This is a genomic window from Flavobacterium macacae, assembly GCF_003865365.1.
GTDB classification, from domain to species: Bacteria; Bacteroidota; Bacteroidia; order Flavobacteriales; family Flavobacteriaceae; genus Flavobacterium; species Flavobacterium macacae.
Window position 1 is genome coordinate 173,014 of record NZ_RQVR01000003.1, and the last position, 57,671, is coordinate 230,684.

General features: G+C 35.5%; 50 protein-coding genes (1 of these 50 running past the window's edge). 23 read left to right on the top strand and 27 right to left on the bottom strand.

Annotated elements, in window-relative coordinates; all coding sequences use genetic code 11:
- Positions 1-91: 91 nt before the first annotated feature.
- Positions 92-433, bottom strand: coding sequence for an arsenate reductase (glutaredoxin) (arsC, locus tag EG849_RS04085; RefSeq protein ID WP_125011812.1), 342 nt, complete (start codon positions 431-433; stop codon positions 92-94).
- A gap of 114 nt (positions 434-547) precedes the next feature.
- Between arsC and EG849_RS04090 the strand changes: the two genes are divergently transcribed.
- Complete coding sequence (locus EG849_RS04090; protein ID WP_125011813.1) at positions 548-1,477, top strand: CPBP family intramembrane glutamic endopeptidase; 930 nt, start codon at positions 548-550, stop codon at positions 1,475-1,477.
- A gap of 21 nt (positions 1,478-1,498) precedes the next feature.
- On the top strand, positions 1,499-2,548 hold the full coding sequence (locus EG849_RS04095; RefSeq protein ID WP_125011814.1) for an AMP-binding protein: 1,050 nt from the start codon (positions 1,499-1,501) through the stop codon (positions 2,546-2,548).
- Between the two features lie 60 nt (positions 2,549-2,608).
- On the opposite strand, the gene EG849_RS04100 is transcribed toward EG849_RS04095, so the two are convergent.
- From EG849_RS04100 to EG849_RS04115, 4 genes are all read right to left on the bottom strand, one after another.
- Positions 2,609-3,775: a DUF4062 domain-containing protein gene (locus tag EG849_RS04100; RefSeq protein WP_125011815.1), complete on the bottom strand. Its 1,167-nt coding sequence runs from the start codon at positions 3,773-3,775 to the stop codon at positions 2,609-2,611.
- Between the two features lie 62 nt (positions 3,776-3,837).
- Positions 3,838-5,454, bottom strand: coding sequence for a M1 family metallopeptidase (locus EG849_RS04105; RefSeq protein WP_125011816.1), 1,617 nt, complete (start codon positions 5,452-5,454; stop codon positions 3,838-3,840).
- Positions 5,455-5,469: 15 nt separating this feature from the next.
- Positions 5,470-6,132 carry a class I SAM-dependent methyltransferase gene (locus EG849_RS04110; RefSeq protein WP_125011817.1) on the bottom strand — a complete coding sequence of 221 codons (663 nt, stop codon included), beginning with the start codon at positions 6,130-6,132 and terminating at the stop codon, positions 5,470-5,472.
- 29 nt (positions 6,133-6,161) lie between these two features.
- Positions 6,162-7,790, bottom strand: coding sequence for an acyl-CoA carboxylase subunit beta (locus tag EG849_RS04115; RefSeq protein ID WP_125011818.1), 1,629 nt, complete (start codon positions 7,788-7,790; stop codon positions 6,162-6,164).
- Positions 7,791-7,956: 166 nt separating this feature from the next.
- On the opposite strand from EG849_RS04115, the gene EG849_RS04120 reads away from it, so the two are divergent.
- The 3 genes from EG849_RS04120 (at position 7,957) to EG849_RS04130 (ending at position 10,806) form a co-directional block, all read left to right on the top strand.
- Complete coding sequence (locus EG849_RS04120; RefSeq protein ID WP_125011819.1) at positions 7,957-8,601, top strand: DUF47 domain-containing protein; 645 nt, start codon at positions 7,957-7,959, stop codon at positions 8,599-8,601.
- A gap of 23 nt (positions 8,602-8,624) precedes the next feature.
- Positions 8,625-9,920 (top strand): inorganic phosphate transporter, encoded by a 1,296-nt coding sequence (locus EG849_RS04125; protein ID WP_125011820.1) that lies wholly within the window; start codon positions 8,625-8,627, stop codon positions 9,918-9,920.
- Between the two features lie 115 nt (positions 9,921-10,035).
- Positions 10,036-10,806, top strand: a complete 771-nt coding sequence (locus EG849_RS04130; protein WP_125011821.1) for a dienelactone hydrolase family protein — start codon at positions 10,036-10,038, stop codon at positions 10,804-10,806.
- A 55-nt stretch (positions 10,807-10,861) separates the two neighbouring features.
- Here EG849_RS04130 and EG849_RS04135 read toward each other — a convergent pair whose 3' ends face one another.
- Entirely contained in the window at positions 10,862-12,088 is a 1,227-nt protein-coding gene (locus EG849_RS04135; protein ID WP_125011822.1) for a GAF domain-containing sensor histidine kinase, read from the bottom strand.
- 188 nt (positions 12,089-12,276) lie between these two features.
- Positions 12,277-13,375, bottom strand: a protein-coding gene (gene prfB / locus EG849_RS04140) for a peptide chain release factor 2 (protein ID WP_125011823.1) whose coding sequence is annotated in 2 segments (ribosomal slippage) — positions 12,277-13,311 and positions 13,313-13,375 — 1,098 coding nt in all. Because the reading frame shifts where the segments join, the coding sequence is not laid out codon by codon here.
- Between the two features lie 192 nt (positions 13,376-13,567).
- On the opposite strand from prfB, the gene EG849_RS04145 reads away from it, so the two are divergent.
- Positions 13,568-14,593, top strand: coding sequence for a threonine aldolase family protein (locus EG849_RS04145; RefSeq protein WP_125011824.1), 1,026 nt, complete (start codon positions 13,568-13,570; stop codon positions 14,591-14,593).
- A gap of 146 nt (positions 14,594-14,739) precedes the next feature.
- Here EG849_RS04145 and EG849_RS04150 read toward each other — a convergent pair whose 3' ends face one another.
- Entirely contained in the window at positions 14,740-15,063 is a 324-nt protein-coding gene (locus tag EG849_RS04150) for a YbaB/EbfC family nucleoid-associated protein (protein ID WP_125011825.1), read from the bottom strand.
- A gap of 144 nt (positions 15,064-15,207) precedes the next feature.
- Here EG849_RS04150 and EG849_RS04155 point away from each other — a divergent pair, with 144 nt between their 5' ends.
- Together EG849_RS04155 and EG849_RS04160 are read left to right on the top strand one after the other, a co-directional pair.
- Positions 15,208-17,268, top strand: coding sequence for a S9 family peptidase (locus EG849_RS04155; protein ID WP_394336484.1), 2,061 nt, complete (start codon positions 15,208-15,210; stop codon positions 17,266-17,268).
- A gap of 77 nt (positions 17,269-17,345) precedes the next feature.
- The gene (locus EG849_RS04160; RefSeq protein ID WP_125011827.1) at positions 17,346-18,386 is read left to right on the top strand and encodes a PLP-dependent cysteine synthase family protein; all 1,041 of its coding nucleotides are present in this window, start codon (positions 17,346-17,348) and stop codon (positions 18,384-18,386) included.
- Between the two features lie 146 nt (positions 18,387-18,532).
- Here EG849_RS04160 and EG849_RS04165 read toward each other — a convergent pair whose 3' ends face one another.
- The 4 genes from EG849_RS04165 to gcvT all read right to left on the bottom strand — a co-directional run bounded on the left by EG849_RS04165 (position 18,533) and on the right by gcvT (position 23,578).
- Positions 18,533-19,246, bottom strand: coding sequence for a YebC/PmpR family DNA-binding transcriptional regulator (locus EG849_RS04165; RefSeq protein WP_125011828.1), 714 nt, complete (start codon positions 19,244-19,246; stop codon positions 18,533-18,535).
- Positions 19,247-19,307: 61 nt separating this feature from the next.
- Complete coding sequence (locus EG849_RS04170; RefSeq protein WP_125011829.1) at positions 19,308-20,342, bottom strand: LIC11966 family surface protein; 1,035 nt, start codon at positions 20,340-20,342, stop codon at positions 19,308-19,310.
- Positions 20,343-20,349: 7 nt separating this feature from the next.
- Positions 20,350-22,398, bottom strand: a complete 2,049-nt coding sequence (locus EG849_RS04175; protein WP_125011830.1) for a carboxy terminal-processing peptidase — start codon at positions 22,396-22,398, stop codon at positions 20,350-20,352.
- A 97-nt stretch (positions 22,399-22,495) separates the two neighbouring features.
- Positions 22,496-23,578, bottom strand: a complete 1,083-nt coding sequence (gene gcvT, locus EG849_RS04180) for a glycine cleavage system aminomethyltransferase GcvT (RefSeq protein WP_125011831.1) — start codon at positions 23,576-23,578, stop codon at positions 22,496-22,498.
- Between the two features lie 180 nt (positions 23,579-23,758).
- On the opposite strand from gcvT, the gene EG849_RS04185 reads away from it, so the two are divergent.
- Together EG849_RS04185 and EG849_RS04190 are read left to right on the top strand one after the other, a co-directional pair.
- On the top strand, positions 23,759-24,604 hold the full coding sequence (locus tag EG849_RS04185) for an NAD(P)H-hydrate dehydratase (RefSeq protein WP_125011832.1): 846 nt from the start codon (positions 23,759-23,761) through the stop codon (positions 24,602-24,604).
- Between the two features lie 8 nt (positions 24,605-24,612).
- The gene (locus tag EG849_RS04190; protein ID WP_125011833.1) at positions 24,613-25,161 is read left to right on the top strand and encodes a GNAT family N-acetyltransferase; all 549 of its coding nucleotides are present in this window, start codon (positions 24,613-24,615) and stop codon (positions 25,159-25,161) included.
- Position 25,162: 1 nt separating this feature from the next.
- Here the strand turns inward: EG849_RS04190 and EG849_RS04195 are convergent, their stop codons facing one another.
- Positions 25,163-25,846 (bottom strand): hypothetical protein, encoded by a 684-nt coding sequence (locus tag EG849_RS04195; RefSeq protein ID WP_125011834.1) that lies wholly within the window; start codon positions 25,844-25,846, stop codon positions 25,163-25,165.
- Between the two features lie 200 nt (positions 25,847-26,046).
- Here EG849_RS04195 and EG849_RS04200 point away from each other — a divergent pair, with 200 nt between their 5' ends.
- Entirely contained in the window at positions 26,047-27,510 is a 1,464-nt protein-coding gene (locus EG849_RS04200; protein ID WP_125011835.1) for a glycoside hydrolase family 130 protein, read from the top strand.
- Positions 27,511-28,177: 667 nt separating this feature from the next.
- Here the strand turns inward: EG849_RS04200 and EG849_RS04205 are convergent.
- Positions 28,178-28,687 (bottom strand): DUF2911 domain-containing protein, encoded by a 510-nt coding sequence (locus EG849_RS04205; RefSeq protein ID WP_125011836.1) that lies wholly within the window; start codon positions 28,685-28,687, stop codon positions 28,178-28,180.
- Between the two features lie 168 nt (positions 28,688-28,855).
- Between EG849_RS04205 and EG849_RS04210 the strand changes: the two genes are divergently transcribed.
- The 9 genes from EG849_RS04210 to EG849_RS04250 all read left to right on the top strand — a co-directional run bounded on the left by EG849_RS04210 (position 28,856) and on the right by EG849_RS04250 (position 37,741).
- Positions 28,856-29,719 carry a DMT family transporter gene (locus EG849_RS04210; RefSeq protein WP_125011837.1) on the top strand — a complete coding sequence of 288 codons (864 nt, stop codon included), beginning with the start codon at positions 28,856-28,858 and terminating at the stop codon, positions 29,717-29,719.
- Between the two features lie 89 nt (positions 29,720-29,808).
- Positions 29,809-31,725, top strand: coding sequence for a DUF294 nucleotidyltransferase-like domain-containing protein (locus tag EG849_RS04215; protein WP_125011838.1), 1,917 nt, complete (start codon positions 29,809-29,811; stop codon positions 31,723-31,725).
- A 1-nt stretch (position 31,726) separates the two neighbouring features.
- Positions 31,727-32,317 carry a 3'-5' exonuclease gene (locus EG849_RS04220; RefSeq protein ID WP_125011839.1) on the top strand — a complete coding sequence of 197 codons (591 nt, stop codon included), beginning with the start codon at positions 31,727-31,729 and terminating at the stop codon, positions 32,315-32,317.
- Positions 32,314-32,721, top strand: a complete 408-nt coding sequence (locus EG849_RS04225; RefSeq protein ID WP_125011840.1) for a GNAT family N-acetyltransferase — start codon at positions 32,314-32,316, stop codon at positions 32,719-32,721. Before EG849_RS04220 ends, EG849_RS04225 begins: the two co-directional genes overlap by 4 nt.
- Before the next feature lie 109 nt (positions 32,722-32,830).
- Positions 32,831-33,919 carry a sensor histidine kinase gene (locus EG849_RS04230; RefSeq protein ID WP_125011841.1) on the top strand — a complete coding sequence of 363 codons (1,089 nt, stop codon included), beginning with the start codon at positions 32,831-32,833 and terminating at the stop codon, positions 33,917-33,919.
- Between the two features lie 4 nt (positions 33,920-33,923).
- Positions 33,924-35,255, top strand: coding sequence for a sigma-54-dependent transcriptional regulator (locus EG849_RS04235; protein ID WP_125011842.1), 1,332 nt, complete (start codon positions 33,924-33,926; stop codon positions 35,253-35,255).
- Positions 35,256-35,641: 386 nt separating this feature from the next.
- On the top strand, positions 35,642-36,922 hold the full coding sequence (locus tag EG849_RS04240; RefSeq protein ID WP_125011843.1) for a Glu/Leu/Phe/Val family dehydrogenase: 1,281 nt from the start codon (positions 35,642-35,644) through the stop codon (positions 36,920-36,922).
- A 19-nt stretch (positions 36,923-36,941) separates the two neighbouring features.
- Positions 36,942-37,355, top strand: coding sequence for a GreA/GreB family elongation factor (locus tag EG849_RS04245; RefSeq protein ID WP_125011844.1), 414 nt, complete (start codon positions 36,942-36,944; stop codon positions 37,353-37,355).
- On the top strand, positions 37,352-37,741 hold the full coding sequence (locus EG849_RS04250) for a hypothetical protein (protein WP_125011845.1): 390 nt from the start codon (positions 37,352-37,354) through the stop codon (positions 37,739-37,741). Before EG849_RS04245 ends, EG849_RS04250 begins: the two co-directional genes overlap by 4 nt.
- 163 nt (positions 37,742-37,904) lie before the next feature.
- Here EG849_RS04250 and acs read toward each other — a convergent pair whose 3' ends face one another.
- From acs to holA, 11 genes are all read right to left on the bottom strand, one after another.
- Positions 37,905-39,812, bottom strand: a complete 1,908-nt coding sequence (gene acs / locus EG849_RS04255; protein WP_125011846.1) for an acetate--CoA ligase — start codon at positions 39,810-39,812, stop codon at positions 37,905-37,907.
- 118 nt (positions 39,813-39,930) lie between these two features.
- The gene (locus EG849_RS04260) at positions 39,931-41,829 is read right to left on the bottom strand and encodes an AMP-binding protein (protein ID WP_125011847.1); all 1,899 of its coding nucleotides are present in this window, start codon (positions 41,827-41,829) and stop codon (positions 39,931-39,933) included.
- A gap of 11 nt (positions 41,830-41,840) precedes the next feature.
- Complete coding sequence (locus tag EG849_RS04265; protein ID WP_125011848.1) at positions 41,841-42,203, bottom strand: response regulator transcription factor; 363 nt, start codon at positions 42,201-42,203, stop codon at positions 41,841-41,843.
- A gap of 31 nt (positions 42,204-42,234) precedes the next feature.
- A complete protein-coding gene (locus EG849_RS04270) occupies positions 42,235-44,940 on the bottom strand; it encodes a sensor histidine kinase (RefSeq protein ID WP_125011849.1) in 2,706 nt (901 codons plus the stop codon).
- Between the two features lie 325 nt (positions 44,941-45,265).
- Positions 45,266-45,490: a DUF6814 family protein gene (locus tag EG849_RS04280; protein WP_125011851.1), complete on the bottom strand. Its 225-nt coding sequence runs from the start codon at positions 45,488-45,490 to the stop codon at positions 45,266-45,268.
- Positions 45,491-45,501: 11 nt separating this feature from the next.
- The gene (locus tag EG849_RS04285) at positions 45,502-47,052 is read right to left on the bottom strand and encodes an MFS transporter (RefSeq protein WP_125011852.1); all 1,551 of its coding nucleotides are present in this window, start codon (positions 47,050-47,052) and stop codon (positions 45,502-45,504) included.
- A gap of 25 nt (positions 47,053-47,077) precedes the next feature.
- Positions 47,078-48,463: a porin gene (locus tag EG849_RS04290; RefSeq protein WP_125011853.1), complete on the bottom strand. Its 1,386-nt coding sequence runs from the start codon at positions 48,461-48,463 to the stop codon at positions 47,078-47,080.
- Between the two features lie 104 nt (positions 48,464-48,567).
- Entirely contained in the window at positions 48,568-48,987 is a 420-nt protein-coding gene (locus EG849_RS04295; RefSeq protein ID WP_125011854.1) for an IS1/IS1595 family N-terminal zinc-binding domain-containing protein, read from the bottom strand.
- Between the two features lie 134 nt (positions 48,988-49,121).
- A complete protein-coding gene (locus tag EG849_RS04300) occupies positions 49,122-49,661 on the bottom strand; it encodes a pyridoxamine 5'-phosphate oxidase family protein (RefSeq protein WP_125011855.1) in 540 nt (179 codons plus the stop codon).
- Positions 49,662-49,854: 193 nt separating this feature from the next.
- Entirely contained in the window at positions 49,855-51,381 is a 1,527-nt protein-coding gene (locus EG849_RS04305) for a SulP family inorganic anion transporter (protein ID WP_125011856.1), read from the bottom strand.
- Positions 51,382-51,409: 28 nt separating this feature from the next.
- Positions 51,410-52,414, bottom strand: coding sequence for a DNA polymerase III subunit delta (gene holA / locus EG849_RS04310; RefSeq protein WP_125011857.1), 1,005 nt, complete (start codon positions 52,412-52,414; stop codon positions 51,410-51,412).
- A gap of 89 nt (positions 52,415-52,503) precedes the next feature.
- On the opposite strand from holA, the gene EG849_RS04315 reads away from it, so the two are divergent.
- From EG849_RS04315 to EG849_RS04325, 3 genes are all read left to right on the top strand, one after another.
- Positions 52,504-52,950 (top strand): type I restriction enzyme HsdR N-terminal domain-containing protein, encoded by a 447-nt coding sequence (locus EG849_RS04315; RefSeq protein ID WP_125011858.1) that lies wholly within the window; start codon positions 52,504-52,506, stop codon positions 52,948-52,950.
- Between the two features lie 53 nt (positions 52,951-53,003).
- Positions 53,004-54,011 carry a glycosyltransferase family 2 protein gene (locus EG849_RS04320; protein WP_125011859.1) on the top strand — a complete coding sequence of 336 codons (1,008 nt, stop codon included), beginning with the start codon at positions 53,004-53,006 and terminating at the stop codon, positions 54,009-54,011.
- Between the two features lie 63 nt (positions 54,012-54,074).
- Positions 54,075-54,914 (top strand): OmpA/MotB family protein, encoded by an 840-nt coding sequence (locus EG849_RS04325; protein WP_125011860.1) that lies wholly within the window; start codon positions 54,075-54,077, stop codon positions 54,912-54,914.
- Positions 54,915-55,123: 209 nt separating this feature from the next.
- Here EG849_RS04325 and EG849_RS04330 read toward each other — a convergent pair whose 3' ends face one another.
- A complete protein-coding gene (locus EG849_RS04330; RefSeq protein ID WP_125011861.1) occupies positions 55,124-55,744 on the bottom strand; it encodes an L-threonylcarbamoyladenylate synthase in 621 nt (206 codons plus the stop codon).
- Between the two features lie 52 nt (positions 55,745-55,796).
- Positions 55,797-57,671 carry the 3' portion of an ATP-dependent helicase gene (locus EG849_RS04335; protein WP_125011862.1) on the bottom strand. It continues 462 nt past the right edge of the window, so the window shows 1,875 of its 2,337 coding nt (coding positions 463-2,337); its start codon lies beyond the right edge, outside the window — the gene reads right to left on this strand; its stop codon occupies positions 55,797-55,799.

The window sequence follows — 57,671 nt, forward strand, 5'->3', positions numbered from 1 at the left end:
AGAAAGTTGGTTCATTGTCATTAGACAACAAAAGTAAGGCTAGGTTTAAGCGCCAATTCACAAAGGTTTGTTAAAACTTGAAAGACAATTCTTAAAGGATTTCTTTAATGTTTTCTGGTGGACGACCTAGTGCCGCTTTGTCTCCATTGATGACAATAGGCCTTTCAATTAAAATGGGATTTTGAACCATTGCCCTAACAATCTCATCATCAGACAATACCTTGCTTTTAAAATTTTCAATCCAAATTTTTTCTTTTTGGCGGACCAAATCAATAGGCTTTATTTTTAGCTTATTAATAATCGATTTTAACTCTTCTTCAATCGGAACGTCTTTCAAATAGTTGACCACTTCAAAATCTTTTCCAGAATTTTCAAGTAGCTGTAAGCCTTCACGAGATTTTCCGCAACGCGGATTGTGGAATATTTTTATCATTTTATATCTTATTGATTTGCAAAGAAATGAAATGCTTTTCATAAAAAGGCATAAAATGTCGTAACTATTGAATATCTTAGAAGTCAAATATATCAAAAACAAAAAAAGAATTAAATGTTTATAGAACAAGGATTTAAACCAAATGACAATCGCTTTTGGAAATATATTGTAGGTTCGATAGCGGTAATTGGGGCCTCAGTTATTGGGCAAATACCATTTGGAATTGCAATTGCGGTTAAAGCGGCAATGAATAATATGCCGATGCCAACGGGTACTGAAATGATGACAATTTTAGAATCAAATTTGACTTTGTTTTTAATGCTCATCTCTTTTCCGGTAGCGCTATTAGGCTTGTATCTTATTGTAAAATTTTTTCACAGACAATCTTTTCTACAGATTACCACGTCGAGAAACAAGATCGATTGGAGCAGGGTTTTCTTCGCCTTCGGAATTTGGGCTGTGATTTCAATTGCAAGTGTTGGAATAGATTATATTGCAAATCCAGAAAACTATGAATTGAATTTCAAGGCCGTTCCTTTTTTAATCTTGGCAGTTATAGCAATAATACTGATTCCGTTGCAAACAAGTACAGAAGAATACGTTTTTAGAGGTTATTTGATGCAAGGTTTTGGCGTTTTGGCCAAAAATAGATGGTTTCCGTTGCTAATGACTTCGGTTATTTTTGGATCAATGCACATTTTTAATCCCGAAGTTCAAAAACTAGGCAACATTATTCTGGTATATTATATCGGAACCGGTCTTTTTTTAGCAATAATCACGCTTATGGATGAAGGAATGGAACTTGCCTTAGGATTTCACGCCGCCAATAATTTGATCACAGCATTGCTTGTTACTACTGATTGGACGGTATTTCAAACGCATTCAGTGCTCAAAGATATTTCTGAACCATCAGTGGGACTTACAATATTTATCCCTGTTTTTATAGTCTTCCCAATTTTGCTATTGATTTTTGCTAAAAAGTACAAATGGACCAATTGGAAGGAAAAATTAACCGGAAGAATAATTTTTGAAGAAAAAAATTGACTAATTTAGAAAGAAAAATTTATGAATACCCCAACATACCATAATGTTCACAATCGTTTTAAGCTGAACGGATTTCAGCTCGATAAAGAGGACCTGTGCCGCATTGCCTATAGTTTTATCAAAGAAGGCGAAGCTTTTGAAAGACCGGTGGGAATGTTTATTCTCGACTGGTTTGACCAAAATGACTATATAGAAATGACAACTTCAGGAACAACCGGAGCGCCAAAAAAGATCAAGATTGAAAAACAGGCGATGGTAAATTCGGCTTTGTCTACCGGAAATTTCTTTGGCCTAGAACCTGGAAATCGCGTTTTGCATTGCCTTCCAGCGCAGTATGTGGCTGGAAAAATGATGCTTGTCCGTGGTTTTATTCTTGGTTTGGATATTGATTTTGTAGAGCCGACTTCAACACCTTTAGAAAGAAACGACCAAACTTATGATTTCGGAGCGATGGTTCCGTTGCAAGTGCAGCATTCATTGGATAAGCTTCCAAAAATTAAAAAACTGATTATTGGCGGTGCCAAGGTCAGTTCATCCTTGGCACAGGAGCTTCTTGAAATTCCGACAGAAATTTATGAAACCTACGGAATGACCGAAACGATTACGCACATTGCTGCTAAAAAAGTAGGCGAAGAAGCTTTTAAAACCTTGCCCAATGTCACTGTTTCTGAAGATGAGAGACATTGTTTGGTCATCACGGCGCCAAATATTTTACAAGAACCAATAACAACAAATGATGCTGTAAACGTTTTAAATGAAAACGAATTTATTTGGTTGGGAAGAATTGATAATGTCATCAATAGCGGTGGTGTCAAGCTTTTTCCGGAACAAATTGAAGAGAAATTATCACATAAAATTGACCGACGCTTTTTTATTGCTTCACAAGAAAGCCCTGAATTAGGAGAGAAATTAGTTTTGGCTGTTGAAGGCGATCCTTATATAATCGACGAGCATGCTTTTGGCGATTTGGTAAAATATGAAAGGCCAAAAGTCGTGCTTTTTATCCCTAAGTTTTTAGAAACTCCAACCGGAAAGGTCTTGCGTAAAGAAAGTTTAGAAAGTGTAGAATAAAAAAAGAGCGTTAGAAATAACGCTCTTTTTTGGTTTTATTTGATGTTTCCTAATAACTGTTTAATCAGAAATGTTTTTGTGAACCTCTTTTCCAATAGTTATACTTATTTCTAGTTTCTTCAAGAACTCTGAAAGTATTACAACAACATTTTTTCTAGCATTATTTAATTCTTTTGACATTTTTGGCAGGCTGTCAATCGAATTTAAAAAACCACGCATATTATCTAGTGCAAGTTCAATTTGTAATAATAATGTGTCTAATGAATTAATTGCTTCGTCTATTTCTTTTTCCTTATTTTCAAAATCTTTTATATATATCATAATTAGTTTTGAAAATGAATCTATACCTTTTTCAAAATTATCAATATATATTGGTATTTCTGGTTCAATTCTTGTCGCGAAGTCATTCATTACATTTGCTGTTCGCTCATAAAGATTTCTCTGAGTTTTTAAAGATATTGCTTGATTTCTATTTTTCGCAACTAAATTTTCAATTTCAGAGGTTTTTTTGTTCATTTCATTTCCAATCCAGTTAGTAGCTTCAGAAATTCTTACTAATGCGTGAGTAGAAATAGAAAATGATTCTTCTATAAATTCTTGATAATCAATAATTCCGAAATCCTCATCTTGAGCATTTCCAGTCATAATAATGTCATTATTTAATACGGTAGTACTTTCTGATAAATTTGTAATTGAGTTCAGATTTTGAATTCTCTTCGGAATATGAATTCTCAAAAACCTTTCAAGTTCATCCTTTAAATTAAATTCCCAATATAAAACATTTTTTTCTCCTAAACTAGATTTAAACTCTCTAACCTTTATCAGCTGTTCTGGATTTATATCAGATAAAGATAGTGGAGTAGAGTTTTTAAAATAAAGTAATATTTGAACTGAATTATTGTTATTAAGAAATCTTTGATGAGCAATATTAAATTCTTCTTCTGTTCCTGAACCATATTCTCCTGTTGGAGTTCCAAATCTCATCCATAAAAGGCCAATAAATAAGTCGTAAGTAGGAATATCATTATTTATAATATCTTGAACATTTTTTGTGCTTACAGCTGGAGCAGAATTAGTTTCCCATTTTTGTAACTCTAAAACAATATTGTTTTGACTACCAAAAGTTAAATTTAATTCATCAATAACTTGATTTATATATTCTCTTTCTTCTGATAAATCAGATGGTGAAGCCAAAAATATTTTATACTTATTAATTAATTCAGGCATACTTTTTTTTAATTGTTTATGGTAAAATTATCAATAACTTTTTTATCTAGAAAAACTAATTTCTAAACTTTTATCAATCTTATAAAAAACTTCTTATTTTCAAAAGAAACCTCTTCGCCTTTTTTAACTTTATAAGATTGCCAGTCATTTGTTCCGTTTAAACGAATTTCTTTTCCGCTATCAAATAAAACGATGGGCATTTTAAAATCTGCTACAGCTGTTTTCCATCGGTATTCCATTTTGTTTTTCTCAATTTTATATTCTAAAACCGGAATCGTCGTGTAATTCAAATATTGGTCAAAAATGGGAGTGAGGTTCATTTTTGTTTCAGCATTGAAAAAAGAAATCACGATTTGCGTATCGATAATTTTATGGCGGTAGGTTTCTGAATATTTCAAAATCATTTTCCACCATTTTTCATCGTCGTTAACAATGTGTCGCAACGTGTTTAAAATTTGCGCACCTTTGTAATACATATCGGTTGAGCCTTCATTATTCACTAAATATTGTCCAATAACTGGTCGGTCATTGGCAACTGATAACTTTTGTCCGTTTAAATAAATTTGGGCTTTTTCATAACCGTAAAGACATTCTACAAACACCGATTCTGAATACGTCGTGAACGCTTCGTGAATCCACATATCGGCAATATCTTTTGAAGTAATGCTGTTTCCAAACCATTCGTGACCCGTTTCGTGAATTGTAATGTAATCAAAAAGCAATCCGATTTCGGTTCCCGTATTGTCTCTTCCTGCATATCCTTTTCGATACTTATTTCCATAAGAAACAGCACTTTGGTGCTCCATACCTAAATAAGAAGTTTCAACTAATTTATAGCCATCTTCGACAAAAGGATACTTCCCAAATTTTGACTGAAAACAATCCATCATCGGTTTTACTTCCTCAAAATGCTTTTTGGCTTTTTCTTCATTGATGCGCAAAACATAATAGTCCAAATCCAAATCGTCATGATTGTCGTGAATTTGGACATAATCGCCAATGTTTACGGTAATATTATATGTATTGATTGGATTTTTTACTTCCCAATCCCAACGCGTGTAGCCATTTTTTAAATCTTCACTTCCTAAAAAGCGTCCGTTGGAGACGTTCATCAGGCCATTCGGAACGGCTACTTTTATAGAAGCGCCAAAATCAGGTTCATCGCTTTGCGAATCTTTCACCGGATACCACAAACTGGCGCCAGTTCCTTGAACGGCAACGCCAATCCAATGCTGGTTATTGTTGTCTTTTTTAAAGACAAAACCGCCATCCCAAGGCGCGTTTTTGGCAACTAAAGGTTTTCCTGAATAATAAAATCGAAGTTTTTTATCAGAAGTGCCTGAAGTCAATTGTTTTTCAAAATTTAAAAAGACGGCATTAAATTCTCTTTCGTATTTTACCTTTTTTCCTTCAAAAATGATGCTGTCCACCTGCATATTTTCAAACAAATCAATTTGAATTTTAGAAGTGTTTTTTACAATTTTAAATGTAATATCATTGTAACCCACAATGGTTCTCTCCTCCGGATTTATAGCAATATTTAAGTCGTAACGTTGTACGTCAAACGAAGTTCTTTCAAAAGAAAATCCGCCTTGAAGCGAATCTTTTCGAGTGAATTCTTGAGCGGAGCTAATAATTGAAACGAGTAAAAATGCAAAAGAGAAAAAGTCTTTTTTCATTGTTTTTAAGGGAATTTATTTCTTCAATGCTTTGATAATAGTAAAGGTACGGATTTTTACTTCTCCAATATTGCTCAAAACTTCTTCAGTTTGCGAAAAAATTTTATCAATTGAAAAATTATTTTCTTCGAGAAAATTCTGGACGTCTTCGTTTTCATACAATTTAAAGCCATATTTTGAAAACGGAATCTTCTCCATTGTACTTTTCGGGATAAACCCAATGATTAGTTCACCTTTCGGTTTTAAAACACGATTGATTTTTTGCAGGTATTCCTTCGGGTTTTTCCAAAAATACAACGTGTTTACGGTAAAAATAGAAGTAAAAAAAGCATCAGAATAATCTAATTTTTCTCCGTCAGCTAATTGAAAAACTGCTTTTCCAGAAGCTGTCAATTGAGAATTTAAAGTCGTTGCTTCTTCAACCATCAACTCTGAAATATCAGCTCCATAATAACTGATACCTGAATTGATTTCAAAAAGATAATGGATATGTTTCCCGTTTCCAGGTCCGATTTCAAGGATTTTTGAGTTTTCCTTTACTGAAATTTGAGCAATCACGTTGCGAATCATATTATCATTCGCAACGTTCATGCTATAACCTGTCTGCTTGCCGTTTTCACCTTTCGGATGGCTTAATTGGCTTGCTAATTCTTGAAGCTCTTGTTCTGAAAGAGACATATATTTTTATTATTTTTAAATCAAAAATCCTAAACCTGAATTACTCCTAAGTTAAATTGTTTTTCAATAGGAGCGTGGTTCGCGGCTTCGATTCCCATAGAGATCCAAGTTCTGGTGTCCAACGGATCGATAATCGCGTCAGTCCACAATCTTGAAGCTGCATAATAAGGAGATACTTGTGCGTCATATTTGGCTTTGATCTTGTCAAAAAGCTCTTTTTCTTTGGCTTCATCTATTACTTCGCCTTTAGCTTTTAAAGAAGAAGCTTCAATTTGAGCTAAAACTTTTGCCGCTTGCGTGCCGCCCATAACTGCCAGTTCCGCACTTGGCCAAGCAAAAATCAATCTTGGATCGTACGCTTTGCCGCACATCGCATAATTTCCGGCGCCATAAGAATTCCCTACAATGACAGTGAATTTTGGAACCACTGAATTAGAAACTGCATTGACCATTTTGGCTCCGTCTTTAATAATGCCGCCGTGTTCTGATTTGCTTCCGACCATAAAACCAGTTACGTCTTGCATAAAAACCAACGGAATTTTCTTTTGGTTGCAATTCGCAATAAAACGAGTCGCTTTATCGGCCGAATCAGAATAAATCACGCCTCCAAATTGCATTTCGCCTTTTTTAGACTTCACTACTTTTCTTTGGTTGGCCACGATTCCCACGGCCCAACCGTCGATTCTGGCATAACCTGTAATTATTGTTTGCCCGTAACCGTCTTTATATGGCTCAAATTCAGAATTATCAACGAGACGATTGATGATTTCCATCATATCATATTGTTCATTTCTAGCTTTTGGCAGTATTCCGTAGATTTCTTTTTCGTCCATCGCTGGTTTTTCAGCTTTGATCCTGTTGAAACCGGCCTTGTCAAAATCGCCAATTTTACCTACGATATTTTTGATCTTGTCCAATGCATCTTTATCGTCTTTGGCTTTATAATCGGTAACTCCTGAAATTTCACAGTGCGTAGTTGCACCTCCAAGCGTTTCATTGTCAATGCTTTCTCCGATTGCAGCTTTCACCAAATAACTTCCGGCCAAGAAAATACTTCCGGTCTTATCAACGATCAAAGCTTCATCAGACATTATCGGAAGGTAAGCGCCTCCGGCAACACAGCTTCCCATAACGGCAGCAATTTGGGTAATTCCCATACTGCTCATGATGGCATTGTTTCTAAAAATTCTTCCGAAATGTTCTTTGTCTGGGAAAATTTCATCTTGCAGAGGCAGATAAACACCGGCAGAATCTACCAAATAAATAATAGGAAGTCGGTTTTCCATTGCAATTTCTTGCGCGCGAAGATTCTTTTTTCCGGTAATCGGAAACCAGGCTCCGGCTTTAACTGTGGCATCATTGGCAACAACAATGCATTGTTTTCCTTTGACATAGCCTATTTTTATAACAACGCCGCCAGAAGGACAGCCCCCGTGTTCCGCATACATTCCATCTCCTACAAAAGCGCCAATTTCAATGCTTTCTTTATTTGAATCAAGCAGATAATCGATTCTTTCTCGAGCCGTCATTTTGCCTTCGGCGTGTAATTTTGCTATTCTTTTTTCACCGCCGCCAACCTTTACTTTGGCGAATTTTTGTTTTAAATCAGATAATAAAAGCTTGTTGTGGTCTTCGTTTTTATTGAAGTTAATGTCCATAAATAGTATTTAGTATAGTTTGCTTAATTTTAAGAGTGCTAAAGTACGAAAACGTTTTCAGGAATGGTTTTTCAATATTATTAAATAGCAAATTTTTATATTTATGATTTCTTAATATTGTCTTAACATTAAAAAAGTAATTTTGCGCCAAATTAATAATTAACTTATGTCAATAAATAATATTTTCCAGTTTTTAGTTCCGAAAGATAAAAAGTTCTTTCCACTTTTTGAACAAGCTTCACAGAATTTAACCCTCTTGGCAGAAACTTTACACGAAGCTGTAAATGCTCCTAAAGCGGAAAGAGAAAATTATTTTAAGAAAATAGAAGAATTAGAAGCTGTTATTGAGGAAATTACCCATAAAACGCACCTTGAATTAAGCAGAAACTTTATCACTCCATTTGACCGTGAGGATATTCACGCGCTTGTAAAAGCAATGGATGATGTGGCTGATTATTTACATGGCTCTGCCTCAAGGATGCGATTGTATCAAGTGGAAAAAATAACAAAATCAATCCGTAAATTAACTGAAATTAATCTGGAAGCGTGCCAACAAATAGGCGTGGCAATTTCAGCGCTGAAGGATATGAAAAACTTAAAAGTGATTGCTGATGCTTGTAAAAAGATCAACAAATTAGAAAGCAAGGCAGATAATGTTTTTGATAAAGCGGTTTCAGATATTTTTGAAAATGAAACAGATGCAAAAAATATCATTAAATATAAAGAAGTTTTGTCAGCGCTTGAATCTGCATCAGATAAATGTAAAAGTGTTGCAAATGTTCTAGAATCTGTGGTGGTTAAGCACTCTTAAATATTCATTTCTGAAACTATCTTATGGATTTTACGATATTAATTGTCATTATAGTTCTCGCGTTAATCTTTGATTATATCAATGGTTTTCACGACGCGGCAAACGCAATTGCAACAGTTGTAGCAACCAAAGTGCTTACTCCATTTCAAGCCGTTGTTTGGGCAGCCTTTTTTAACTTTTTAGCCTACTGGGTTTTCGGATTCGGTGTTGCTGATACAGTTGCAAAAACCGCCAACACAATGGAAATTAACCTGACAGTAATTTTAGCAGGTATTATTGCTGCAATTGGCTGGAATTTATTGACTTGGTGGTTCGGAATCCCTTCAAGTTCCTCACATACATTGATTGGAGGTTTTGCCGGAGCGGCTATCGCCCACGCCGGAGTTGAAGTTGTTACTTGGTTTAAGCCTGCTGCAGAAGGTGGAGTTCCTTCAGGAGTTCTTATCATTGTCGCCTTTATTGTTCTGGCGCCATTACTCGGGGCAATGGCTTCTTATCTGATCTCTATTTGGCTTCTAAATTCTTCTAAAAAAAGCATTTATCCCAAATTATTTACAATTAGTTTAATGATTGCTACTGTTCTTTTTGTGTACTTCCAAATGGTTCCTTACGAAGAAATTAAAAAGCCCCGTTTTGACTCCCATCTTTGGAGCGTTGTGTTTGAATCACACAATATTAAATGGTTTTTAGTTGCATTCATCATATTGTCAGTTAGTATTTTCTGCTTGTTTTTCAGCTCATTAAGCCTAAGCAAATCAGAGTACTGGCTTAAGAAAATGCAATTATTATCATCGGCGGCATTCAGTTTGGGCCACGGTGGAAACGATTCTCAAAAAGTAATGGGAATTATTGCAGCGGCAGTTGCGGTTTACATCCACCAAAACCCGGAATTAACAGCAGAAAGTCTTGCCAATGGATGGCTTGATTTGTATGTTGTTCTTCCAAATGAAACAGGAGAATTCCACATGCCTACTTGGATTCCGTTAACTTGTTATTCTGTAATTGCTTTAGGTACATTAAGTGGTGGTTGGAAAATTGTTAAAACAATGGGTTCAAAAATCACAAAAGTAACTTCTTTTGAAGGGGTTGCTGCTGAAACAGCAGGAGCTTTGACTTTGTATTTTACAGAGCACTTAAAAATTCCAGTAAGTACAACGCACACGATTACAGGTTCAATCATTGGAGTTGGATTGACAAAACGTGTTTCTGCTGTACGTTGGGGGGTAACGGTTAGCTTGTTATGGGCTTGGGTATTGACTATTCCCATTTCAGCGTTATTTGCAGCCGTACTTTATTATATTCTTTCAGCATTTATATAATATTAAAATATTTTGAACTTTAAAAACCATTGCTTAGGCGATGGTTTTTTGTTTTATACAAATCTTAACTTTCGTTTTACGTATTAATTACTAATTTTAAACAAAATATAACTTTATGAAAGCAAAATACATTCCCTTAATTTTATCATTGACCATGGTAATTTCTGCTTCGGCACAATTAAAAAAAGTAGATTATAAAGACAGTTCTCAAGTTTTAAGCGGTCTTTCTGCCATTCCGAAGAAAGTGAATTCTAACAAGCCTGGCGTTTTAATTCTTCCAGCCTGGAAAGGCATTGATGCACATTCAGAAGAAGTGGCAACACAGTTGGCTTCAATGGGTTATTATGCTTTTGTAGCAGATATTTATGGCGTTGACAAAAGGCCGAAAGACACCAAAGAAGCAGGCGAACTGTCTGGTTTTTACAAAAAGAACATTACCGAATATCATAAAAGAATTTCGCTGGCTTTGGCCGAATTGGTAAAACAAGGAGCGAACGTGGACAATATAATCGTGATCGGCTATTGTTTTGGCGGTACCGGAGCCATTGAAGCGGCAAGAGCCAATATGAAAGTAAAAGGCGTAATTTCACTGCACGGTGGGCTGGGCAAAGACGCTGCAAGAGAAACAAAAGAAATTACTGCGAAAGTTTTAGTACTTCACGGAGCCGATGATCCGTATGTTCCGGAAAAGGAAATAACCGCATTTCAAAATGAGATGAGAACCGCAAAAGCCGATTGGCAGATGAATTATTATGCAAACGCTGTCCACGCATTTACTGAAAAAAGTGCCGGAAATGACAATTCAAAAGGAGCGGCCTACAATGAATTGGCTGACAAACGTTCTTGGGAAGCAATGAAAGTTTTCTTTAAAGAAGTTTTTAAATAAAAGCTACTCCGTTTGTACTAAACAAAAAAAGCATCCGTTTTAGCGGATGCTTTTTTTATGAATAGGATTCTGCGGTTTCGTTATGGTGCCTGTAAACAATAGGGAGGGAGATAAAGAAGGAAGTTCCCAATTCTTTTCCTGGGCTTTTTGCGAAAATTTGGCCGTTGTGCAATTCCACTAAAGATTTGCAGATGGAAAGTCCGAGTCCGTTTGAAGATTCTCTTCCTGTGGGTTTTGAACTTAATTTGGCAAATTTCTTGAAAAGCTTTTCGGCATCTTCGTCGTTCAGGCCTTGGCCTTGGTCTTTAAATTCGATTTCCACGAAATCATCGATTTTCTTAGCAATAATTTTTATAGTAGAATTGCTGTAAGAATATTTAATCGCATTGCTCATTAAATTGTGCAACACATCAGAGATTTTTGTCTTGTCAATATTGATTTTTGGTAAAGAATCATCAATCGTCAATTCCACAATCTGATTCTTCTTGTTCGCCAATAATTCGAAATTGTTAACCAAACGGTGTAACATTTCATTCAAGTCAGCTTCTTCAATTGACAGTTTTTGATCAGTTTCTTCGTCTTCAGAAAGTTTCAATAAATCGGCTAATTTTGCCTGGATTGTCACGACACAACGTTTAATCATATCCGTCATTTTCGGAACTTTTGTTGGGTCAATTCTCAAAATATCATTCGCCAAACTGATGGAAGCCACGGGATTTTTAATTTCATGCAAAGCAATTCCCATTAAGTCATTCTGCGATTTAATGATGGTGTGGTAACGCAACCTGCTTTCTAATTTGTTCATCACAATATCAGATAACGTTCGAAGCATCGCCAATTGTTCTTCCGTTGCTTCACGCGGAATACTGTCAACCACGCAAACGGTTCCAACAGAATATCCCTCTGGAGATTTTAATGGAGCTCCGGCATAAAAACGAATCCCGTCTGAATTTGAAACCAAAGGATTTTGTACTAAATCAGGAATGGTATGCGTATCGTTAAATAAAGTTGTCTTCTCGTCTAAAATCGCCAGAGAACACAAACTTTGTTCCCGTGGAATTTCGGTAAGATTAAATCCGCCAACAGTAGCTTTTAAATAAACACGCTTTTCGTCTACAAAAGTAACGTAGGCGCTTGGCGTATTAAATATTTGGGAAGCCAATAAAGCAATTTTATCAAAAGTGTCTTCAGAATGAGTGTCTAAAATTTGATAATCACGCAGTTTTTGAAGTCGCAAAGCTTCGTTAATTGGCAGTAATGATATTGGTTTTTTGTAAGTCATAACTTTATCGCGTTGAGTTTAAAAACCAATTAATTAGTTTAAAAATTCTTTGATAAAGATACTACTACAATTTTTATAAATTGTTATACTTAAACCATATTTCTTAAAAAAATACTAAAATTTTCATTAACATAAAATTGCATCAATTTTAGGAATTTTAGCCACCAATTGATGCAATCTATTTTAGTTTATTCTTCTTCTTTTTGGCCCATCATCATCAGATACGCTTTCAAGAATTCATCGATATCACCGTTCATAACACCTTCCACATCGCTGGTTTCATAGCTAGTTCTGACATCTTTTACTAATTTGTAAGGATGCATCACATAGTTCCTGATTTGAGAACCCCATTCTATTTTCATCTTTCCGGCTTCGATGTCGGCACGTTGCGCCATTTGTTTTTTAAGCTCAATTTCATACAATTGAGATTTTAACATTTGCATCGCTCGTTGCCTGTTATCTTGCTGTGAACGCGTTTCAGAACACTGAATCTGAATACCGGTTGGCTTGTGAAAAAGCTGGACTTTTGTTTCCACCTTATTTACGTTTTGACCTCCGGCACCGCTGGAACGAGAAGTAATGATCTCAATATCAGCAGGATTTATGTCGATTTCAATGGAATCATCTACCAACGGATAAATGTAAACCGAAGCAAAAGATGTATGGCGTTTTCCGTTACTGTCAAAAGGGGAAATTCTGACCAAGCGATGAACGCCGTTGTCTCCTTTTAAATAACCAAAAGAATAATCGCCTTCAAATTCAAGCGTAACGGTTTTAATTCCCGCAACTTCGCCTTCTTGAAAGTTCAATTCCTTGATTTTGTAACCGTTTTTTTCGCCCCACATCATGTACATCCGCATCAGCATTGATGCCCAGTCGCAACTTTCGGTTCCGCCGGCACCTGCTGTAATTTGCAAAACCGCGCTTAAAGAATCGCCTTCGTCAGAAAGCATGTTCTTGAATTCGATGTTTTCAATGTGTAAATTGGTCGAATTAAACTGGTCGTCTAATTCGTCTGCGGTCAATTCGCCTTCTTTGTAAAATTCGTAGGCGATTTGCAATTCGTCAGTCATGGTGACCGCTTTGTTGTAATCTTCGACCCATTTCTTTTTGGAACGCAGTACTTTAACGAAAGCTTCGGCTTCTTTTGGATTGTTCCAAAAATCTGGAGCCAAGGTTTTTTCTTCTTCGTTTGTGATTTCAATTAGCTTTTTATCGACGTCAAAGATACCTCCTCAACGCACCAAGGCGCTCCACAATACCTTTAATTTGTTCGGTAGTTGTCATAAATTATATATATTTTTGTGTAAAAATTTCTGGCTATTACTTATTTTTAGCCCTGATTACCTCACAATACTCTTATTTTCATAAGAGTTCGGTAAACACTTCGTGTTTGCCGAAGAACAGATAGCAGGATTAGCTTCAAATGAAGAAAATAGCCGTTTTAATGAAACAAAAATAAGGCATACTTTTGATATTATGGAAATAAATTTAGTAAGTGATACGGTCACGAAACCCACCAACGAGATGTTGCAACAGATGTTTCGCTCAAAAGTAGGTGATGACGTTTATAAGCAAGACCCGACTGTCAATGAGTTAGAGGAGATGGTCGCTAATATATTTGGGATGGAATCGGCGTTGTTTTTTCCTTCGGGAACGATGGCCAATCAAACGGCAATTAAGTTGCATACCAATCCGGGTGAGCAAATTATTTGTGATAAATGGGCTCATATTTTTCATTATGAAGGTGGTGGGGCTTCGTTTAACAGCGGTGTTTCGTGCAATTTGGTGGATGGAAATCGTGGAATGATTACGGCCGACCAAGTGAAAGATGCGATTAATCCGCCCGAATTTTATCACAGTCCGTTGACGAGTTTGGTAAGTATTGAAAATACGACAAACAAGGGTGGAGGCGCGTGTTATGAAATGGAAGATTTACGAAAAATCAGGGAAGTGTGTACGGAACACAACTTGAAATACCATTTAGACGGCGCAAGAATTTGGAACGCTTTGGTGGCAAAAAGACAAAATCCAAGACATTTTGGAGCACTTTTTGACACGATTTCGGTGTGCCTTTCCAAAGGGCTTGGAGCGCCAGTGGGTTCGGTTTTGGTAGGAGATAAAGAAACAATAAATCGTGCGTTGCGAGTTCGAAAGATTTTTGGCGGTGGCATGCGCCAAGCTGGATATTTGGCCGGAGCCGGAATTTATGCGTTACAAAATAACGTGAGCCGTTTGCAGGAAGATCATAACAAAGCAAAAGAATTGTCTTATTTGCTTAAACAATTACCTTGGGTAGAAAGCGTTGAACCTGTAGAAACCAACATCTTAATCTTTGCAGTAAAACCGCAGTTTGATGAAAATTTAGTTATTGAAAAGCTGAAGCAAAAGAATATTTTTATCAGTTCATTAGGAAAAGGAAAATTAAGAATCGTAACGCATTTAGACTATCGCGATGTGATGCACACGTATGTCTTGGAGGCATTGCAAAAGCTTACTTTATAGATAAAAGGTTTTTGGTTTAGGGTTCAAGTGTATTGAACTTAAAAAAATTTGGTTTAAGATTTTTGGCTAATTATTGCTCAAAATCCTAAACCAAAATTTTTTATTCTCAAAGTATAACTTTGAATCTTAAACCCAATTCCTAAACTTTACTTAAACATATCCAATCCTGGAATATTTGGCATGCCGTCTTGAGCAACAGCACCCAGTTCTGCGTCATTTACTTTGGATGCTTTTTCTATGGCTTTGTTCATAACTAAGACCAAATAATCTTCTAATTGCTCTTTGTCTTCTAACAAACTGTCATCCACTTCAATTGATTTTACGGTGCGGTTTGCTGTTAAAGTTACTTTTAAAAGTCCGTCACTGCTTTGTTCGTCAATTAAAACGCTATCGAGTCTTTTTTTAGTTTCTTCAATTTTTTGTTGGGTTTCTTTAAGTTTCCCCATCATTCCCATTAGGTCTCCAAACATGTTGATAAATTTTAAGATTTGTAACTGCGAAATTACTAAATTGCATAGTTATAATCAATCAAAAATTAGATGAAAAATAGGTTAATTTTAAGTTGTCTTTGTCTTATTTTTGCAACTTCATATTCGCAAACTGCAACAAACAAAATGTCAGAAAATACAACTCCTCCAGTAGCAAAAAAGATATCAAAAACGATTGAAAAGCACGGAGACAAAAGAAACGACGATTACTTTTGGCTTAATGATAGAGAAAATCCTGAAGTGATCGATTACTTAAATAAAGAAAACAAATATTATGAGCAGATGACCGCTCATACCAAAGATTTTCAAACCCAATTGTTCGAAGAAATGAAGGGAAGAATCAAAGAAGATGATTCATCTGTTCCTTATTTCTTTAATGGATATTGGTATATCACTCGTTTTGAAACCGGAAAAAACTATCCGATTTATGCTCGAAAAAAGGAAAACCTGACGGCAAAAGAAGAAATTCTTTTTGACTGCAATGTAATGGCTATAGGCCATTCTTACTTCCAATTGGGCGGAATGAGCGTCAGCCAAGATAACAAGCTGGCTTCTTTTGCGGTTGACGTTGTGGGACGGCGCATTTATACGATTCAAATTAAAAACCTGGAAACAGGCGAAATTTTAAAAGATAAAATTGAAAATGTTACCGGAAGCTGTGCTTGGTCAAATGACAACAAAACGTTGTTCTATACCAAACAAGACGAACAGACCTTGCGTGCGGATAAAGTTTTGAAGCATAAATTAGGTGAAGTTTCTTCGAAAGATGTTTTGGTTTATTTTGAAAAAGACGACACTTTTAATGTGGATGTAAGCAAAGAAAAATCAAGGAAATACCTTGTCATTACTTCGGCAAGTACATTGACTACAGAGTTCAGAACGCTTTTGGCAGACAATCCTGATGGAGAATTTAAAATTTTCCAGAAAAGGGTGAGAGGTTTGGAATATGACATTTCTCATTATGGAGACAGCTTTTACATTTTAACCAATAAAGACAAGGCGACGAACTTTAAGTTGATGAAAACGCCTGAAAATGCTACTGAAAAAGAAAATTGGAAAGATGTGATTCCGCATCGTGAAGATGTTTTATTGGAAGAAATTGAAATTTTCAAAGAGTATTTGGTTGTCGGAGAACGTTCCAACGGTTTGAATAAAATCCGAATAATGCCTTGGAACGGAAAAGAAGAGTACTACCTTCCGTTTGAAAGCGAAACCTACACCGCAAACATATCTACAAATCCTGACTTTGACACCAAAGTTTTGCGTTACAGCTATCAATCGATGGCAACTCCGTCTTCCGTGATTGATTTTAATATGGACACGAAGGAAAAGGAAGTCAAAAAAGAACAGCAGGTTTTAGGCGGAAAATTTGACAAGAAAAATTATACTGAAGAAAGAGTTTGGGCAACCGCGAAAGACGGAACTAAAATTCCAATCTCAATGGTGTATAGAAAAGACTTGAAAAAAGACGGAAAAAATCCGCTGTTGCTTTATGCGTATGGTTCATATGGCGTTACAATGGATGCTTATTTTTCATCAACAAGATTGTCTTTGCTAGACAGAGGTTTTGTGTATGCGATCGCGCATATCCGCGGAGGCGAAGACATGGGGAGACCTTGGTATGATAACGGAAAGCTCTTAAAAAAGAAAAATACGTTTACTGACTTTATTGATTGTTCCAAATTTGTAATTGCAGAAAAATATACAAGTCCAGAACATTTATATGCTGAAGGCGGTTCTGCAGGAGGTTTGTTGATGGGAGCCATCATCAATATGGCACCTGAATTGTATAATGGCGTCATTGCACAAGTTCCATTTGTGGATGTAGTTACCACGATGCTTGACGATACGATTCCGCTGACGACAGGAGAATATGATGAATGGGGAAATCCGAACGAAAAGAAGTTTTATGACTACATGAAGTCGTATTCGCCTTATGACAACGTTGTGGCGCAAAAATACCCAAATATGTATGTCTCAACTGGTTTGCACGATTCTCAAGTTCAATATTGGGAGCCGGCAAAATGGGTTGCAAAGTTAAGAACTGTTAAAACTGACAATAATATTTTATTACTTGATACAAACATGGATGCTGGCCATGGCGGGGCTTCCGGACGATTTGAAGCCTTAAAAGAATTGGCTAAAGAGTTTAGTTTTTTATTAGATTTAGAAGGAATTGACAAGTAATTAAATTTTTTTTGTTAAATTTGCAAGGATTTGAGGTCAACGAAAACCAAAAGACTTGCCTTGATAACTATTTTTTTATGAAAGAAGAAATAAAAGCTTATAATAATGTATTGGAATTAATAGGAAACACACCTCTTGTTAAACTCAATAAAGTAACTGAAAATTTAGAAGGTAATTTCTATGCAAAAGTAGAAGCCTTCAATCCAGGACACTCTACCAAAGACAGAATTGCAATTTATATAATCGAAGAAGCGGAAAGGCAGGGCATCTTGTCTCCGGGAGATACGATTATTGAAACTACTTCTGGAAATACGGGTTTCAGTATTGCAATGGTTAGTATTATTAAGGGCTACAATTGTATTTTAGCAGTAAGTTCAAAATCATCACGAGATAAGATTGATATGTTGAGAAGCATGGGGGCAAAGGTTTACGTTTGTCCGGCACACGTTTCTGCAGATGATGAAAGATCGTATTATATGGTTGCGAAAAGGCTTCATGAAGAGACCAAAGGTTCTGTTTATATCAACCAATATTTCAACCAATTAAATGTTGACGCGCATTACAAGTCAACCGGTCCAGAAATTTGGGAACAAACAAACGGAAAAATTACGCACCTTATCGCTTGTAGCGGAACAGGAGGAACAATTTCAGGTACTGCAAAGTTTTTAAAAGAGAAAAATCCAAATATCAAAATTTTAGGAGTGGATGCTTTTGGTTCGGTTTTGAAAAAATACCACGAAACAAAAGAATTTGATGCGAATGAAATTTATCCTTACCGCATTGAAGGTTTGGGTAAAAACTTAATTCCGACAGCTACAGACTTTGAATTGATTGATAAATTTATCAAAGTTACTGATGAAGAAAGTGCACACGCCACAAGAGAAATTGCAAAAACAGAAGGATTGTTCGTAGGTTATACTTCAGGTGCGGTTTTGCAAGCTATCAGACAATACGCAGAAGAAGGAGAATTTGACGCCAACAGTAACGTTATCGCTATTTTCCCTGATCATGGTTCAAGATACATGAGCAAAGTTTTCAGCGATGACTGGATGAACGAACAAGGTTTCTTTGACAGCGTTAATTTAGAAGAGGCTCAAAAAATTGAATTTATCAAATAAGAATAGATTTTAGACAATAGAATCAAGATTATAAAATAAAAAAGCTCTAGAGAAATCTAGAGCTTTTTTATTTTAATAGTGTACCAAAAAAAAACTCCGAAGAAAATCCTCCGGAGTTTTTTACATTTTATATTGAAAGCTTGTATTTAAGCTTCTTCCATTGTGTGATAGATGTTTTGAACGTCATCATCTTCTTCAATTTTTTCAAGCAGTTTCTCGACGTCAGCCACTTGATCTTCTGTAAGCTGTTTGGTTACCTGCGGAATTCTCTCAAAACCAGAAGAAAGAATTTCAATTCCTCTTGTTTCTAATTCTTTTTGGATGGCACCAAAACTTTCAAAAGGAGCGTAGATCAAGATTCCGTCTTCGTCAGCAAAAATTTCTTCTGCACCAAAGTCTATGAATTCTAACTCCATTTCTTCCACATCAATTCCTTCTGCAGGAATCCTGAAGTTGCAGGTGTGGTCAAACATAAATTCAACCGAACCTTGCGTTCCCATCGTTCCGTTGCATTTATTGAAATAACTTCTGATATTGGCCACAGTCCTGTTGTTATTATCTGTAGCCGTTTCAATCAAAATTGCGATTCCGTGGGGCGCATATCCTTCAAACAAAACCTCCTTATAGTTTGCCGTGTCCTTGTCAGTTGCTTTTTTAATCGCTCTTTCCACATTATCTTTCGGCATGTTCACCGCTTTGGCATTTTGGATCACGGCTCTCAATCTAGAGTTCGACTCTGGATTTGGACCACCTTCCTTAACCGCCATTACGATGTCTTTTCCTATTCTTGTAAACGCTTTTGCCATTGCTGACCAACGTTTCATTTTTCTATTTTTTCTGAACTCAAACGCTCTTCCCATTTCTAAAATTATTTAAAACGATACAAAAATAAGCTTATCCTTTTTTTATATCAAATATTTTTTAATCTTTTGGAACATGTTTTGAAATAAAATCAGTTCCGGTCTGTTCCCAATAGTTGTTTACGGCCACTATTTCTTGAAAAAATTTAGAATTCAGCTTGTTGTATTCGCCCACCTGTATATTCATTTCCTTTACCAAATTATTAAAATTATCAACTTCTTGTTTGCTTCTTTCTTTTTCCCGCTTTTTTTCTATTGAAGCTTGGCTGTCTTCCACTTTTTGGTTCAGCATCAAGAAATTTACTATCTTCGGAGTCATTTCTAAAGCTTCCTTTTTATAAAATTCCAATGCTTTTTTTGTAGCATTGACCAAACTCGCATCTTTGTTATAGGGTGTAATTGCTTTTAACTTTTCCAAACCTTCATCCGCAAAAATTTCTAAAGAAGACGCATTTTGCTGGATTGCATTTAAGTCTTTCCTTTTGATTGCCTCCATCAAATTCACATCCGTTACATTGACTTTAAAAAAAATCAGATACATCTGTGTATGGTATTTAAAAACGTCATTGGAAGCTTTCATCTTTTTGCCCAAAGCGGAATTATCTTCTGTTATCTGAATATTGTATTTGTTTCCAAAAAGTTTCTGGTTGGTATTCAGCTTTTCAACTTCGTCATTGATCTTTTGATTGACCAAATCTCTGGCCGTGATATAGGCTTCCATAAAATCATACGACTGTTCCGCAACTTCTTGCAGGTCGATTATTTTTCCATAGTCATCATTGATGAATTTTTCGGAGATGGAAAGATAGGCCAGAAGCTGATCCTTGTATTCCATATCGCCTTTATAACCTTCTTTTAAAGTAGAAATTTTCTTTGAGGCATTTTGAATTGATTTTATCAAGGCATTCCGAGTTACATCAATTTTTCGAGCGCTTTTGCTGTGGGCCACGGCTTTGGTGTAATTCCAAGTGCTTTTTGAAATAGCGTCCGTTTCCTTGCCAATATAATTTAAGTATTCCACAGGCGTTTTGAAATCTTGTGCCGAAACTGTTGCCAAAAGAAACAAAGCAAAAATTGTAAGTATTTTTTTTCTCATGTAAGATTTAGTTTTTATTATTAGAATAATAATCCGAAATAATATTTATTCCTTCTAAAACGTAAGCATTTGTTTTTAATTCTTTGATTCTAAAATCATTGATTGTTTTTTGAAATTCGTCAAATTTAAGAATTTCAGTTTCATAAGAAGTATTATTGATTTGAAAATCGATAGTCGTCTCTGTGAGTTTTTTAACCTCATTAAAAATTTCGTCAATGCTGTGAACCTCCTTAAAAACACTTTTGAAATTTAATAAAATAGGTTGTTTTTGAGTGTTGTACGTCACATTTATCTTCTGATTGATATTTTTAACTTGATTGAAATAAACGTCCGAAGCAATTCGTTGCTCACTCGCCGGAATTAATGCTTCTAAAGTACTTCGCTGATAAGGTGTAAATCGGGTCTTGACATTGATAACGTCATTTTTCAATGCGGTCGGGTAACTTTTCTCTCTCGAAATAACGCTATCATATAATGCAGGAATCTGTATATCAGGAACAACTCCCGTCTGTTGATGGCTTTTTCCGGTAATTCTATAAAATTTTTCAAGTGTTATCTTCACGAAATCCTGCTCATTTTTACCATCAATCGGAAGAATCTGTTGCATTGAAGCTTTTCCTAAAGTTGTGGAACCAATAATCAACGCACGATTGTAATCTTGCAGGACAGAGGCAAAAAATTCACTTGCAGAAGCCGAATTTCCATTGACCAAAAGCACAATGGGGCCATTGTAAACAGAACCCCGATTAAAATCCTTAATTATTTTTTGCTCTTTTTTATTGTTTACCAAAACTGAAATAGGACCCGCATCAATGAACATGCCTGATAATTTGATGGCTTCTTCCATAGAACCACCGCCATTATTCTGAAGGTCAATAATTAATCCTTCAATTGCATCTTTCTTTAGTTTTAAAATTTCTTTTACCACATCATCAGCAACTCCCTGCACTGAATTATTATCAAAATCAGTATAAAAACTCGGAATATTGATATAGCCGACTTTTAAATTATTTTTTGATGTTATAAAACTGTAGACCAAATGGTCTTCAGCTTTCATTATTTTTTTTTCTAATATTACCTCATATTGGTTCCCGTTTTTCTTTCGGAGTAAAAATGTGATTTTTTTGTGCGTATCTGAAAAAATAATTTCACCGATTTTTTCTAAAGAACTGCAGGAAACCAATAAATCTTCGCCTTTTTTAGCCGAAACTTTTAAAATCTGGTCTCCTTTTTCAATAATTGAAGCATTTGAAGCAGGACCGCCGGGAACAATTTCCTGCACAATCAATTCGTCGTTTTCATTCAAATTCACATACATTCCCAAGGAAAGGCTGGAAGTGGAAAGCCCTGATAAAAAAGAAGATTTTGTGTCATATGAAAAATAAGAAGTATGCGGATCAAAATAACTGCAAAAAATGGTATAAAAACTATCTCTAATGTTTTTTTCAATGCCCTCTTTGGAATCCAACCTGCTGTTTAATTTGCATAATGCCGTTTCAAAAATCTTTTGTTTTGAAACTTTTTCTAATGCAGTAAAATTAAGTTGCAGTGAATCTAAATTTGTACTCGTTTTGGCAATATCTTCTAAAATTTCAAACTTCAATCTTTTGGTAAAAACTTTATTGACATCTTCGGCCTTTACATAAAAAGGGAAGTCTTTTTTTGTAAATCGAACAGTATCTCTTGCAGTGTAGTCTAAGGTTGTTTTTTGAATTTTTTCAATAGCGCTCTTTGTTCTTTCTAAAGCAATTTTATAAGTCTTGGCAAAATCCTCAAAAAAAGAACAGTCTTTTTGGGCTAAATAATTGCCAAATTTATATTTATGTTTTGAAAGATAATCATATTCTGATTTCAGGAAAATATTTTTATCAGAATCTAATTCTCCCATAAGGGTTTCAAACACAAAAACCGATAAACTGTCGTCTACCGGTTTTGGCTGAAAATGTTCCCGCTGTATCAGCGTGTTTATTTTAAAAAGAATCTCACACGATTTACCGCTATCTTGAGCGTAAGATGCAAAAGAAAACAGCAATAAAAAAAGTAGAAAATTCTTCATGTAATTGTTTATTAGCCTTTTAATATATTTTAGTTCTTGTAAATAATTAAATTGAATTTAGTAAAATATCTTACAAGGACAAGGCTAAAAAACATTTTTATTTTTTATAAAAAGGTAATTTAACAACTTTTGCAGGAATATCGTTTTTTCTGATTCTGATAAAGATTTCACTATCCACTCCCGCAAATTCTGTGGTAACATAACCAAGCCCGATTCCTTTGTTTAAAGAAGGCGCCATTGTTCCCGAAGTTACAATGCCGATCACATTTCCGTCTTTATCAACAATTTCATAATCATGGCGGGGAATTCCTCTTTCTGTTAATTCAAAACCGATCAATTTTCTGGATACACCAGCTTCTTTTTGGGCTTTCAAGTTTTCTGAATTGGTAAAATCTTTCGTGAATTTTGTGATCCAGCCCAATCCAGCCTCGAAGGGTGAAGTTGTGTCGTTGATATCGTTTCCGTACAGACAGAAACCCATTTCAAGACGTAAAGTATCACGGGCTGCCAAACCAATAGGCTTGATTCCGTACGCTTCTCCTGCTTCAAAAACCTTATTCCAAATTTGCTCTATTTCGTTGTTTTTTGCATAAATTTCAAAACCTCCTGAACCTGTGTATCCCGTTGCAGAAATAATTACATTTTCTGCGCCAGCAAAATCAGCTACTTCAAAATGGTAATATTTGATACCGGCCAAATCAACAGATGTCAACGACTGCATGGCTTCCATTGCCATTGGACCTTGAATGGCAAGCAAAGAATACTCGTCAGAGATGTTTTTCATATCTGCTCCAACATCGTTTTTAGAAGAAATCCAGTTCCAATCTTTATCGATATTGGAAGCATTTACAACTAAAAGATATTGTTCTTCTTTAATTTGATAAATAATCAAATCGTCAATGATACCGCCATTCTCATTAGGCAGGCAAGAATATTGTGCTTTACCAATAACCAATGTTGAAGCATCATTTGTGGTTACTTTTTGAATCAAAGCCAAGGCATTTGGACCTGAAATTAAAAATTCCCCCATATGCGAAACGTCAAAAACGCCGACACCATTACGAACAATTTCGTGTTCAGCATTGACTCCTTCATATTGAACCGGCATATTGTATCCCGCAAACGGAACCATTTTTGCTCCAAGACTTTCGTGAATGTGCGATAAAGCAGTACTTTTCATTTGTGTTGATTATAAAAATTAAAGTGGCTAATTTATTGATTTTTTTGCAGTATCAAAGGAGAAAACGTTTGAATTTTTATGAATAATTTATTTTTTTATTTAAAAATTGTTTCCGCTCCATTTTAAAACCAAAATTCAAAATTCTTCGTAAATTAGAGTGTAAAATGGGAGGAGCGCGCTATGGAGAATTTAATACTAGATTTAAAAAAAATACTTGCAATTTATAAGCCTTTAGAGCAAAAAACGCACAAAGGATCTCAAGGCCACGCCTTGATAATTGGCGGTTCTTATGGAAAGATTGGCTCCATTGTATTGGCCTCGAAAGCGTGCCTGAGATCAGGTTGCGGACTTGTTACCGCTTTAATTCCAAAATGTGGTTACGATGTTTTGCAAACTGCTCTGCCTGAAGCGATGGTTTTGACAGATGATAATGAAAGGTGTATTTCAAATATAGAATTCGAAATAGAACCAAAAGCAATTGCTATTGGCATGGGAATGGGACAAGAAATGCTGACTCAAAAAGCGTTCCATCAATTTTTAAAAACAAATAACAAGCCATTGCTCATTGACGCGGACGGCATAAATATTTTGGCACGAAATAAAAATTTGCTCGAATTGCTGCCTGAAAAAACCATACTCACACCGCATAAAAAAGAATTAGAGCGCTTAATCGGTTCTTGGAAAAGCGAAGAAGAAAAATTAAAATTAATTGGGACGCTAGCTAAAAAATTTTCATTAATTTTTGTGATAAAAGGCGCGCCAACACATATTTTTGATGGTGAAAATCTGTATAAAAACACAACCGGAAATCCTGCTTTGGCAACCGCTGGAAGTGGCGATTCACTATCGGGAATCATCACAAGTTTTCTTGCGCAAGGCTATAAGCCCTTGGAAGCTTCCCTTTTTGGCGTTTACCTGCACGGACTTACCGCAGATATTGCCATTTCGGCAACGGGATATGAATCTTTTATTGCATCAGATATTTCTGAAAATTTAGGAAAAGCTTTTCTATCTTTGAATAAATAAGCATCAAAATGGATCCATTGGAAATACATACCGCAAGGCTTCACATTAGAAATCTACAACCCAAAGATTTGAACGATTTTCATAGTTACAGATCGAATCCTGAAATATCAAAATACCAAGGTTTTGATGTGATGGATTTAAGTCAAGCCGAAAAATTTATCGCTTCTCAACAAAATAAAATGTTTGGAAAACCGGGACAATGGATTCAATATGCTATTGAAGAAAAAACGTTAGGCAAACTTATTGGCGACTGTGCTATCAAATTAGACGAAAGTGACAAGCGAATTGCCGAAATTGGAATTACAATTTCACATCATTATCAGCAACAAGGTTTTGCAAAAGAAGCGATGTTGGGTCTTATGGATTTTCTTTTTGCCGTAAAAAAGATCCACCGAATCAAAGAAACTGTCGATGTCGAAAATAGCGCGTCTATCAAGTTGATTGAGAGCATCGGCTTCAGAAAAGAAGGCCATTTTATAGAAAATATTTTTTTCAATGAAAAATGGGGAAGTGAATTTCAATATGCAATGCTAAAAAGCGAGTGGCGAAAAAAATAAATTACTCTTCTTTTTGACTTTCAGTCACTTGGGAAGGATCAACTTCTTTGATAATCATTACTGAAGCTTTAAAACCTGTAGCAAGATTCCATTGGTTTGCGGCAATTAGTTTTCCTTTGTCGTCAAAAACGTGAAATTCAGCGGTATTTGGTCCTGAAAAACCTTGATTTAAAGCTTCAAAATCAATTTTATTGAAACCTGGTTTTAATTGCAAATCTAAAATATAAAAATTATTTGTCAGCGTAATTGAAGGATATACAACGACATCATTTAGTGATATCTTTATTTTATCACCATCTTCCAGCCCAAAATCTCTAAATTTAAGATTAACAAATTTTCCATTATTTCTGAATTCACCAAAATATTGGTTTCCTTTTGCTGCAACAGATGACTCATGTCCTGGTTTCTCGTTCATTTTTTTGGTATGCTTTTCAGACGGATCTGCAAAAGATTCGCCTTGTTTTCCAAAAACAACTCCTTCAGGTGCCACAATACTCCATTTGTTAGATTTTGATTTTGTTTCCCCAAAAGCAGGAATATAAATATTGTCCAGATCTTTTTCTTCCGCAGGAAGAGGCGTATTCTTTGGCGCATCCAATGACGGAATCGAAATTGATTTGTTATAATCAATCTGTGAATACGCTGAAAAAGTGATGAAGAATATAAAAAATAAAACTGCTCTCATTTATTTTATAAAAATGGATTTAAATATCCGTTACAATTATAAGGTTTTTAAATAACAAAAATTAAACCAAACATGACTTTTGCTTAAATTTAGCATTACGGCAACAAGCCATCTTAATTTTTAATTGTATTTTAGGGTTACAAATAATATTCAAAGCTATAAAATTTGAATTTCCTCAAAAATCAATAAAAATCCTGCTTATGAGATTGTCCGTAGAACGAAAACCAAACAAAGTTTATCCTGATTCTGGCCGTGTAATTGCTCGTTATTTCTTCAATGGCGAAGAAAGAGCGGTTGAATTGCTCAAGAAAATTTTAAGTTTAGACTCAGAAAGTATTTTCAATATTATTTCCCCTTTACTTCAGGATTATTCAAAAAGACATCGAAATATTACCAAAAAACTTTTGAAACATGCTGATAAAGTAAAAAACTGCATCGAAAAAGCGGGATATCAGTATGAGAAATTAGATGAATATACCAGACTTTTAATTGGATCTTATTTTACGCATGAATATTCTATTGAATCGGCGGCTTTTTTTAATCCATCAATAGTTCCCGATCTTGATCAAAGCAATTTGGAAGAAGGACAATTGCGAGTCTTGATCAGCTTTAGGGCAGTGGGAGAGGGGCATATTTCTTCCATTGTTTTCAGGCGCGCCTTGATTGACAAAAACAATAATATCAATGTATTGCCAGCTGGAAATTATATTGATGAAGCGGAGAAAATTCACAATATGATTTACAATAAAAAATTATTTATCAGAAAAGGTGAAGAAGCCGATATCAATGCTGATTTTTTAAAAGACGTGGACGAAAAATTAGAAGAACGTTTTGATTATGAAAGCCTGAAAAAAATCATTGTTGAAGCGAAAGAAAAAACAACCGATGAAAAAACGATTAAAGAATATAACCAAATTCTAGCACTTTCTGACAGTTACCGAAAAATTAGTTTTTCAAAAGATACAGACATTTCGGATAGAGTCATTTTTCCTATTTCTGATTTTGAAAGAAAAGGAATTGAGGATGCGCGCTTTGTAAAATTCCAGAAAGAGAATGGAAAATTCGTCTATTATGGAACCTACACGGCTTATGACGGCCAGCACATTATGCCAAAATTAATTCATACCTATGACTTTGTAGATTTTAAGACGGGCCCTTTAAATGGTGCCGGCGCCAAAAATAAAAATTTGGCTTTGTTTCCAAGAAAAATCAACGGGAAATTTGCTATGTTATCTAGAATCGACGGCTGGAATAATTACCTGATGTATTCTGATAATATCAACATTTGGGAAGACCCCATTAAGATTCAAGGCCCTGAATATCCTTGGGAATTCGTACAAATCGGAAACTGCGGTTCGCCAATTGAAACCGAGCACGGATGGCTGATTATGACGCACGCCGTTGGGCCAATGCGCCATTATTCGATCAGCGCGTCGTTATTAGATTTAGAAGATCCATCCATAGAAATTGGACGTTTGCAAGATCCTTTGATTATGCCAAATAACGAAGAACGTGAAGGTTATGTTCCAAATGTGGTGTATTCGTGCGGTTCTATTGTACATAATAATGAACTAATAATTCCGTATGGATTGTCAGATCACAGTTCAGGTTTTGCAACAGTCAATTTAAAATTACTTTTAGATCGGTTAAAAAACGGCGGTTAAATTATATAATTGAATCTCTGGGAAGTGATTTCTGGAGATTTTAATTTTTTAGTTATGAAGTTTACGAAGTCTTTTTACATCAAATTGGCTATTTTAATACTGCCAGTGGTCGGATTATTTTTGTGGACAATTCTGCAAAGCCGATTTAATTCAATTGGTGGCGGTGGTTATGATTTGACAAATTTATATGCTGAAATATTTATATTAATTTATATAATTATCTGGAATGTTTTAATTTTAATAAGCCTCATTATAAATAGTTATAAAAAGAAATCAGTGCATTTAAATGAGGATAAGTCGCTTGTTATATTCGGATTATCATTATTCACTTTAAGTCTTATAATACTCAACAATACTTGGTTTACCTGATAAAAATTAGAATCTATAAATTTGCACTATAATTAATATTATGTAAAATAGAATATTGTAGAATTGTTCCATCCTAACAAAAATCTTTTAAAAATATATTAAACTTAATCATTGATATCTTACTGTTACCCTAAAACTTACAAATTTATTTAAATGGAATATCTACTAATTCTCTTAGTTATTTTCTTGTTGTTTTATATTCCAAAAAACTTCAGAGAGAAAAAATAATAGTTAAACAAAAAAAACACCGCGGTTAAGCGGTGTTCTTAAAATTTCTAAAAGAATATTTAGAAATACATTATTTTACCTTCACAGGAATATCCCAGTTTTCCCAACTTAAAGTCACATTGTCTTTATTAACTTTGTAAACCAACTTTTCAGTTAACGATGCTGATTTTTTAGGCGTTACTTTAACTTTCAAAACTTCATCTTTTTCATCCATTTTATAAGAGCCCCATTGCTTAAATTCTTTATTAAAAACAACTGTAGCCGATTCTTTTTCTGGAATTATAAAGAAAGAATATTTTCCTGCTGGTAATTTTTTTCCTTCTACAGTAATTTCTTTGTCAGTTTCAAAAGTTGTAGGATTATTTGCACCAGAACGCCAAGGCTTTCCAAAAGGAACCAATTCTCCCCAGATCGCTCTTCCTTTTACTGAAGGACTTCCATAATTTACGGTAATTGTAGCGCCATTAATTTTTCCTGTAGCTGTTTCCGCAGGGCTTTTTACCACTTTTTCTTGAGCATTTGCAAGTGTTGACATACAGACTGCCATTAAAAAAATTCCGATTTTTTTGTGTAATTTCATTGTAATTGATGTTGGTTAATTAATTATTTGCTTCGTAAATATACACCAGAACAAACTTTGCAAGGTTTGGAATTATAATTCTTTTAAGAAATTTAACATTCAAATTATATTAGTATTGGACTATAAATCAAATTTGGCAACCTATTTTTGTATTCAAATTTATTACCAATGCTTTACCTCCTATTAAGTATCATTTGCAGTGTTTCTGTCGGAATTTTATTGAAAATTTCTAAAAGATATTCCGTTGATATTATTCAAATTATCACCTTAAATTATGTTTTCGCAATTGCACTTAGTTATTTTAGTTTTTCACCAGATCTTTCTGTAATCGATCGCACTTCTCCTTGGGAAATCTATATTCCTTTGGCGATTTTGCTTCCCAGCGTCTTTTTGATTTTAGCGTCTTCCATCAAGAATGTGGGAATCGTTAAAACCGATATTGCCCAAAGATTGTCCTTATTTATTCCGATTTTAGCTTCATACTTTATCTTTCAAGAAGAATTCAGCACTCTAAAATTCATTGGTTTGGCAGTTGCTTTTCCAGCAATGATTTTGATTTTATCACGAAATAAAACAGAAGATTCCGCTCAAAACAAATGGGTTTATCCCGCTTTAGTATTATTAGGATTCGGAATAATTGACGTGTTTTTTAAACAGATTGCCACTCAAAATAGCTTTCCTTACACCACTTCCCTATTTATTGTTTTTTGCATTGCTTTTGCCGTAGCGCTTTTATTTACAGTATATTCGGTTATAATTCAAAAGAAAAAATTAAAATCAAACAGTCTTATTTTTGGAAGTATTTTAGGGATTTTAAACTTCGGAAATATTTTATGCTACTTGAAAGCACACAAAGCATTTTCAGAAAGTCCATCCACCGTTTTTGCATCGATGAATATGGGCGTCATCATTTTAGGAAGCTTGGCCGGAATTTTATTCTTCAAAGAAAAAGTTACTCTAAAAAATTACATCGGAATCGCTTTGGCATTGATTGCAGTTATATTGATCACTTTTTCGCAATTACAGCACTAAATTGTCCTATTTTCTGTAAATTTTAAACTATAATTTTTTGCAACTGAATAGAATAAAGTTTATTTTTACTACATTACAGTTACAGAATTATGAAAAACCCAATTGCAGAAAGAATTGCTGATTTTCTCAAGAATTTCCCGCCATTTCAGAGTCTGGCTTATGCTGAATTATTTCATATAGCCTGCGAAATTCGTGTATTTTACCTCGAAAAAGGTAAAATTCTTTTTCAAATTGGAGACGTTTGCCACGATAGTTTTTACATTGTGGTTTCGGGAGCCATTGGCCTTTCGGTGACTTCTGATGCCGAGGAAACTTTGATTGACAAATGTGACGAAGGCGATATTTTAGGCTTGCGTCCGTTTTTTGCAAAAAACAATTATTTGATGACTGCAAAGGCGCGTGAAGAAAGTATAGTTTATGCCATTCCGCTCAAGATTTTCCAGCCTTTTGTAACTGCAAATTCAAATGTTTTAAGCTTTTTATTAGAAAGTTTTGCGTCAAATACCAGAAATCCTTACGACCAAGAACACCGCGGAAAATTGATTTCTGAAAATATAATTTACAAAGAACAACAAGCTGATATTCAGTATTTTCAATCGATTCATTACAGCAAAGAACCGATAATGGCTTCACAAGATGCTATCGTGAAAGATATTGCGCAGATGATGACCGATAATATTATAGGGAGCGTTATCATTAAAAACGGAAATCTTCCTATCGGAATCGTGACGGATAAAGATTTGCGTTCTAAAATCGCCACAGGTCATTTTCCTATCACTACGGTTGCTTCCAAAATAATGACTTCGCCTGTAATTACGGTTCCTGAGGATTTGTCTTTGGCTGAAGCCCAATTGTATATGCTGAAATACAATGTTGATTACCTGTGCGTTACCGAAGATGGTTCTGATAAATCGGCCATTCGAGGTATCATTTCTGAAAACGATCTGGTTGTTGCGCAAGCCAACAATCCTGGTGTCATCATCAAGGAAGTCAAGCGTGCCCAAACTGCTAAAGATTTAAAAAGAATTCGAGAAAAATTAACCGAATTGATTGCAAGTTCCATCCAAAAAGACATTCCGCTTTCACACATTATGAATATTTCGGGTGAGATAAATACTGCAATTTCAAGGCGAGCGATTGATTTGGCCATCTTAGAAATGGGCTCACCTCCTGCTCGATTTGCCTGGTTGAGCATCGGAAGCCAAGGTCGAAAAGAGCAATTGCTTTTAACTGATCAAGACAGTATGCTTGTTTTTGAAGATGTGGCCCAAGATAAATACCGAGATGTCAAAGATTACTTTTTAAAATTGGCAAGAAGAGCTACTTCTACATTGGAAAAAGTAGGTTATGTGCCGTCTCCAGATGGTGCTGTAGCAAGTAATATAATTTGGTGTAAATCATTGACTGATTGGATAAAACAATACAATACTTGGATAAATACTCCAGGTGAAACTACCGATGTAATTAGCACGATTTTCTTTGATTACGAAATCGCTTTTGGAGAATCTGCTATTGAAGAAGCTATCACGGAAATCATTTATAAGAATGCAAAAACCAACAAACTTTTCTTTGATTATTTAGGAAACGATGCGTTGAAAAAACCATCGCCGTTAGGATTTTTTCGTCAATTTTTAGTGGAAGAAGGCGGAGAAAACAAAGACACTTTTGATATTAAAAGTCGGGCTTTGACCCCGTTGATCGATGCTGGACGATTATTGGTGTTGAGCCAAGATATTAAAGGCGTGAACAGCACTTACATGCGTTTCAAGCAATTGGCTGTAGCTGATTCGAGAAATTCAGAATTGTTCTTAAATTGCGCCGAAGCCTTTCTTACTTTATCGGAGTTTAGAACTGTAGAAGGATTAAAAAACGATTCAAACGGGCAATTTATCAATTTAGAAGAACTCTCAAAAACGGATAAAGTCAAACTGAAAAACTGCTTTATTCCGATAAAAGAAGTACAAGAATTGATTAAAAACAGATTCAAATTAACTTATTTCTCATAATATGCTGGATTGGTTAAAAATAAACAAAGAGTATCCTGAGTTCTGGAAAAATTACCTGCATAAATTCGAATATAAATCGAAGCGTTTTGTTGTATTTAGTACAGAAACAAGTGGCCTGGATATTCATAAAGATGTGATTCTTTCGGTTGGCGCCATCGGAATCGAGGATGAAAAAATTATTGTAAAAGACAGTTTTGACATTACCATTCTTCAGGATAACTTCAATCCAGAAATTGCTATAAAACACGGAATCTTAAATACTTCTGAAGAAAAAATTTCAGAAGCTGAAGCCATTTCCTTATTTGTAAATTATCTCGGAAACGCCACATTGATTGGGCATCGCATCAATTTTGATATTGAAATGATTAACCAAGTCTTAGAAAAAGTACAAGCCGGAAAATTAAAAAATGAGGCATTGGATATTGAAATTATGTATCAAAAATGGCAACAATTGCCAGAGGAAAAACAGTTCAGTATGGACGAATTGGCAACCACTTTTAAAATTTCAAAAAGCGACAGGCATACCGCTTCCGGAGATGCCTACATAACAGCTTTGATCTTCTTAAAATTAAAACAACGCTTAAAATTATGATCCATATAGAACAAATTGCCCCTCATTTGACCTGGCCAATTCGCTACCAAGTAATGTATCCCGAGCACGATTTAGATTTTGTGAAAATTGAAAATGATGATGAAGGAATTCACTTTGGCTTGTATTACAATCAAAAATTGACCGGAATCGTCTCTGTTTTTAATGAGGGAAAAGTATATCAATTTAGGAAGTTGGCCATTCTAGAAGAAGCGCAAGGTTTAGGTTTGGGAAAAAAATTAATGGAAGCTGTAATTGAGTATTGTAAGCTCCAAAAAGCTGAAAATCTTTGGTGTAATGCGCGCGCCAATGCGAAAGATTTTTACAAACGTCTTGGATTTAAAGAAACTGAAACCGTGTTTTTTAAAGACGGTTATGACTTCATAATAATGGATTTGGATTTATAAAGAATTGTTATTTTCTTGCTTTAAAAAGCTAAATATTTTCTTTTCTTGCAGTTTAATAAGTAACTTTGGCTTTTGACATGCTTCTGTCTATTTTTAAAGTCCAAAAATTATGGTTGAAATTTCTACTGAAGAAAAACTCAAGGAACGCCTTAAAGAACTCACCTGCCTCTATGATATTTCAAAAACGATTGCTCAAAAAGAGCTTCCTTCTGAATTAATTTTAAAAGAAATATGTGAGAATTTAAAAATTGCATGGCGATTTTCTTCTGAGAGTATTGTAGAATTAAAAATAAATAATTTTTATTACACCACATCAGATTTACCTCAGGAGGCAATGTTTCAAATTAGTGAAATAGATTTGTTTGATAAACAATCTGGCTTTGTGAAAGTATTATATCCTGTAAATGATGCCTTTTATTTTTTAGATGAAGAACAAAGACTTTTAAATAAAGTAGCTTCTGAAATTGGGGCTTATATTGAAAAAAACATCCATAAAGAAAAAGAAAAACAGTTTCAAAGAAGTGTGGAACGCGTGGACAGGCTCTCTATTTTAGGTGAAATTACGGCTGGAATTGCCCACGAATTAAATACGCCTCTTGGAAATATTCTTGGTTTTGCAGAATTAATTAAAGAGCAAAATATTGAAAAACAAGTTTCGCAAGATGTTTCTAAAATCATAAATGCGGCTATTTATTCAAGAGAAATTGTCAAAAAATTGATGTTTTTTTCTTGTGAAATGCCTCAAAATATGGAAGTTGTTTTGATCAAGCCAATTATTGTGGATGCGTTGTCATTGTTAGGTCCTAGTTTTAAAAAGGCAGAAGTTTCTTTCCAATTGAGTTTTGATAATCCTGATTTAAAAGCACAGATAGATAATATCCAGTTGACACAAGTGCTGTTTAATATCGTGTTGAATTCGATCTATGTTGCTCCAAAAAACACTGTGATTACTGTGGAAGTCTATTCAGACGCTACTGATTTTTATATAGAGATTGGTGATGAAGGTACGGGTATCCCGGAAGAAATAAAATCCAAAATATTTGAACCCTTTTTCACCACAAAACCCATTGGTGAAGGTTCAGGGCTGGGCTTGAGCGTTGTGCACGGAATTATTAAAAGCCACAGAGGCGATATTATTGCGCTAAACAATCAACCCAATGGGACGGTTTTTCAAGTACGCTTACCTTTAAATTCTTAAAAAAATGCTTAAGAAAGAAAACATACTTATTGTAGACGATAATTATGATATGCTTGAATTGCTGCAGCGTAATTTAAAAGCACAAAATTTTCATACCTATAAAGCTTCTTCTGTTTTAGAAGCCATTGATATATTGAAAGTCGGATCGATAGATTTGCTGATTACAGATTTGCAGATGCCCGGCTTAAACGGAATTGAACTGATCAAATTTGCAAATGAACACTTTCCTGATATACCAAAATTAGTTATCACAGGATTCCCTTCAGTTGACACGGCAGTAAATGCAGTAAAATCAGGAGCTTTAGATTATTTAGTAAAACCATTTACAAGTGAAGAATTAAAAAAAGCAATTCAAAATTCCTTCAACGGAAAAAATATTTCCAAGAAGAAAATCACTCAGATCAAATCCAATTTAGAAAATAAAGTAAATAACTATGCCGGAATCGTTGGTAATTCAGAACAGTTTGAAAATTTAGTCGAAGTAATTGAAAGGGTTAAAAATAATAAAGCTACTGTTTTAATCCAAGGAGAAAGCGGTACCGGAAAAGAGTTGATTGCAAGAGCCATCCATTTTAAAGGTTCTTTTTCATCAAACGCATTTGTGACTGTGAATTGTGGTGCCATTCCTGAAAATTTAATGGAATCAGAACTTTTTGGTTATGAGAAAGGTGCTTTTACAGGCGCAAATGAAAGCAAAATAGGGCTTTTCCAGGCTGCCGACGGCGGTACTATTTTTTTAGACGAAATTGGAACTGCGCCTCTTTCAGTACAAACGCGTCTGTTAAGGGTTTTACAAGAAAAGGAGGTTACTAAAATTGGTTCCCAAAAGGCCCAAAAAATTGATGTTAGAATTATTTCTGCAACCAATAATGATCTTTATGAAATGACCAAAAAAGGTACTTTCCGAGAAGATTTATACTACAGGTTAAACGTGGTCAGTATTGAAACGAAACCTTTGCGCGAACGAAAAAATGATATTATACCGCTGATTTCAACATTTTTGAAAAAATATGGCGCTGAATATGGTAAAGAAAATTGCACAATCACAGATAAGGCAGTTGAAATTTTGACACGCCATTCGTGGCCAGGAAATGTCCGTGAATTAGAAAATATCATCCAACGGTTAATCATTATGAGCGATTCAGAAATTGATGTTTCTGATATTCCAGATTTTTTAAAATACCAGCATCCCACAGGAAATGATAACTTGAAATCATTAAAAGATATTGAAAAAGATCATATCTTAAAAGTACTGCATGCTGTTGGTGATAATAAAACGAAAGCAGCCGAAATTCTTCAAATTGATAGAAAAACCTTGCGCCAAAAACTTCTTTAAAAATCGAGTAATTTCTCCCCAACCGAGGATTTTTTACCTACCATATTTTTATACTCTTTAATTTTAAAATCATCAAAATACTGATTATCAGTTTTAGCTGCTGAAATCGGTGTTTGTGGCATGCAGTTTGTTAAATAGATACCACTATCAAATGAATTTAATTATCATGTCAAAAAAGTTACAGGAATCTTCTTTTGAAATTCCTCCAAATATCATATTACCTATTATCACTTGTACTGAAAATGTTTGCAGCGGAATTAAATATTCTTCTTTAAACAGATCAGCTATTCAAGTGAAGAGTGGTTTGTGTATTAATTGTGAAAAAAACAATTATTGCATTTGGAAAGAAGACAAAAAAGTATCCTGCGAACATTATCAGTAAAATTATGATTACTACAAAAGAACCTGCGAAAAAAAGCATGTATGAAAACGTAATGGAACAGTTCCACAAAACGGCTGACATTATGAACTTAAATCCTGACATCAGGAAAATTTTATCAATAACAAACAACGAAATCTTAGTTCATTTTCCAGTAAAAATGGATAACGGACAAGTTGAGGTTTTTACCGGTTACAGAGTGCAGCACAACAATGCATTAGGTCCATACAAAGGAGGATTGCGTTTTCATGCCACGATGGATATTGACGATGCAAAAGCATTGGCCATGTGGATGACTTGGAAGACATCCCTTGCAGGATTGCCTTATGGTGGAGCAAAAGGTGGAATTCAGATCGATCCAAGAAATTATTCAAATTCTGAATTAGAAAGAATTACCAGAAGGTTTACTTTCGCTTTAGGTGATAATATCGGACCAGAATTTGACATTCCTGCTCCAGATGTAAACACCAATGAGCAGACAATGGCGTGGATTGCTGATACTTTTATGTCAACAAAATCTCCAGCGACACGATCTAACAACAAGCATGTTGTAACAGGAAAACCTGTAGGTTCTGGAGGATTAGAAGGACGTGACCGTGCTACTGGATTTGGAGTTTATTTGACTTTAAAACTATTGTTTGAAAGCAAAAACGAATCCCTTTCTGGAAAAAAATTCATTGTCCAAGGTTTTGGAAACGTAGGTTACTGGGTTTCTCTTTTCTTAGAAAAAGAAGGCGCATTGCTTTTAGCTGTTCAAGATGCACACGCAACAATCATTAACGAAAAAGGAATTGCTGTAAATGATTTATTTGAACATTCTAAACCAAGAAAAGGTTCAATCCAAGGTTTTTCAGGAGCAACAGAAATGGAGCCAAAAGAATTCTTCGCATTAGATTGTGATTTTATTATTCCGGCTGCATTAGGAAACCAAATTACGGGTGCAAACGCTTATGACATTAAAGCTAAAGTTATTGCTGAAGGTGCAAATGGACCGACAGATAATGAAGGTGAAAGAATTTTATTAGAGCGTGGCGTTACCATTATCCCTGATATTTTATGTAATTCTGGTGGTGTTATCGGAAGTTATTTCGAATGGTTGCAAAACCGCAATGGTGAATTATGGCCATTAGACGAAGTAATGGAGAAAATCGAGAAAAAGATGACCGAGAATTACAAAAAAATGCAAAACGTAGTGAATGAAAAACAAGTAGACTGGAGAACAGCAGCCTATATTTTAGCAATTTCAAGAATTGAAACGGCTTATGTTCAACGTGGAATTTTCCCTTAATTGCCTGAGAAGATGAATTATGAAATACGAAGAAATAATAATTGAAAAGAGAGAATATGAGTTGTTAAAACAAATTATCTCAAGTGCAGCGCACAATAAAGACAAGACCTACAAGGCTTCAATTGAAAAATTGGCAAACGAGCTAAAATCAGCTACAATTGTCACTGACAAAGCGATGCCAGAAGAAATTGTAAGATTTAATTCAATTGTGACCATTCAGACCCCTTTTGGAGAGCCAAAAAGCTATCAAATTGTGACTCCTGAAAAAAGTGACATTGCAAATAATAAATTATCAGTCTTAGCACCTATGGGGCTTGCATTATTTGGATATGCAATTTCTGACGAGATTATGTGGCAGTTTCCAACAGGTGTGCATGCCATAAAGATTTTGAAGGTTGAACAGCAAAACACATTGGAAAAGAAAGAAATATGAAAAATGATATGATAAAAATGCATCAAGATCAAGATGACTTGCAAAAGTTTTTTATCAGCCGAGATGTTATTCGCTGGAACGACGAAGTCAATAGCATAAAAGAAGAAATCATTTTGTTTACAAACCTGTTAAGCTCAAATAACGGTAAAATGTATTCAAATATTTTAGAAAAAATTGAAGATTTCAAGAAAGAAAATTTAAGATTTGCTACAGAATTAATTTCGTACAATCGAAAATTGGAAGTTTTAAAAGAATGCGAAGATTTACAATGTGAAACATTTTTCTTGAATTCTCATAATGATTTCCAAGAATTAATTGAAGCTCATTTTTCAGAATATAGAAATTTTAAAAAGAATGTATTCGCATTAATTAATAACAGCATTTAATTCATTAAAGTAGTTGAGAGTATACATGATTATTAAGTAAATTCGTTTGAGACAACTGCTTTTTTAAAACACCGGTTCACGCCGGTGTTTTTATTTTATAGCAAAAAAACCGCTTTGTTCTAAATTGACAAAGCGGTTTTTACATTTATAAGACTGAAAAAAATTATAATTTTCCTTGTTTTATTTCTTCTACAATTTCTGGATTTAAAAGCGTTGAAGTATCTCCGAAGTTAGAATAATCGCCTTCCGCAATTTTTCTCAAAATTCGGCGCATAATTTTTCCTGAACGCGTTTTTGGCAGTCCAGTAACGAATTGAATCTTATCCAATTTGGCGATCGGTCCGATGTGGCTCGAAACATGCTGGTTGATTTCATTTGCCAAATTTGCTCTGTCCCGGCTTTCACCAGACTCTTTCAAGATGATAAATCCATATAAAGCGTTTCCTTTAATATCGTGCGGAAAACCAACTATCGCTGATTCTGCAACGGCTGGATGCTCGTTAATGGCATCTTCAATTGGCGCCGTTCCAAGATTATGGCCTGAAACGATAACCACGTCATCCACACGGCCCGTAATTCTGTAATAACCCACTTCATCTCTCAAAGCGCCGTCTCCGGTAAAATATTTCCCTGGAAAAGCCGTAAAATACGTTTCTTTAAATCGCTGGTGGTCGCCCCAGATAGTTCGTGCCATTCCTGGCCAAGGAAATTTGATGCAAAGGCTTCCAACTACTTGATTATCTTCAATTTCATTGCGTCTTTCGTCCATCAAAACAGCTTGAACTCCCGGTAAAGGAAACGTCGCATAGGTTGGTTTTGTTGGCGTTACAAAAGGTAAAGGAGAAATCATGATTCCGCCAGTTTCTGTCTGCCACCAAGTATCTACAACCGGGCATCTTTTCTTGCCGACGTGATTGTTGTACCAATGCCAAGCTTCCTCGTTGATTGGCTCACCAACTGAACCGATTACTTTTAAAGTTGATAAATCGTGGTTTTCAACCCAATCTGTATTTTCTTTTGCCAACGAACGGATCGCTGTCGGTGCCGTATAAAACTGCGTAACTTTATGTTTGTCAATCACTTCCCAAAAACGTCCAAAATCAGGATAAGACGGAATTCCTTCAAAAATTACCGTTGTCGCTCCGTTTAATAAGGGTCCGTATAAAATGTACGAATGTCCGGTAATCCAGCCAATATCAGCCGTACACCAAAAGACATCGTTTTCTTCATAATTGAAAATGTTTTTAAAGGTATATGCCGAAAACACCATATATCCTGCCGTTGTGTGAAGCATTCCTTTCGGTTTTCCCGTTGATCCTGAAGTATATAAGATAAATAACGGATCTTCAGCGTCCATTATTTCAGCTACGTTATTCGGTACAGCTGCATCTAAAAGCGGCTGCAGCCAAATGTCGCGGCCTTCTTTAATATTAACGGAGGCATTCGTTCTTTTGACAACCAAAACTTTCTCCACCGATGGTGATTTTTCTAAGGCTTCATCAATAATTACTTTTAAGTCGATAGACTTGCTTCCTCGAAAACCTCCGTCAGAAGTGATCACCATCTTGCAATCTGAATCATTAATTCTGGCCGTAACTGCTGAAGCCGAAAAACCAGCGAAAACCACAGAATGTATCGCTCCAATTCTAGCACAAGCCAAGACAGAAACTGCCAATTCTGGAATCATCGGAAGGTAGATACAAACACGATCTCCTTTTTTAATTCCTTGATCGCGAAGCACGTTTGCCATTTTTGCAACACGGTCATACAGCTCATTATAAGTAATGTGCTGTGCTTCTTCTTTTGGATCGTTTGGTTCGAAAATGATAGCTGTTTTCTCGCCTCTTTTTGCTAAATGCCTGTCAATGCAATTTTTAGTGATGTTCACTTTTGCATTTAAAAACCATTTAACTTCAGCTTCTTGCATGTCAAATTCCACAACTTTGTCCCATTTTTGGTACCACGTGAAATTTTCGTCTGCTATTTTATCCCAAAATTTTCTAGGCTCTCGTATTGATTTATTATAATGTTTGAAGTATTGCTCCAGATTTTTGACTTGATAGTAGCTCATAATCGTTTAGTTTTTAATTTTTTTATCAAAATCTATGTAAATATAAAGAAAGTTTATTTTAGATTTTAGTGTATTTATGCAAAATAAATATACATAAAAATATGCAATTCGTTTTTTATCAGATGGCTTTCCCTAATTTTGATATTTTAAAATCGTTCTGGATTTCCTCAATAATTGTTTCATCATCAATGGTAGACGGAATCTGAAAGTTTTCGCCATCAGCAATGCTTCGCAGTAATTTTCGAAGGATTTTGCCCGATCTTGTTTTCGGAAGCCGTTGCACAACGATTACGTTTCTTAAAGAAGCCACCGCCCCTATTCTCTTCCTGATTAATTGCACAACTTCATACTCTAATTGAAAATTTTCAATTGATTCCCCTGCTTTTACAACGACCAGAGCTACCGGAATCTGTCCTTTTAAATCATCACTGATACCAATAACTGCACATTCTGCAACCGAATGATGTGACGCCACAACTTCTTCCATTTCAGCAGTTGACAAACGGTGTCCAGCCACGTTTATCAAATCATCCACTCGGCCAGTTATAAAAACATAACCGTCTTCATCAATAAAACCGCCATCTCCTGAAAGATAATATCCATCAAATCTGCTGAAATAACTTTCTTTGAATCGTTTGTCATTTTCCCAAAGGCCCAGCATATTTCCTGGTGGCAAAGGCAATTTTACAACTACCAAACCTTCTTCATTTGGCCCTAATTCTTTTCCGTCTTCACTAAAAATTTTCAAATTATAGCCACAAACTGGTTTTGTAGCCGAACCTAATCTCATAGAAAATTCACCCAGACCTAAAGAGTTGGCCACCATCGGCCACCCCGATTCTGTCTGCCACCAATGATCGATTACCGAAATAGGAATGTGTTTTTGGTACCATTCAATTGTGGCTGCATCACAGCGTTCTCCGGCGACAAACTGATTTCTTAAATGCGATAAATCATAATTTTTGATAAATTCTCCTTCAGGATCTTCTTTTTTAATAGCCCGAATAGCGGTCGGCGCCGTTAACATTGTTTCCACTTTATGTTCTGAAATAATTCTCCAAAAAGTACTGGAATCAGGCGTTTTAATTGGTTTCCCTTCAAAAATAACCGAAGTATTCCGGTTAATCATCGGTGCGTATAAGATGTAACTGTGGCCCACTGCCCAGCCCATATCTGAAGCGGCCCAGAAAACCTCTTCGGGTTTGACATCATAAATGTATTTCATCGAAAATTTTAAAGCGGTCGCGTAACCGCCCGTATCGCGCACGATGCCTTTTGGTTTTCCCGTAGTTCCGGAAGTATACAAAATATAGAGCGGATGATTGGATTCCAAAGGCACGCAAGGCGCTTCTTCAGAACCGTAAACTAACGCTTCATAATCAACATCGTACTTTTTAAACGGAACTTTTGCGCCCAATTTTCTATTAAAAACAATTACTTTTTTAGGTTTGTGATTCGCTATTTCGATCGCTTCATCCACCAAAGGCTTGTAAGCAATTAATCGGTCAATTTCAATTCCTGATGAAGCCGTAATAATTCCTCTAGGTTTGCAATCGTCAATCCTGATGGCCAATTCGTGTGGTGCAAAACCACCAAAAACCACTGAATGGATCACACCGATTCTGGCGCAAGCCAGCATTGCAAATGCCGTTTGTGGAATCATCGGCATGTAAATTATGGCGGTATCGCCTTTTTTAAAACCTAGGGCCAAAAGTCCCCCGGCTAATTTGGCAACTTCAGATTTCACCTCATGAAACGTATATCTTTTTATCGTTTGCGTTACCGGAGAGTCATAAATAAAGGCAATTTGGTCCCCAAAACCGTCTTGAATGTGTTTGTCTAGAGTCAAGTAGCACATGTTTATCTGGCCGTCTTCAAACCAAAGCGGATAGCCGTTTTTATCTTTTGAAAGTATTGCGGATGGCTTGCCAAACCAATCTATTTCGTCAGCTTGTTCTTTCCAAAACTGTTCTGGATCTTGAATGCTTTTTTTGTAGAACTCATTGTATTTGCTCATAAATTCAGGTTTTATTTTATCAATTCATTCACTTGTTCCACTAATTTTTTTACTGAAAATGGCTTTGTCATATATAAGTCAGCTCCAAGAGAAAGTCCTTTTTCGATGTCTTTTTCCTTGTTTTTTGCCGATAAAAAAATGACTTTCGTGTCTTTTAATCGTGGATCCTTTTTAATCTGTTCTAAGGTATTGTAACCGTCAACATGTGGCATCATTACATCTAAAATAATAATGTTTGGCAATGCATTTTTCAAGATGTCCAACGCTTCATGACCATCTCTTGCAATAAAAACCTCGAAATTATTTTTCTTGAACGTATATTCTAGTGACATTACAATGTTTGGCTCGTCATCGACAATGAGTATTTTTTTCATATTCGTTTTATTTTATGGCGTTAATTTTTGCTCAAGCTGTTGTTTCCCTATTAAATTTTGGAATTGTGAAAGTAACTTTACCGCCAGCATCTTTAACATTTTCTGCCCAAATTTTCCCTTTATGATGTTCCACTATTTTTTTACAAATAGCTAATCCTAAACCACTTCCGATAGGTTTCTTAATGTTCTGATTTGATGACTGGTAAAACTTGTCAAAAATAGCTTCAAAGTCATTTTCGTCAATTCCTTTGCCGTTATCTTGCACTGCGACTTCAATTTCTGTATTTGATTCTGTAATAAAAATAGCAATATTTCCGTCGTGGCTGGGACAAAATTTTATGGCATTTGAAAGTAGATTATTTAGAACTTGCGTAATTCGGTCTTCATCATAATAGGCTTTTACGCTGTTTTTTTCTGAAATTAAATCTATAGTAATTTTTTTATTTTCAACAAGCTGTTTTAATTGCATGATGGTTTCAGAAATGGTGTGGTAAATATTATTCTCAGTTACATAAATTTTCTGCTTTCCCGAATCGAATTTTTCTAAATCTAAAATCTTGGTAATTAAACGATTTAACCGGTCTGATTCTGAAATGATATTTGATAAAAATTGCTTTTTCATTTCATGAGGAATATCATCATCGTCATGAAGAATTTCAGTCGCTGCGCGAATTGCCGTAATTGGTGTTCTTAATTCGTGAGAAATGGTATCCAAAAATTCATCTTTTTGTTTGTCCTTAGAAATTAAATCTTCATTGGCCTTTTCTAATTGGGCTGTGATCATCTTTAATTCTCGAGAAGTCTCGGTTAACTTTTTGTTGATTATTATATTCTCTTTTGATTCTTCTAAAATTTTTAAAACTTCAGGAAGCGTGATTTTATCTTCTTTTACCACACTGGAAATTAATATTTTGGCAGAAGCTGTCCCGATATGGCCCGTCAAAAGATTCTCGGCAAATTTGATCAATCTGGAATCTGCCAACTCTTGGCTTTTGTCAACATTGTATTTTAAACTGAATAGATTTAAAGCACGTTTTGTTCTTTCTTCACCTAAAAACCGACTTAAAACTTTACGGATATCGCTGATATAAGCTGTTCCTTTCCAAACAAATGCGTTTTCGTGCATCGTGATGTATTTGTCAATATCCACAAACATTTCAGCATAATTTCTTTCTCTGTAATTTCCTTTAAAACTGACCGAGACGGATAAAAAGACTAAAACATTGAACAAAATACTCCAAAAAAGCGCGTGTGGCACGGGATCTAAATAGTCTAACCCGAATAATTCAAAAGGTTTTAAAAGTTGGATTTGAAATAAGCCCTGATTGATAAATGCCTGTTCAAAATTAGTAAATCCTATTGCGTAGGGAATCAATAACGTATAGGTGCAAATTAAAAAACCAACGATGATTCCGGCAACGGCGCCATTTCGGGAACCTCTTCTCCATAAGATTGCTCCGAAAAAAGCGGGTGCCAATTGCGCAATTATTACGAAGGAAACCATGCCGATTGAAAATAAATTGTATTCTAAAACGAAAACGCGATAGATTAAATAAGCCAGAATTATCAGCGAAAAAATTCCGACTTTTCGGATGTTAACGATTTTTTTATTGTTCGTTTCTTGCACGTCACTTTGCAATCTCCCGAGAAAACCATACGGAATCAAAACATTGTTGCTTAACATGGTAGATAATCCGATGGAGGAAACGACAATCATTGAGATGGCTGCTGAAAATCCTCCTAAAAAAACAAAAACAGTTATCAGTTGATTGTTAAAAAACTGCGGAATCAGAAGCGAATAGGTATCTGGATTTACGGCTTGGCCGTCAAATAAAATATTGCCACCCCAAGCCACAGGATATACGAAAATATTAAAAAGCAAAAGATAGAGTGGAAAGAGCCAGATGGCAGTTTTTATATGGCTTTCGCGATTGTTTTCGACCACTGCCATTTGGAATTGGCGTGGTAAAAGAAATATGGCAAAAAGTGATAAAATGCATAAAAAGAACCAATTGATTGCTTGTGGAATCCCTCCGATTGTGTTCTTTTCCTTGAAATTTTCTAAGATGCTAGCTTTCGCATAAATATCATCAAAACCATCAAAAACAAAGAAGGTAACGTAAATTCCCAAGAGTAAAAAGAAGAATAATTTTAAGATCGATTCCATGGCAACTGCGGTCACGATTCCATTTCTTTTTTCGGATGCATCGACATAACGTGTTCCATAATACGATGCAAAAAGTGCCAAAGCTATGGCTACATAGGTCGTGGTATCGTTAAAGATATTAGAATGCGTTGAAGTTTTTGTAACCACGTGAAATGTTTCAGCGATGGCTTTTAATTGCAAAGCGATGTAAGGCAAAATTCCGAAAATACAGATTAACGAAACTAAAGCGCCTAGAAAACGGCTATTTCCATAACGCAGCGAGATAAAATCAGCAATGCTGGAAATTTTGTTGACTTTAGAAATTCGGATGATTTTACGCAGGATGATTATCCAGGCAGGCATAATAATTATTGGCCCGATGTAAATAGGCAGGTAATTCAACCCTGAGTTTGCAGCCACGCCAATACTTCCATAATAGGTCCAAGCGCTGCAGTAAACCGCCATTGAAAGCGTATAAACATAAGGATTGTTCGTCCATTTTGAGTTGCCTCTTTTTTCTGCCCAATGAGCAATAATAAAAAGCAATCCTAAATAAACAGAAAGAATGATTAATAAGACGATGCTACTCATAATAACGTTTAATTATAAGCAAGGAAATTAAGATTGAAAATAGCCAGACAGAGAAAAAATAGAAATAAATCAAAGGAATTCCTTCCAATGAAGACGCACTGTCAAACAGCAGCATCAGTGGCATATTGAATGCCAGAAGCAAAAATAAGGAAACGATTATGAGTTTTTGTTCGTGCCGTTTTTTCATTGTTGGTTTCAGGGTAAAAGATTTTAACTACTTTGTCGAGAATTCTTAATTTCTTAGAATATAAGAAATCTACCAATTTAAAAAACCGATAGCCCTTGAGAAAATCTCAAGAGCTGTGGCTTTTTATAAGACTATAATTTATTTTTCATCGTCATATTCTCCAATCAAGGCAAAATAACCAAAAGCGCCTAATCCTAAAACAATTAGCGGCGTCAAGACGAAAAGGATGATAATGCCAAAAACCAAATCTTCCTGTTTGCCTGAAACGAACTTTGGGTATCCAAACTCAAAAATACAAAAATAAGCTGCGGCGGCTGCTAAAGCGAGCCAAACTATTCCGAGAATTCTTTTTATTGCGTTCATATTTTTATTATTTATTCGTTTTCAATATTATTTTTACGTTTCAAATATACCATTCCGATACAGAAACTGATTGCTGCAATCACAATCGGATACCACAATCCTTCTAAGTAAAACTCTGGATCGCCAGTTTCTTTTGCATTAACTACAAAATAAGTGGAAATGGCAGGAAGCAGTCCTCCGAAGATACCGTTTCCGATGTGATATGGCAGAGACATTGATGTGTATCTGATTCTTACTGGGAACATTTCTACCAAAAATGCGGCAATTGGACCGTAAACCATCGTCACAAAGATTACTTGAATAAATATCCAGAAAATCAAGCTCCATTTGTCAGAATCGTTAATGGTAACTGTTGTTTTTGTATCTGATTTAGCAACACCTTTTTCGTCTAAAATTGGTTTTCCGTCTTGAAGGTGAAGCGTTTTTACTTGCTGCCATTGCGTTCCGTCTGCAAATTCTTTTGTGGATGTGTAGATAGAATCTAATTGCTGGTGTTTATTTTCTTTTGTAATTGCAACAATTTTAGCCTTATCAATTACTTCTGTTTTTAAGCTTACGTCTGTTGTTTCATACATTGCTTTGTAAATTGGCCGGTACAATAAAATTGCTAACAGCATACCCGCCATCATAATCGCTTTCCTGCCGATTTTATCACTCAACCATCCGAAGAATAAGAAAAACGGAGTTCCGAATAATAAAGCCAAACCTAATAATCCGTCAGCTTGAGAAGATTCCACGAACATTACGGTCTTCAAGAAACTCATGGCATAAAATTGGCCTGTGTACCAAACCACACCTTGTCCCATTGCGGCCCCAAACAAAGCCAATAAAACAAATTTTAAGTTGTATCTGTTTCCGAAACTTTCTTTTAACGGATTTGTACTTGTTTTCCCTTCTGCTTTGGCTTTTGCAAAAACGGGCGATTCGTCCATTTTTTTACGAATAACATACGATACAAAAACCATCAAGATTGAAACCCAAAAAGGTACTCTCCAACCCCATTCGTCAAATTGTTCTGGTGTTAAAGATGCTCTTGTAGCCAAAATTACCATCAATGAAATGAATAATCCGAATGTTGCCGTGGTTTGAATCCAAGAAGTCCAATAGCCTCTCTCGCCCAATGGTGCGTGCTCGGCCACATAAGTTGCTGCGCCGCCATATTCTCCGCCTAAAGCCAAACCTTGCAACAATCTTAAAATCAATACTAAAAGCGGGGCCATAAATCCGATGGTTTCGTAAGCAGGAACGCATCCGATTAAAAAAGTGGCCCCTCCCATCAATAAAAGCGTAACCATAAAGGTGTATTTTCTTCCAATCAAATCGCCTAGCCTTCCGAAAAATAAGGCTCCGAATGGACGAACGACAAAACCAGCCGCAAAGGTTGCCAATGTGGACAAAAACGCGGCAGTTGGATTGTCTGCTGGGAAAAATTTGGTAGAAATTACGACTGCCAAACTTCCAAAAATGTAGAAATCATACCACTCGATTAAGGTTCCGAGGGAGGAAGCCGTGATGACTTTCCAGATTCCTTTTGTGTTCTTTACACTTGCTGTTGTACTCATATTTTATAGTTTTAGGATGGGTTTCTTATAAATAAATTTGCAGTTGAACCGTGAATTCGCCTTTTAATGATTCTACCTTATTTGGAGTTATATACACTGGCCTTGTAGAATACTGCGTGGTAATTTTAGCATGGTGACCGTCAAGGAAAAAGTTAGCTCCGATGTCAAATTGGCTGCTTGACTTATCTAAAGCTTCAAAGTTTTTATACGTATAAGCGCCATAAGGCTGGATTCTTACTTTTGGTTTTTCTTCAGAAGTTGGCAATAAAATTCCCGCTTGCGTATACCAGATGTTTCCGGTTCCCATCATTGGCTGTAAATTTCCGGCTCCGGCAAGCGCTCTGTCACCAGTATAAGCCGGATCTGCTGTTGCAGTTCCCACATTCATAATTCCTAAATTTCTTAAATAATTAGGGCCAAAATCATAATTGTAAAAAACAGAATATGCTGTGACTGCCATCTTTTTTTCGGGTTTGCCGATAGGCATATCCACGAAAACGTCTGCAGAAAGTAACGTAATATCATGCTTGCCGACATTTCCAGCTACTGAAGTTCTTGTGGCATCTGGCGCATTGTAAAATCCGGCACCGATATTGAAGACTTTTTTGGTTCCAAGGTAAGAACCCACTTTGTAAGGAAGCAGATTTGATTCCACATCTAAAAATTGGTATTCAAAATAACCCGCTTTAGACCATTTTGTATTACCGCTATTGTCAACAGCCACAGCCACATCAGATGTTGGTGCATCAACCGGAGCAAGATTTGTTGCAAAAGGTTTGTTGTAACTCAAGCGGTATTCAAATTTGCCGTATTTTCCTTTAGCGAAAAGACCGCCTTGACGTGCAAATTGATCTGAATTTTCAATCAAAGGCCAGTTGAAGATAGGTGCATCAACGGTCAAGAAATTTAAGGTTGAGGCCATCGTCATGCGTGAAAGTCCCATATAATAGTGCAAACCTCCACCTAAAGAAAGACTGAATTTTTGGTCCGCTTGAGGCACAACGACTGCATATTCGTTCCAGGCATCGTGGAAAAACAATCCTGGTTTTTTTCCTTGGCCATAACCGCCGGTTCCTGTAGTTCCAGCCGCACCGCCGTTTGTAAAAGTCTGATTATTGATTCCGAAATGCGTCACAATCATATAGCGAGGGGAAAGTTGCGCATGCAAGAGAATTCTGAGCCTTCTGTTTCCGATGTCGGTGCTTGAAGAAGCTTCTTCCCCATTAATGGTGGTTCCGGGATTCATGTCAGAAGAGCGAAACCAGATTTGGTTCCAAGCCAAAACCCTGAGGTATTTTGAGCCATCTTCTTTTAAGTTGAATTTCAAGCCGCTTCCATAATCTGGAGAACCTTGAGAATATCCTGAAAGGGAAGAAAACAAAACAGCTGCAATCAAAGAAATTCTTTTCATAATTTAGTTTGTTTATTCGGTTAGTACTTGTTATTTGCAGTACCAAATTCAAAAAAACTTATGATGAAAAAAATATTAATATATATAATTGTAAAGCGATATAGTTAATCTTTAAAACGCTCCCATTTTATGAGCATAAACTTATCTCCAAGCTCTGTAATTATCATTCCTGCACCTGATAATTGTTCTTTGTTTTTTAAGTATTCAATAAGTTCTAAGTGATTGTAGATCTTGTAAGTGGGATGGTAATCAGCATGCGAAGGTTTTTTGATCTTAAACTCTTTAATCCAATTGCTGACGGTAACATGCGAAACCCCGATAATTCTCTCAATTTCTCGAAAACTAAGGCCTTCTAAATACAATTGCAGAGCTTTGGTTACATAGTAGTTATCTATCTTTTTTCCAATTTTGTTTACGGTAAAATAATAGTTGCATTTTTTACATAAATACCTTTGCCTGTCTTTGATTACACCGCTTTTTACTATTGAATTCCCTTGGCATTTTGGACAGGCTAAAATCTCCATATATATAAATTTTGCATAAATATACTAATTTAGCAATTATACATAAAATTAATAGTGCAAAAAAAGTATATTATTTTTTTGCACTATACAATTATTAATGAAATTTTTTATTGAATTAGTAACAAATTAAATTTTTATGACGGTTTTATATTTCCTTCAATCGAGTCATCGTAGGTTTCCCCTTTTATTGCACCAAAGATTCTTTTTAATGTTGCCACCGCCATTCCGTGTTTGGTATCCCAATAATATCCTTCTGACGGGGTTACTTTAATCACGGTAATTCTTGGGTCATTTTCTCCTTCTGTAAACCACGTTTTCATCATGGGATTCCACAATTCTTTGATTTTATTTTTGTCTTTAGAAATCGTCGCTTTGCCATATATCGACAAATAATCGCTATAAGAAGAACCTTGAAACAGCATTTGCACAGACGGATCGTTTTCTAATTCCTCATTTTTATGGCTATCGGAAGAACTTAAAAACCAGAAGTTTCCTTCATCATCAATTTTTTCTGGCGCCATTGGTCGGGTATCAAATGATTTTCCTGATTCTATTTTTGTACAGAAAAAACACGAACCGGCTTTTGCAGCCAATTCTTTAATTTTGTCAATTGCTTCCCTGCCTACTAAATTCTTGAAATTATCTTCGGGTTGATTTTTGTTGATACTGTCCATACTGTTTTATTTTTTGTTTCAACCAAAATTAGGTTCTTCCAATCAAAAAAATATTACATGATTTATACTATTTGTTTATTGATTCTAAGCGTTTTATAGAAATTATAAAAAATATTTAAAATACAAGAAGTGTGAAGCATTAAACTTATTTACTAAATAAAAAAGCTGTGAGAATCAAACTTACAGCCCTATTTTATTCAATTTTGTAATCGGGATCTTCCATAATATTGACTTCGATGATAGCCGAAGCATTTTTTAAAAGCACTATACAATCTGGGCTCAAATGCCGCAAATGAACCGTTTTTCCAAGCTTGCTATACTTATGAGTCAGATTATTCAAAATTTCAATAGCCGACATATCAGCCACACGGCTTTCTTTAAAGTCAATAATCACGGTCTGCGGATCTGAAGCTATTTCAAATTTTTCAGAAAAAGAAGTGACTGAACCAAAAAATAAGGGTCCGAAAATTTCATAATGTTTTGCTCCATTTTCGTCGATAAATTTCCTAGCCCTAATTCTTTTGGCATTGTCCCAAGCAAAAACTAACGCTGAAATAATCACGCCAATTAATACCGCTAAAGCCAAATTATGCAAGAAAATTGTAATCATCATTACAATCAGCATGACCAAAACGTCTGATTTTGGCATTCTTCTGAAAGTTTTTAAACTCGCCCATTCAAATGTGCCAATGGCCACCATAATCATCACGCCCGTCAAAGCTGCCAAAGGCAATTTTTCAATAACCGGAGCTCCAACCAGAATGATGATCAATATTGTTAACGAAGCAACTATTCCCGACAGCCGTGCCCGGCTTCCAGCAGAAAGATTCACTAAAGTCTGTGCGATCATTGGGCATCCACCCATCCCAAAGAAAAATCCGTTGGCAATATTTGCCGTTCCTTGGGCGATGCATTCGCGGTTGCTGTTTCCTTTTGATGCCGTAATTTCATCGACTAAATTTAAAGTCAATAAACCTTCAGTCAACCCAACTCCCGCCATAATCAGCGCGTACGGAAAAATTATCTGCAATGTTTCTAACGTAAAATTGATATCTGGAATATGAAATGGAGGAAATCCGCCGCTGATGGATGCAATATCAGAAACTTGTTTGGTTTCGATTCCGAAACCAATTACAACTAAAAATACAACCAAAATGGCGACCAAAGATGCCGGAATTGCTTTGGTAATTTTAGGAAACAAAAGCACTATGCTGATGGTCAGCGCCACCAAACCGCTCATTATTAATAAAGGCATTCCGGTCAACCACGAAACATCGCCGTTGACAACCGTTTTAAATTGCTCAAGCTGCGACATAAAGATGACAATGGCCAATCCGTTTACGAAACCAAACATCACAGGCTGCGGGACTAATCGGATAAATTTTCCGAGTTTAAATACGCCCATTAAAATTTGGAAAACGCCCGCCAAAGCAATAGCCCCGAAAACATATTCGATGCCATGGGATTTCATTAATGCGATGAGAACGATAACCGTTGCTCCGGCTCCACCAGAAATCAGTCCGGGCCTTCCGCCAAGAATGGATGCTACAAATCCCATGATGAAAGCACCGTATAATCCTACCAAAGGCGGAAAACCCGCTAATATGGCAAAGGATAAAGACTCTGGAATCATGGTCATGGCAACGGTCAATCCCGCAAGAATCTCGGTTTTATAGTTTACTTTTTGAGTAAAGTCAAATAAGGAGAATGTGTTTTTCATCTAAAATATAATAGCTCAAAATAATTATTTACGAAAAAATCTTCGCCAGCATTTCTTTCATCAAATCACCGCTTCCTAAACTGCTGGCACCAACACCTTTGCTTTTCACGTCAATGTCGCGTAACGTTGCCACAATAGCGCTCACTTTTTTCATCGGATAATTTTTTATGGCCACATCATATTCCTTGACAAAATAAGGGTTTATGCCTAAAGCCGAAGCTACATTTTTAGGATTTTTGTCTTTTAACCCGTGGTATTTTAAAAGCTGTATGAAGAATCCAAAAGTCTGCCCAACGGTTAAAACCAACGGATTGTCTTTTGGATTATCGGCAAAATATTTGGCAATTTGGTACGCCTTTTTCTGATTTTTTTCGCCAATGGCTTTTCGCAATTCAAAGACGTTAAAATCCTTGCTGAAACCGATGTTTTCCTCAATAACTTCTGGGGTAATTGTACCACCTTTTGGCAAAATAATAGCCAATTTGTCTAATTCATTGGCAATCTTGCTTAAATCAGTTCCCAAAAAGTCAACTAACATTGCCGAAGCTTTTGGTTCGATATTTAACTTTTTTCCAGCCAAAACACGTTTCAACCAGTCGCCTACTTGATTTTCATACAATTTCTTGCTCTCATAAACGAGTCCATTTTTTGCGAGAACTTTAGTTACTTTTTTTCTTTTGTCCAGCGTTTTATACTTATAAGCAAAAATCAAAACCGTTGTCAGCATTGGTTTTTCGGCATAACTTTCTAATTTATCAATCGTTCTAGAAAGTTCTTGCGCTTCACGAACAACCACAACTTGTCTTTCAGCCATCATCGGATAGCGTTTTGCAGTAGAAACCACGTCATCTATCGTCACATCTCTTCCATATAAAATAGTTTGGTTGAAGCCTTTTTCTTCTTCCGCTAAAAGATTTGCCTCCATAAATTCAGTCAATTTATCAATATAATAAGGCTCCTCGCCCATTAAAAAATAAATGGGCTTGATATTTCCGGCTTTGATGTCGTTGACAATTTTAACTACTTCGTCCAAAAGAATGTGTTTATGTATTTTTATTATAATTGAAAACTTAGTATCTCAGAAACTTTGCAACTCTGCAACTTTGAAACTATATTTGCGCAATGCAACAGCTTCATTTTCCTGCTTATAAATTTCGATTCAAAAATAGCGAAAATAAAGTCGCTATCTTCGATGAAATACGCAAAAAATTTATTGTTTTAACTCCTGAAGAATGGGTTCGCCAAAATGTAGTCCAATATCTCCTGCAAGAAAAAAAATATCCAAAATCTTATATTAATGTCGAAAAATTAATTAAACTTAATGGTTTAATTAAACGTTATGATGTTGTTGTATTTCAGCCAGATGGAAAATTATTTTTACTGATAGAATGCAAATCAACCGACATCAAAATCAGCCAAGATACTTTTGACCAAATTGCACGATACAATATGGCTTTGGAAGCAAAATATTTAATGGTAACCAACGGCTTAAATCATTATTTTTGCCAAATGGATTATATAGAAGAGAAATATAATTTTCTGCAAGATCTTCCGGAATTTACAATCTAAGAAGCCGTAAATTTCTCAAAAGCCTAACAAATCCAAAAATTCAAGAACAAAAAATGAAAAAAATAGCAGTCGTAATTTTAAACTGGAATGGCCGAAAATTATTAGAAGAATTTCTTCCTTCAATAATTCGATTTTCTGAACAAGCCACTGTTTATGTTGCAGATAATGCCTCGACTGATGACTCCATTTCTTTTATAAAAAATACTTTTTCCACTATTAAAATTATTCAGAATTCGGATAATTTCGGCTTTGCCAAAGGTTATAATGAAGCTTTGAAATTTGTAGAAGAAGAATTTTATGCTTTAGTCAATTCTGATATTGAGGTAACCGAAAATTGGCTTAATCCAATTCTGGAAATGTTTGAAAACCAACCAGAAACTTCAATTATTCAACCCAAAATATTGGATTACAAAAACAAAGAAATGTTTGAATATGCGGGTGCCGGTGGCGGTTTTATTGATAAATATGGTTTCCCTTTCTGTCGTGGCAGAATCTTTCAGCATTTAGAAAAAGATGAAAGCCAATATAATGACGAAACAGAAATCTTTTGGGCTTCTGGCGCCTGTTTCTTTATCAGAAAGGAAGTTTATCGAAAATTAAAGGGTTTTGACGAAGATTTTTTTGCCCATCAAGAAGAAATCGATTTGTGCTGGCGCGCTTTTAATTTGAATTATAAAGTAAAATACAACGGAAAATCTACGGTTTATCATGTTGGTGGCGCTACCTTAAATGAATCAAGTCCGCATAAGACATTTTTGAATTTCAGAAACTCACTTTGGATGATGCTGAAGAATGTTCCTAGGGAAAAATTGGTCTCTACTTTCTTTATTCGCCTGACTTTAGATGGTCAAGCGGGATTGCATTTCGCACTCCACGGGAAATTTTCACATTTATTTGCAGTTTTAAAAGCGCACTTCTATTTTTATTTTTTCCTTTTTAAATTTTTAAACAAAAGAGAATCAAATCAGTACGCAAATTATTACAAAACTAAGAGCATCGTCTACTACCATTTCATCAAAAAAGGCATCATTTTTGACTCAAGTTTTAACAATAGTTTATAGCATCGAACGTTATATTCTTTTTATTAATCCTTAAATTTGTTAAAATCACTAAATTTTAAAACTATGAGAAAAGCTGTTTTGATACTTTCGTTAGCAGTCTTCACGTTGACTTCGTGCGGATCTAAGAAAAAAATTGCAGAATTAGAATCAAAAAACAAAGAAATTCAGGACTTGCTAAACACAGCAACTGTTAAGCTGAATACGTGTTTAACCGAAAGAGAAGCGTTTGCTAATCAATTAGATTTCTTGAAAAAGAACAACTCTGATTTGATCAACAATATGGGGAATTTGACGACTTTATCTTCAAAAGGAGCTGAAAACCTTGAGAAATCATTGGAAAGCTTGAAAGAAAAAGACTTAAAGATCACAAGATTGCAAGATGCTTTGACGAAAAAAGATTCTGTGACTTTGGCAATCGTTACAAGCTTAAAAAGCTCAGTTGGAATTAGCGATCCAGATATCCAAATTAATGTGGAAAAAGGTGTTGTTTTCATTTCTATTGCTGACAAATTGCTTTTCAAAAGCGGTAGCTACGTAGTGAGCGACAAAGCAAAAGAAGTTTTGGCTAAAGTGGCTAAAGTTGTAAACAGCAAACCTGATTTCGAATGTATGGTGGAAGGCCACACGGATAATGTGCCTTACAAATCAAACGGAATTATCCTTGACAACTGGGATTTAAGTGTGAAGCGTTCAACTTCAATCATTAGAGTATTGCAAGAATTGAATGTGAACCCAAAACAATTGATTGCTGCGGGTAGAGCAGATTATATTCCTTTAGTGGAAAATAGTTCTGCAGAAAACAGAGCAACAAACAGAAGAACAAGAATTGTTGTACTTCCAAAAATCGATCAATTCTATGATATGATCGAGAAAGAAATGAAAAACTTATCAGCGAAGCAATAAGTTGATCTTAAATAGTTTAAATGAAAAAGCAGGCCCTAAAGCCTGCTTTTTATGTATCCTCAATTTTGTTTATTAATAACCAATTAAATATCTAAATTAAGAATAGCATATGGTATGTATTGTAAGCACTAGTAGGACTTCTTAATTGGTCTTGCTAAATTATGATTTAAATTTATAATAGCAAGTATTTTGCACGAAAAGTAAGAAAATTATAAGAAATCAATCGGACCTTTTCCTTCCCTGATCACAACTGGCTCTCCATCAGACAAATCGATAATTGTTGAAGCATGATTATCGCCATAACCGCCATCAATAACCACATCCACCAAGTTTTGCCATTTTTCAAAAATCAATTCAGGATCGGTTGTGTATTCAATCACATCATCATCATCATAAATAGAAGTCGAAACAATCGGGTTTCCAAGCAGTTTAACAATTTCTAAAGCGATTGCATTATCTGGCACACGGATTCCGACTGTGGTTTTCTTTTTAAATTCCTTCGGCAGATTATTATTTCCTGGTAAAATAAAGGTGTAAGGACCGGGCAGTGTTCTTTTTAAAAGCTTAAAGGTTGATGTATCGATCTGTTTTACATAGTCAGAAATATTGCTCAAATCGTGGCAGACAAATGAAAAGTTGGCCTTGTCTAATTTGATTCCCTTGATTTTTGCAATACGTTCTAAAGCTTTTGTATTTGTGATATCGCAACCTAAACCATACACGGTATCTGTTGGATAAATTACCAAACCGCCGTCTTTGAGAACTTTTACCACTCTGGCAATTTCTTTTTCGCTCGGATTTTGAGGGTATATTTTTATAAATTGAGCCATAATTTTTGTAGTTGTAAACCCATAAAGTTACAACATTTTAATTAAAAATTGATTAAGAAAGCACGTCTAATCGCGCAAAGCGAAGCAACAATTTCTTGATACCGCCCACGTCAAATTTGATTTCAGCTTTTTTATCCGCGCCAACGCCTTCAATATTTAAAACTTCACCTCTTCCAAAACGCTCGTGCATCACCATATTTCCGACATTCAATTTGCTGTCCGGAAGATTTGACGAACTAACAGAAGACGACCCGTTTGATGAAACTGGTTTCAATCTTCGTACGTTTGTGCTGGATTCTGGATCTTCGCCATATTTTTTGGGTGGCGTTCCGGTTTGCGGTTTGTTTAATCTCAATTTTGATTTATCCACATCGCCAAAAACGTCAATATCCATCATCGGCTTGTAGCGATAACTTCCTTCATTGGGCGTCAGATATTCTAAAAACTGGCCAGAAATTTCTTCAATAAAACGAGACGGTTCAGAATCGGTCAATTTTCCCCAACGATACCTCGATTGCGCATACGTCAAATAAGCTTGGTGTTCTGCTCTTGTCAAAGCAACATAAAACAAACGTCTTTCCTCTTCCAATTCACTTCGAGTACTCATGGACATCGCACTTGGGAACAAGTCTTCTTCCATTCCCACCACAAAAACATATGGAAATTCTAGTCCTTTTGCCAAGTGGATCGTCATCAGGGCCACACGGTCATCATCGCCCGTATCTTTGTCTAGATCAGTTGCCAAGGCCACATCTTCCATAAATTCAGAAAGCGCCCCTCTAGCTCCGTCAATTTCTCTTTGGCCTTCGATAAAATCTTTAATACCGTTTAATAATTCTTCGATGTTTTCTAATTTGGCAATACCTTCTGGCGTTCCATCTTTACGCATTTCCTGAATCAGACCCGTTTTTTTAGTAACGTGTTCTGCCAAATAAAAGGCATCTTGATTTTGGTCGATGACTTGAAAACTTCGAATCATCGTAACAAAATCAGAGATTCTGCCACGCGTTCCGGCGTTTAATTTCAAATCGATCTTATCAATATTTTGCATTACTTCAAAAATCGAACGCTTGTAGTGGTTGGCTGCGATCGTCAATTTTTCAAGTGTAGTATCGCCAATTCCTCGTGCCGGATAATTGATCACGCGAATCAAGGCTTCTTCGTCTTTCGGATTGATCACCAAACGCAAATAAGACAGAACGTCCTTAATTTCTTTTCGTTGGTAAAATGACAAACCGCCATAAATTCTGTATGGAATATCGCGTTTTCGCAAGGCATCTTCCATGGCACGTGATTGGGCATTGGTGCGATAAAGAATAGCGAAGTTTCCGTTTGCCATCTGGTTTTGCATCTTTTTTTCAAAGATTTCTCCAGCTACAAATCGCCCTTCTTCGCCATCAGTCAAACTTCGATGTATCTTAATTTTCGGACCGTCATCATTCGCTGTCCAAACAATCTTGTCTAATTTGGTTTTATTTTTATCTATAATTGAATTCGCCGCTTCAACAATATTTTTTGTCGAACGGTAATTTTGTTCCAATCTATAGGTTTGGACCCCAGCATAATCTTTCTGAAAATTCAAGATATTGTTGATATTTGCTCCACGGAAGGCATAAATACTTTGGGCATCATCCCCAACCACGCAGATATTTTGGAATTTATCAGATAAAGCCCTGACAATAAGATATTGCGAGTGATTGGTATCTTGGTACTCATCAACCAAAATATACCGGAAACGATTTTGGTATTTGGCCAAGACATCAGGAAAAACATTCAACAACTCATTCGTTTTCAATAACAAATCATCAAAATCCATTGCGCCTGCTTTGAAACATCTTTCTACATACGCTTGGTAAATTTCTCCCATGCGCGGTTTTTTAGACATCGCATCCTGCTCCTGCAATTCAGGATTATTGAAATACGCTTT

Coding starts and splice junctions, on each gene's coding strand:
- arsC (WP_125011812.1), bottom strand. CDS start 433: ATGATAAAAATATTCCACAATCCGCGTTGCGGAAAATCTCGTGAAGGC.
- EG849_RS04090 (WP_125011813.1), top strand. CDS start 548: ATGTTTATAGAACAAGGATTTAAACCAAATGACAATCGCTTTTGGAAA.
- EG849_RS04095 (WP_125011814.1), top strand. CDS start 1,499: ATGAATACCCCAACATACCATAATGTTCACAATCGTTTTAAGCTGAAC.
- EG849_RS04100 (WP_125011815.1), bottom strand. CDS start 3,775: ATGCCTGAATTAATTAATAAGTATAAAATATTTTTGGCTTCACCATCT.
- EG849_RS04105 (WP_125011816.1), bottom strand. CDS start 5,454: ATGAAAAAAGACTTTTTCTCTTTTGCATTTTTACTCGTTTCAATTATT.
- EG849_RS04110 (WP_125011817.1), bottom strand. CDS start 6,132: ATGTCTCTTTCAGAACAAGAGCTTCAAGAATTAGCAAGCCAATTAAGC.
- EG849_RS04115 (WP_125011818.1), bottom strand. CDS start 7,790: ATGGACATTAACTTCAATAAAAACGAAGACCACAACAAGCTTTTATTA.
- EG849_RS04120 (WP_125011819.1), top strand. CDS start 7,957: ATGTCAATAAATAATATTTTCCAGTTTTTAGTTCCGAAAGATAAAAAG.
- EG849_RS04125 (WP_125011820.1), top strand. CDS start 8,625: ATGGATTTTACGATATTAATTGTCATTATAGTTCTCGCGTTAATCTTT.
- EG849_RS04130 (WP_125011821.1), top strand. CDS start 10,036: ATGAAAGCAAAATACATTCCCTTAATTTTATCATTGACCATGGTAATT.
- EG849_RS04135 (WP_125011822.1), bottom strand. CDS start 12,088: ATGACTTACAAAAAACCAATATCATTACTGCCAATTAACGAAGCTTTG.
- EG849_RS04145 (WP_125011824.1), top strand. CDS start 13,568: ATGGAAATAAATTTAGTAAGTGATACGGTCACGAAACCCACCAACGAG.
- EG849_RS04150 (WP_125011825.1), bottom strand. CDS start 15,063: ATGTTTGGAGACCTAATGGGAATGATGGGGAAACTTAAAGAAACCCAA.
- EG849_RS04155 (WP_394336484.1), top strand. CDS start 15,208: ATGTCAGAAAATACAACTCCTCCAGTAGCAAAAAAGATATCAAAAACG.
- EG849_RS04160 (WP_125011827.1), top strand. CDS start 17,346: ATGAAAGAAGAAATAAAAGCTTATAATAATGTATTGGAATTAATAGGA.
- EG849_RS04165 (WP_125011828.1), bottom strand. CDS start 19,246: ATGGGAAGAGCGTTTGAGTTCAGAAAAAATAGAAAAATGAAACGTTGG.
- EG849_RS04170 (WP_125011829.1), bottom strand. CDS start 20,342: ATGAGAAAAAAAATACTTACAATTTTTGCTTTGTTTCTTTTGGCAACA.
- EG849_RS04175 (WP_125011830.1), bottom strand. CDS start 22,398: ATGAAGAATTTTCTACTTTTTTTATTGCTGTTTTCTTTTGCATCTTAC.
- gcvT (WP_125011831.1), bottom strand. CDS start 23,578: ATGAAAAGTACTGCTTTATCGCACATTCACGAAAGTCTTGGAGCAAAA.
- EG849_RS04185 (WP_125011832.1), top strand. CDS start 23,759: ATGGAGAATTTAATACTAGATTTAAAAAAAATACTTGCAATTTATAAG.
- EG849_RS04190 (WP_125011833.1), top strand. CDS start 24,613: ATGGATCCATTGGAAATACATACCGCAAGGCTTCACATTAGAAATCTA.
- EG849_RS04195 (WP_125011834.1), bottom strand. CDS start 25,846: ATGAGAGCAGTTTTATTTTTTATATTCTTCATCACTTTTTCAGCGTAT.
- EG849_RS04200 (WP_125011835.1), top strand. CDS start 26,047: ATGAGATTGTCCGTAGAACGAAAACCAAACAAAGTTTATCCTGATTCT.
- EG849_RS04205 (WP_125011836.1), bottom strand. CDS start 28,687: ATGAAATTACACAAAAAAATCGGAATTTTTTTAATGGCAGTCTGTATG.
- EG849_RS04210 (WP_125011837.1), top strand. CDS start 28,856: ATGCTTTACCTCCTATTAAGTATCATTTGCAGTGTTTCTGTCGGAATT.
- EG849_RS04215 (WP_125011838.1), top strand. CDS start 29,809: ATGAAAAACCCAATTGCAGAAAGAATTGCTGATTTTCTCAAGAATTTC.
- EG849_RS04220 (WP_125011839.1), top strand. CDS start 31,727: ATGCTGGATTGGTTAAAAATAAACAAAGAGTATCCTGAGTTCTGGAAA.
- EG849_RS04225 (WP_125011840.1), top strand. CDS start 32,314: ATGATCCATATAGAACAAATTGCCCCTCATTTGACCTGGCCAATTCGC.
- EG849_RS04230 (WP_125011841.1), top strand. CDS start 32,831: ATGGTTGAAATTTCTACTGAAGAAAAACTCAAGGAACGCCTTAAAGAA.
- EG849_RS04235 (WP_125011842.1), top strand. CDS start 33,924: ATGCTTAAGAAAGAAAACATACTTATTGTAGACGATAATTATGATATG.
- EG849_RS04240 (WP_125011843.1), top strand. CDS start 35,642: ATGATTACTACAAAAGAACCTGCGAAAAAAAGCATGTATGAAAACGTA.
- EG849_RS04245 (WP_125011844.1), top strand. CDS start 36,942: ATGAAATACGAAGAAATAATAATTGAAAAGAGAGAATATGAGTTGTTA.
- EG849_RS04250 (WP_125011845.1), top strand. CDS start 37,352: ATGAAAAATGATATGATAAAAATGCATCAAGATCAAGATGACTTGCAA.
- acs (WP_125011846.1), bottom strand. CDS start 39,812: ATGAGCTACTATCAAGTCAAAAATCTGGAGCAATACTTCAAACATTAT.
- EG849_RS04260 (WP_125011847.1), bottom strand. CDS start 41,829: ATGAGCAAATACAATGAGTTCTACAAAAAAAGCATTCAAGATCCAGAA.
- EG849_RS04265 (WP_125011848.1), bottom strand. CDS start 42,203: ATGAAAAAAATACTCATTGTCGATGACGAGCCAAACATTGTAATGTCA.
- EG849_RS04270 (WP_125011849.1), bottom strand. CDS start 44,940: ATGAGTAGCATCGTCTTATTAATCATTCTTTCTGTTTATTTAGGATTG.
- EG849_RS04280 (WP_125011851.1), bottom strand. CDS start 45,490: ATGAACGCAATAAAAAGAATTCTCGGAATAGTTTGGCTCGCTTTAGCA.
- EG849_RS04285 (WP_125011852.1), bottom strand. CDS start 47,052: ATGAGTACAACAGCAAGTGTAAAGAACACAAAAGGAATCTGGAAAGTC.
- EG849_RS04290 (WP_125011853.1), bottom strand. CDS start 48,463: ATGAAAAGAATTTCTTTGATTGCAGCTGTTTTGTTTTCTTCCCTTTCA.
- EG849_RS04295 (WP_125011854.1), bottom strand. CDS start 48,987: ATGGAGATTTTAGCCTGTCCAAAATGCCAAGGGAATTCAATAGTAAAA.
- EG849_RS04300 (WP_125011855.1), bottom strand. CDS start 49,661: ATGGACAGTATCAACAAAAATCAACCCGAAGATAATTTCAAGAATTTA.
- EG849_RS04305 (WP_125011856.1), bottom strand. CDS start 51,381: ATGAAAAACACATTCTCCTTATTTGACTTTACTCAAAAAGTAAACTAT.
- EG849_RS04315 (WP_125011858.1), top strand. CDS start 52,504: ATGCAACAGCTTCATTTTCCTGCTTATAAATTTCGATTCAAAAATAGC.
- EG849_RS04320 (WP_125011859.1), top strand. CDS start 53,004: ATGAAAAAAATAGCAGTCGTAATTTTAAACTGGAATGGCCGAAAATTA.
- EG849_RS04325 (WP_125011860.1), top strand. CDS start 54,075: ATGAGAAAAGCTGTTTTGATACTTTCGTTAGCAGTCTTCACGTTGACT.
- EG849_RS04330 (WP_125011861.1), bottom strand. CDS start 55,744: ATGGCTCAATTTATAAAAATATACCCTCAAAATCCGAGCGAAAAAGAA.